The organism is Rhizobium sp. 9140 (assembly GCF_900067135.1).
Classification (GTDB): domain Bacteria; phylum Pseudomonadota; class Alphaproteobacteria; order Rhizobiales; family Rhizobiaceae; genus Ferranicluibacter.
Genome location: NZ_FJUR01000005.1, coordinates 1 through 56,970, shown reverse-complemented (window position 1 = coordinate 56,970; position 56,970 = coordinate 1). Strand labels below are relative to the sequence as shown.

54 protein-coding genes and 3 pseudogenes are annotated in these 56,970 nt (G+C 60.2%); 34 read left to right on the top strand and 23 right to left on the bottom strand.

Annotated features, from left to right (window positions below):
* The first annotated feature begins 31 nt into the window (after window positions 1–31).
* Complete coding sequence (locus tag GA0004734_RS24035; protein WP_092938517.1) at window positions 32–730, top strand: L,D-transpeptidase; 699 nt, start codon at window positions 32–34, stop codon at window positions 728–730.
* A gap of 92 nt (window positions 731–822) precedes the next feature.
* The gene (lspA, locus tag GA0004734_RS24030; protein WP_092938515.1) at window positions 823–1,311 is read left to right on the top strand and encodes a signal peptidase II; all 489 of its coding nucleotides are present in this window, start codon (window positions 823–825) and stop codon (window positions 1,309–1,311) included.
* A gap of 482 nt (window positions 1,312–1,793) precedes the next feature.
* Here lspA and GA0004734_RS24020 read toward each other — a convergent pair whose 3' ends face one another.
* The 3 genes from GA0004734_RS24020 to GA0004734_RS24010 form a co-directional block, all read right to left on the bottom strand.
* The gene (locus tag GA0004734_RS24020) at window positions 1,794–2,453 is read right to left on the bottom strand and encodes a DsbA family protein (protein WP_210173776.1); all 660 of its coding nucleotides are present in this window, start codon (window positions 2,451–2,453) and stop codon (window positions 1,794–1,796) included.
* Window positions 2,450–2,893, bottom strand: coding sequence for a disulfide bond formation protein B (locus tag GA0004734_RS24015; protein WP_092938513.1), 444 nt, complete (start codon window positions 2,891–2,893; stop codon window positions 2,450–2,452). Before GA0004734_RS24015 ends, GA0004734_RS24020 begins: the two co-directional genes overlap by 4 nt.
* Window positions 2,894–3,007: 114 nt before the next feature.
* Window positions 3,008–3,928, bottom strand: coding sequence for a cation diffusion facilitator family transporter (locus GA0004734_RS24010; protein WP_092938511.1), 921 nt, complete (start codon window positions 3,926–3,928; stop codon window positions 3,008–3,010).
* Between the two features lie 227 nt (window positions 3,929–4,155).
* Here GA0004734_RS24010 and GA0004734_RS24005 point away from each other — a divergent pair, with 227 nt between their 5' ends.
* On the top strand, window positions 4,156–4,344 hold the full coding sequence (locus tag GA0004734_RS24005) for a hypothetical protein (protein ID WP_139056337.1): 189 nt from the start codon (window positions 4,156–4,158) through the stop codon (window positions 4,342–4,344).
* 56 nt (window positions 4,345–4,400) lie between these two features.
* On the opposite strand, the gene GA0004734_RS24000 is transcribed toward GA0004734_RS24005, so the two are convergent.
* Complete coding sequence (locus GA0004734_RS24000; protein ID WP_092938507.1) at window positions 4,401–4,817, bottom strand: MerR family transcriptional regulator; 417 nt, start codon at window positions 4,815–4,817, stop codon at window positions 4,401–4,403.
* Window positions 4,818–4,974: 157 nt separating this feature from the next.
* Here GA0004734_RS24000 and istA (GA0004734_RS23995) point away from each other — a divergent pair, with 157 nt between their 5' ends.
* Window positions 4,975–6,471, top strand: a complete 1,497-nt coding sequence (gene istA / locus GA0004734_RS23995; protein ID WP_139056207.1) for an IS21 family transposase — start codon at window positions 4,975–4,977, stop codon at window positions 6,469–6,471.
* Complete coding sequence (gene istB, locus GA0004734_RS23990; protein ID WP_092930036.1) at window positions 6,468–7,226, top strand: IS21-like element helper ATPase IstB; 759 nt, start codon at window positions 6,468–6,470, stop codon at window positions 7,224–7,226. Before istA (GA0004734_RS23995) ends, istB (GA0004734_RS23990) begins: the two co-directional genes overlap by 4 nt.
* A 244-nt stretch (window positions 7,227–7,470) precedes the next feature.
* Here istB (GA0004734_RS23990) and GA0004734_RS23985 read toward each other — a convergent pair whose 3' ends face one another.
* The 6 genes from GA0004734_RS23985 to GA0004734_RS23960 form a co-directional block, all read right to left on the bottom strand.
* Complete coding sequence (locus tag GA0004734_RS23985; protein ID WP_092938505.1) at window positions 7,471–9,123, bottom strand: phosphoethanolamine transferase; 1,653 nt, start codon at window positions 9,121–9,123, stop codon at window positions 7,471–7,473.
* Between the two features lie 414 nt (window positions 9,124–9,537).
* A complete protein-coding gene (locus GA0004734_RS23980) occupies window positions 9,538–10,242 on the bottom strand; it encodes a L,D-transpeptidase (RefSeq protein WP_092938503.1) in 705 nt (234 codons plus the stop codon).
* Between the two features lie 27 nt (window positions 10,243–10,269).
* Window positions 10,270–12,924: a heavy metal translocating P-type ATPase gene (locus GA0004734_RS23975; RefSeq protein WP_092938501.1), complete on the bottom strand. Its 2,655-nt coding sequence runs from the start codon at window positions 12,922–12,924 to the stop codon at window positions 10,270–10,272.
* A 116-nt stretch (window positions 12,925–13,040) separates the two neighbouring features.
* A complete protein-coding gene (locus GA0004734_RS23970) occupies window positions 13,041–13,472 on the bottom strand; it encodes a hypothetical protein (RefSeq protein WP_245292626.1) in 432 nt (143 codons plus the stop codon).
* Between the two features lie 58 nt (window positions 13,473–13,530).
* On the bottom strand, window positions 13,531–14,448 hold the full coding sequence (locus GA0004734_RS23965) for a cation diffusion facilitator family transporter (RefSeq protein WP_092938499.1): 918 nt from the start codon (window positions 14,446–14,448) through the stop codon (window positions 13,531–13,533).
* A gap of 65 nt (window positions 14,449–14,513) precedes the next feature.
* The gene (locus GA0004734_RS23960; protein ID WP_092938497.1) at window positions 14,514–14,855 is read right to left on the bottom strand and encodes a TFIIB-type zinc ribbon-containing protein; all 342 of its coding nucleotides are present in this window, start codon (window positions 14,853–14,855) and stop codon (window positions 14,514–14,516) included.
* Between the two features lie 254 nt (window positions 14,856–15,109).
* On the opposite strand from GA0004734_RS23960, the pseudogene GA0004734_RS23955 reads away from it, so the two are divergent.
* The 5 genes and pseudogenes from GA0004734_RS23955 (at window position 15,110) to GA0004734_RS23935 (ending at window position 19,583) form a co-directional block, all read left to right on the top strand.
* Window positions 15,110–15,555 (top strand): annotated as a pseudogene (locus GA0004734_RS23955) (helix-turn-helix domain-containing protein).
* Between the two features lie 273 nt (window positions 15,556–15,828).
* A complete protein-coding gene (locus GA0004734_RS23950) occupies window positions 15,829–17,004 on the top strand; it encodes a hypothetical protein (RefSeq protein WP_092938495.1) in 1,176 nt (391 codons plus the stop codon).
* A gap of 63 nt (window positions 17,005–17,067) precedes the next feature.
* Window positions 17,068–17,727 carry a TerD family protein gene (locus GA0004734_RS23945; protein ID WP_092938493.1) on the top strand — a complete coding sequence of 220 codons (660 nt, stop codon included), beginning with the start codon at window positions 17,068–17,070 and terminating at the stop codon, window positions 17,725–17,727.
* A gap of 235 nt (window positions 17,728–17,962) precedes the next feature.
* A complete protein-coding gene (locus GA0004734_RS23940; RefSeq protein ID WP_245292625.1) occupies window positions 17,963–18,817 on the top strand; it encodes a hypothetical protein in 855 nt (284 codons plus the stop codon).
* Window positions 18,818–18,830: 13 nt separating this feature from the next.
* Entirely contained in the window at window positions 18,831–19,583 is a 753-nt protein-coding gene (locus GA0004734_RS23935) for a VWA domain-containing protein (protein ID WP_092938489.1), read from the top strand.
* A gap of 35 nt (window positions 19,584–19,618) precedes the next feature.
* Here GA0004734_RS23935 and GA0004734_RS23930 read toward each other — a convergent pair.
* The 4 genes and pseudogenes from GA0004734_RS23930 to GA0004734_RS23920 form a co-directional block, all read right to left on the bottom strand.
* Window positions 19,619–20,405 (bottom strand): annotated as a pseudogene (locus GA0004734_RS23930) (pyruvate carboxylase); the annotation flags it as partial.
* A 546-nt stretch (window positions 20,406–20,951) separates the two neighbouring features.
* Window positions 20,952–21,107 carry a hypothetical protein gene (locus tag GA0004734_RS26215; protein ID WP_175386672.1) on the bottom strand — a complete coding sequence of 52 codons (156 nt, stop codon included), beginning with the start codon at window positions 21,105–21,107 and terminating at the stop codon, window positions 20,952–20,954.
* Between the two features lie 79 nt (window positions 21,108–21,186).
* A complete protein-coding gene (locus GA0004734_RS23925; protein ID WP_092938487.1) occupies window positions 21,187–22,281 on the bottom strand; it encodes a hypothetical protein in 1,095 nt (364 codons plus the stop codon).
* Window positions 22,282–22,293: 12 nt separating this feature from the next.
* Entirely contained in the window at window positions 22,294–22,575 is a 282-nt protein-coding gene (locus GA0004734_RS23920; RefSeq protein ID WP_092938485.1) for a metal-sensing transcriptional repressor, read from the bottom strand.
* Between the two features lie 816 nt (window positions 22,576–23,391).
* Here GA0004734_RS23920 and GA0004734_RS26210 point away from each other — a divergent pair.
* Together GA0004734_RS26210 and GA0004734_RS23905 are read left to right on the top strand one after the other, a co-directional pair.
* A complete protein-coding gene (locus tag GA0004734_RS26210; RefSeq protein ID WP_175386670.1) occupies window positions 23,392–23,559 on the top strand; it encodes a hypothetical protein in 168 nt (55 codons plus the stop codon).
* Window positions 23,560–23,797: 238 nt separating this feature from the next.
* The gene (locus GA0004734_RS23905) at window positions 23,798–24,493 is read left to right on the top strand and encodes a hypothetical protein (RefSeq protein ID WP_092938481.1); all 696 of its coding nucleotides are present in this window, start codon (window positions 23,798–23,800) and stop codon (window positions 24,491–24,493) included.
* 45 nt (window positions 24,494–24,538) lie between these two features.
* On the opposite strand, the gene istB (GA0004734_RS23900) is transcribed toward GA0004734_RS23905, so the two are convergent.
* Together istB (GA0004734_RS23900) and istA (GA0004734_RS23895) are read right to left on the bottom strand one after the other, a co-directional pair.
* Entirely contained in the window at window positions 24,539–25,297 is a 759-nt protein-coding gene (istB, locus tag GA0004734_RS23900) for an IS21-like element helper ATPase IstB (RefSeq protein ID WP_092930036.1), read from the bottom strand.
* A complete protein-coding gene (gene istA / locus GA0004734_RS23895; RefSeq protein ID WP_139056207.1) occupies window positions 25,294–26,790 on the bottom strand; it encodes an IS21 family transposase in 1,497 nt (498 codons plus the stop codon). The genes istB (GA0004734_RS23900) and istA (GA0004734_RS23895) overlap by 4 nt, the downstream gene beginning before the upstream one ends.
* A 208-nt stretch (window positions 26,791–26,998) precedes the next feature.
* On the opposite strand from istA (GA0004734_RS23895), the gene GA0004734_RS23890 reads away from it, so the two are divergent.
* The 7 genes from GA0004734_RS23890 to arsH all read left to right on the top strand — a co-directional run bounded on the left by GA0004734_RS23890 (window position 26,999) and on the right by arsH (window position 30,799).
* The gene (locus GA0004734_RS23890; protein ID WP_210173775.1) at window positions 26,999–27,229 is read left to right on the top strand and encodes a hypothetical protein; all 231 of its coding nucleotides are present in this window, start codon (window positions 26,999–27,001) and stop codon (window positions 27,227–27,229) included.
* 46 nt (window positions 27,230–27,275) lie between these two features.
* The gene (locus GA0004734_RS23885) at window positions 27,276–27,629 is read left to right on the top strand and encodes an ArsR/SmtB family transcription factor (RefSeq protein ID WP_077105406.1); all 354 of its coding nucleotides are present in this window, start codon (window positions 27,276–27,278) and stop codon (window positions 27,627–27,629) included.
* Window positions 27,623–27,961, top strand: coding sequence for a GNAT family N-acetyltransferase (locus tag GA0004734_RS23880; RefSeq protein WP_245292624.1), 339 nt, complete (start codon window positions 27,623–27,625; stop codon window positions 27,959–27,961). The genes GA0004734_RS23885 and GA0004734_RS23880 overlap by 7 nt, the downstream gene beginning before the upstream one ends.
* A 121-nt stretch (window positions 27,962–28,082) precedes the next feature.
* The gene (locus GA0004734_RS23875) at window positions 28,083–28,610 is read left to right on the top strand and encodes an arsenate reductase ArsC (RefSeq protein ID WP_092938477.1); all 528 of its coding nucleotides are present in this window, start codon (window positions 28,083–28,085) and stop codon (window positions 28,608–28,610) included.
* The gene (gene arsB / locus GA0004734_RS23870; RefSeq protein WP_077105403.1) at window positions 28,610–29,668 is read left to right on the top strand and encodes an ACR3 family arsenite efflux transporter; all 1,059 of its coding nucleotides are present in this window, start codon (window positions 28,610–28,612) and stop codon (window positions 29,666–29,668) included. The genes GA0004734_RS23875 and arsB overlap by 1 nt, the downstream gene beginning before the upstream one ends.
* A 2-nt stretch (window positions 29,669–29,670) precedes the next feature.
* Window positions 29,671–30,096: an arsenate reductase (glutaredoxin) gene (arsC, locus tag GA0004734_RS23865; protein ID WP_083716461.1), complete on the top strand. Its 426-nt coding sequence runs from the start codon at window positions 29,671–29,673 to the stop codon at window positions 30,094–30,096.
* Complete coding sequence (gene arsH / locus GA0004734_RS23860) at window positions 30,071–30,799, top strand: arsenical resistance protein ArsH (RefSeq protein WP_077105471.1); 729 nt, start codon at window positions 30,071–30,073, stop codon at window positions 30,797–30,799. Before arsC ends, arsH begins: the two co-directional genes overlap by 26 nt.
* Window positions 30,800–30,804: 5 nt before the next feature.
* Here arsH and arsK read toward each other — a convergent pair whose 3' ends face one another.
* Together arsK and GA0004734_RS23850 are read right to left on the bottom strand one after the other, a co-directional pair.
* Window positions 30,805–32,016 carry an arsenite efflux MFS transporter ArsK gene (arsK, locus tag GA0004734_RS23855; RefSeq protein ID WP_077105401.1) on the bottom strand — a complete coding sequence of 404 codons (1,212 nt, stop codon included), beginning with the start codon at window positions 32,014–32,016 and terminating at the stop codon, window positions 30,805–30,807.
* Window positions 32,000–32,359: an ArsR/SmtB family transcription factor gene (locus GA0004734_RS23850; protein ID WP_052821196.1), complete on the bottom strand. Its 360-nt coding sequence runs from the start codon at window positions 32,357–32,359 to the stop codon at window positions 32,000–32,002. The genes arsK and GA0004734_RS23850 overlap by 17 nt, the downstream gene beginning before the upstream one ends.
* A gap of 42 nt (window positions 32,360–32,401) precedes the next feature.
* Between GA0004734_RS23850 and GA0004734_RS23845 the strand changes: the two genes are divergently transcribed.
* Window positions 32,402–32,917 carry a DUF6428 family protein gene (locus tag GA0004734_RS23845; protein WP_077105400.1) on the top strand — a complete coding sequence of 172 codons (516 nt, stop codon included), beginning with the start codon at window positions 32,402–32,404 and terminating at the stop codon, window positions 32,915–32,917.
* A 48-nt stretch (window positions 32,918–32,965) separates the two neighbouring features.
* Here GA0004734_RS23845 and GA0004734_RS23840 read toward each other — a convergent pair whose 3' ends face one another.
* The 3 genes from GA0004734_RS23840 to GA0004734_RS23830 form a co-directional block, all read right to left on the bottom strand.
* Window positions 32,966–34,018, bottom strand: coding sequence for a site-specific integrase (locus tag GA0004734_RS23840; RefSeq protein ID WP_245292623.1), 1,053 nt, complete (start codon window positions 34,016–34,018; stop codon window positions 32,966–32,968).
* Window positions 33,963–34,580, bottom strand: coding sequence for a tyrosine-type recombinase/integrase (locus GA0004734_RS26205; RefSeq protein ID WP_175386668.1), 618 nt, complete (start codon window positions 34,578–34,580; stop codon window positions 33,963–33,965). The genes GA0004734_RS23840 and GA0004734_RS26205 overlap by 56 nt, the downstream gene beginning before the upstream one ends.
* A 341-nt stretch (window positions 34,581–34,921) precedes the next feature.
* Window positions 34,922–36,160 carry a tyrosine-type recombinase/integrase gene (locus tag GA0004734_RS23830; protein WP_139056336.1) on the bottom strand — a complete coding sequence of 413 codons (1,239 nt, stop codon included), beginning with the start codon at window positions 36,158–36,160 and terminating at the stop codon, window positions 34,922–34,924.
* A 406-nt stretch (window positions 36,161–36,566) separates the two neighbouring features.
* On the opposite strand from GA0004734_RS23830, the gene GA0004734_RS23825 reads away from it, so the two are divergent.
* The 13 genes and pseudogenes from GA0004734_RS23825 to GA0004734_RS23770 all read left to right on the top strand — a co-directional run bounded on the left by GA0004734_RS23825 (window position 36,567) and on the right by GA0004734_RS23770 (window position 55,626).
* On the top strand, window positions 36,567–37,604 hold the full coding sequence (locus GA0004734_RS23825; RefSeq protein ID WP_139056335.1) for a DUF3991 and toprim domain-containing protein: 1,038 nt from the start codon (window positions 36,567–36,569) through the stop codon (window positions 37,602–37,604).
* A gap of 65 nt (window positions 37,605–37,669) precedes the next feature.
* The gene (locus GA0004734_RS23820) at window positions 37,670–38,275 is read left to right on the top strand and encodes a DUF1419 domain-containing protein (RefSeq protein WP_092938670.1); all 606 of its coding nucleotides are present in this window, start codon (window positions 37,670–37,672) and stop codon (window positions 38,273–38,275) included.
* A 90-nt stretch (window positions 38,276–38,365) separates the two neighbouring features.
* Complete coding sequence (locus tag GA0004734_RS23815) at window positions 38,366–43,462, top strand: helicase-related protein (RefSeq protein WP_092938469.1); 5,097 nt, start codon at window positions 38,366–38,368, stop codon at window positions 43,460–43,462.
* Window positions 43,463–43,952: 490 nt separating this feature from the next.
* Window positions 43,953–45,704 carry a ParB/RepB/Spo0J family partition protein gene (locus tag GA0004734_RS23810; protein ID WP_092938467.1) on the top strand — a complete coding sequence of 584 codons (1,752 nt, stop codon included), beginning with the start codon at window positions 43,953–43,955 and terminating at the stop codon, window positions 45,702–45,704.
* Entirely contained in the window at window positions 45,701–46,594 is an 894-nt protein-coding gene (locus GA0004734_RS23805) for a DUF7007 domain-containing protein (RefSeq protein ID WP_092938465.1), read from the top strand. The genes GA0004734_RS23810 and GA0004734_RS23805 overlap by 4 nt, the downstream gene beginning before the upstream one ends.
* Entirely contained in the window at window positions 46,591–46,902 is a 312-nt protein-coding gene (locus tag GA0004734_RS23800) for a hypothetical protein (RefSeq protein ID WP_092938463.1), read from the top strand. Before GA0004734_RS23805 ends, GA0004734_RS23800 begins: the two co-directional genes overlap by 4 nt.
* A 379-nt stretch (window positions 46,903–47,281) precedes the next feature.
* Window positions 47,282–47,869, top strand: coding sequence for a hypothetical protein (locus tag GA0004734_RS23795; RefSeq protein ID WP_092938461.1), 588 nt, complete (start codon window positions 47,282–47,284; stop codon window positions 47,867–47,869).
* A gap of 278 nt (window positions 47,870–48,147) precedes the next feature.
* A pseudogene (locus tag GA0004734_RS23790) lies at window positions 48,148–48,861 on the top strand (ArdC-like ssDNA-binding domain-containing protein); the annotation flags it as partial.
* A gap of 167 nt (window positions 48,862–49,028) precedes the next feature.
* Window positions 49,029–50,453, top strand: coding sequence for a tyrosine-type recombinase/integrase (locus tag GA0004734_RS23785; protein WP_092938348.1), 1,425 nt, complete (start codon window positions 49,029–49,031; stop codon window positions 50,451–50,453).
* On the top strand, window positions 50,450–52,237 hold the full coding sequence (locus GA0004734_RS23780; protein WP_092938350.1) for a hypothetical protein: 1,788 nt from the start codon (window positions 50,450–50,452) through the stop codon (window positions 52,235–52,237). The genes GA0004734_RS23785 and GA0004734_RS23780 overlap by 4 nt, the downstream gene beginning before the upstream one ends.
* A gap of 131 nt (window positions 52,238–52,368) precedes the next feature.
* On the top strand, window positions 52,369–53,736 hold the full coding sequence (locus GA0004734_RS26815) for a hypothetical protein (RefSeq protein ID WP_348626122.1): 1,368 nt from the start codon (window positions 52,369–52,371) through the stop codon (window positions 53,734–53,736).
* Between the two features lie 85 nt (window positions 53,737–53,821).
* Entirely contained in the window at window positions 53,822–54,061 is a 240-nt protein-coding gene (locus GA0004734_RS26810) for a hypothetical protein (RefSeq protein WP_348626121.1), read from the top strand.
* 662 nt (window positions 54,062–54,723) lie between these two features.
* Window positions 54,724–55,626: an ArdC family protein gene (locus tag GA0004734_RS23770; RefSeq protein ID WP_092938354.1), complete on the top strand. Its 903-nt coding sequence runs from the start codon at window positions 54,724–54,726 to the stop codon at window positions 55,624–55,626.
* Between the two features lie 123 nt (window positions 55,627–55,749).
* On the opposite strand, the gene GA0004734_RS23765 is transcribed toward GA0004734_RS23770, so the two are convergent.
* On the bottom strand, window positions 55,750–56,214 hold the full coding sequence (locus GA0004734_RS23765) for an Lrp/AsnC family transcriptional regulator (RefSeq protein ID WP_092938356.1): 465 nt from the start codon (window positions 56,212–56,214) through the stop codon (window positions 55,750–55,752).
* 96 nt (window positions 56,215–56,310) lie between these two features.
* Between GA0004734_RS23765 and GA0004734_RS23760 the strand changes: the two genes are divergently transcribed.
* Window positions 56,311–56,739 carry a LysE family translocator gene (locus tag GA0004734_RS23760; protein WP_245292622.1) on the top strand — a complete coding sequence of 143 codons (429 nt, stop codon included), beginning with the start codon at window positions 56,311–56,313 and terminating at the stop codon, window positions 56,737–56,739.
* A 2-nt stretch (window positions 56,740–56,741) separates the two neighbouring features.
* On the opposite strand, the gene GA0004734_RS26605 is transcribed toward GA0004734_RS23760, so the two are convergent.
* Window positions 56,742–56,970 (bottom strand): hypothetical protein (locus GA0004734_RS26605; protein WP_245292621.1); only part of this gene is annotated, 229 nt, incomplete at its 5' end.

Genomic DNA, 56,970 nt, shown 5'->3' with positions numbered 1-56,970 from the left:
GTATGAGGATGAAGTATTGACAGAACTTAATATGGGTCGACGCGCATTTGTTTTTGGCGCCGCCGGCATTGGCCTTGTCTCGGTCGCCGGTTGTACCACCTCAAACAATTCTGTAGAGATCTCGGCAGAGGCCCCGCCCTTGCCTCAGAACACCATATTTTCCGACATGTATGCGGCAAAGCCGGATGAGCAATTTCCGCTGCCTGCTATCCCATATCGCAAGATCAAGCCCCGATTTTATCGTCAGTTCGTTGACGATCCGACCGGTGAACGCCCGGGTACTTTGGTCGTCGATACGGCCAACCATTTCCTTTATCTCACCTATGAAAACGGCAAAGCGATGCGCTATGGCGTTGGTCTCGGACGTGCGGGGTTCGAATGGTCAGGCAGAGGGGTCATTCAATACAAGCGTGCATGGCCAAGGTGGACGCCACCGGATGAGATGATCGCACGACAGCCGGAACTTGAACCTTATAGCGCCTCGAATGGTGGCAAGCCACCGGGCTTGGACAATCCTCTCGGCGCGCGCGCTCTTTATATTTTCCAGGACGGGCAAGACACGCTTTATCGCATTCACGGGTCACCGGAATGGTCGAGCATTGGAAAATCCGTATCGTCAGGCTGTGTGCGAATGATCAATCAGGACGTCGTCGACCTTTTCAATCGGGTTCAAAACAAAACGCCGATTGTGGTAACCAGCCTGCCCGAACCCCTCATGCATTCTGCGTGACGGATGAGACGACGTGCCGTATTTCCAAAATATGGCACTCGGCTAAACTGCAGTTTCTCCCGATCACCACCCCAGTTAACCATAGTGGTTTTATGACAAGATTCAAACAGTTGACAGTGGCTTTTCTGGCTGGACTTTGCGTCTTGGCCACCGACCAAGTGGTAAAGCTTGTCGTCGTCGAATTCGTAATGCAGCCCCCGAGGGAGATCCCGGTCCTTCCGTTTCTCAACCTCATTTTGGCCTTCAACCGGGGTGTAAGCTTCGGAATGTTTGCAGATCAGTTGGCAGACATCCCTGGTATCCTTGGTGGCGTCAAGATTCTCATTGTGCTGGGTTTGCTTATATGGGCGTTTTTGAGCAAGACCGCCGCTGAGGCGGTCTCACTTGGATTGATTGCTGGCGGCGCGGCGGGCAACATCGTAGATCGGTTGCGCGACGGGGCGGTGACCGATTTCATAGATATGTATGCCGGAAGTTGGCACTGGCCGGCATTTAACTTTGCTGACGTTGCGATTTTCTGCGGCGCGGTCTTGCTTGTTTTGTCAACGCGGTCGTCGAAAACTGCAACGCCCTCTCGATAGAGACTTCAACGTGAAGGATGTTAAAGGCCGAGATGTTTAATACGCCTCACCAAAAGAATATTCTGGGTCCCGAGCCATTAAGTCGCTCCAGAAATCGGCAAAATCGCATCTTTTTGCTTGTGCTGTTGACGTTCGTTGTAGCTGTTTTCTCATTCAGCTTTGTCCACCTTGCGAAGGAGACAGGCCGTAGTGTACCCGTAGATGCACCTAGGCAACCAGAGCACCAAGGCAGTTAGCCTTGGACGAAGCTCTCCCATTGATTTGGATCTGTCGCTGATTGGCGCTTTGAGTAGTAAATCTCGGCCTCTACTTGGTGGTTTCCTCGGTGCCTTTAAGGCCATCGGTTGTTGCCTTTCATGACCCGGTAATCGGATGGGATTGACCGCCTTCGGCGGACGGTGCTCCTTGCTCCAGGCCAAGACTGTAAGCCGGGCATATTGGAGTGTGTTGGCTATCGTGCCGCAGCATCGACATCGAGCGGCTCAGGAGCCGGACTTCGCGGCCTGTATTTCGGTTTTGACCAAGTCGTAGAGTCCCTGCGGGCTGAACTCGGTGAGCGGCTTGCCGTTCACGAAGAAGGTCGGTGTCTGCTCGACGCGGTTGGCCTTCACGTCGGCAACGTCCTGGGCCAGCACGGCATCCACTTCGGGGGTGGTTGCGTCCTTGCGGGCGGGTTCAAGGTCCAGCCCCGCTCCGGCTGCGATCTGCCAAGCCTTTTCGATATCGGGCGCACCATGGACGGCCCATTCGGCCTGGTTGGCAAACAGGGCCTCGAGGACCGGCTGGAATTTTTGTTGCTTCCTGGCAGCTTCCAGAATCCTGACGACCTGGTCGGAGCCCTCGTGAAGGGGAGTGTAGCGCAACACGAGCCGCACGTCCTCGCCCGTTGCTTCCATGATCTGCTTCACGATCGGATAGAAAGCGCTGCACGCCTCGCATGAAGGATCGAAGAACTCGACGATCGTGACGGGTGCGGCCTCCGGCCCCATGACCGGAGAATGCGGCCTGACCAAGCTGTCGCCAGATGAGACTGCAACGGCCTGTGGTGCAGCGCCTTCCCTGCTGCTGTAGAGCATCGCAGCCCCTCCGAATACGACGATGGCAACGAATGCCGTGAGCATGACAAGGGCACGTTTGGTCAAGACTGGATTCTCCGACGGACGATGAGCAAGAGGGCGATGATGGCGGTGAAAGCCGCAAGGGAAAGAAGTGGAAGCGGAACTGTTCCAAGCAGCGTCATGGCGTCGCCCGAGCAGGACGGCCCTTGGCCGCAGGGCTTGATCGCAGTCGGCACAAGCTTGAAATAGACGAGGTTGTGGAACACCGCGATCAGCCAGCCGACGAGGGCGACAGGAATGGCATATCGCCACACGTAACCATCCGAACGGAAGCCCGCCACCGCAAGGATCACGACCAGCGGAAACATGAACGCGCGTTGGTGCCAACAGAGATCGCAAGGAAGCTGCCCCATGACTTCGCCGATGAAAAGCGCGCCGAGGGTCGCGACCAAGGCGACGATCCACGCGCCGAAAAGAGGCGCCCATGCGGTGTCCGGTGAGGGAGTTGTCAGTTTTTGCTCCATTCGGCGTCTTTCAAGCGGTGTCGAGTCACTGAGATGATGAACCCTCTACCAGATGCAAGGTCAAGAGCCTGCCTCACCATCGCAGCGCTGCGCGATCGGTGATGGTGAGGCAGCTCAAACGACATTCGTCGGCGCGAGCGAGCAATCCATCCCTCCGGACTCGACCTGCAGTGTCGCGTGGTGGATTCGGTAGCGCTCGAGCAATTCGGTGCGGGCGTCGACGAGAAACTGGTCACCAGATGTTCCATCCGGCACTACCAGGTGGGCCGTGAGCGCCGTCTCCGACGTGCTCATGGGCCAGATATGAAGGTCATGCACGTCCGAGACGCCAGGCAGGCCCGCCAGACAATCCCGAACGCCTGCGGCATCTATGCCCTCCGGAACAGCGTTCAACGACATCGCTACGCTGCCTTTCAACAGGCCCCAGGTGCTCCACAGGATCACCACGACGATGACCAGGCTCACTGCGGGATCGATCCACGCCCACCCCGTCTTGAGGATGAGAAGCCCCGCGACAACCACGCCAGCCGACACTGCGGCGTCGGCTGCCATATGCAGATATGCGCCGCGGATGTTCAGATCGCCCTTGCTGCCGGAGGAGAAGAGGTATGCCGTCATGCCGTTGATCAGGATGCCGATACCAGCCACGATCATGACGGTAAGGCCAGCGACGGGTGCGGGATCAGAGAAGCGGCCGATGGCCTCCCAGGCGATCGCTCCGACGGCCACCAGAAGCAGCATCGCGTTGGCGAGTGCGGCCAGGATGGAGGAAGCTCCCAGTCCATAGGTGTACTTTGGCGTCGGAAGGCGCTTTGCGAGCATCACCGCTATCCACGCCACTACGAGGCCAAGGACGTCGGAGAGGTTGTGGCCCGCATCCGCGAGCAGCGCCATGGAGTTCGCATACAGGCCGTACCCGGCTTCAACCACGACAAATATGGTGTTCAGAATGATGCCCACCGCGAAAGCCTTGCCGAAACTCGCCGGGGCGTGCGCGTGACCGGGGCCGCCGTTGTCATCATGCTGGTGGGTCATCGACCTCGTCCCTTTCGATCGCTCCGCATTCTGTCCAGATCAACATCCTCTTCCTACATCTCGCTCACGATACATCCTCTTGCAACTAGAGGAGCAAGTGTTGGATGGGCAGGTTCCCTGTCGCCAAACGCAGCAGCGCGCATCGACACTTCTACCATCGGGAAGAACGGGAACAAAGCAGGGGAGACCGCGTTTCTTGGTAGTCGATGAGCAGAAAGGAACACGCCATGACACAGGAAAAACCAGGACCTCATCACGATCATCCGGGGCATACTCCGGGCGATCTGGACGAGCATGGCCACCGCGACAAATCTGTCACGGAAAAGCCGGGTCCTCATCATGATCATCCTGGCCACCAGCCCGGCGATCTGGACGAGCACGGCCACCGCGACAAGAGCGCGCCGCCGAAACCGTGACCGCATCGTGGCGGGGGAACGAACGCTCCTCCGCCAAATTCTTAGGCCAATAACGATCAAGAATGGTCTGTCTCGCAGAGTTCGTGATTAGCCAGCGCCCTGATCACATAGCAATCCTTGACTTGCGTTCCGTGGCAGTGGCTCGTGATCCGCTCCAGTTCTGTTTCCAGCTTCCTCAGTTTTGCGATCTTGTCGCGCACCGCCACAAGCTGCGTCGCTGCGATCCGGTCCGCATCGGCGCACGGCCGCTCGGGATGCTGGCTGAGATCGATCAGTTCCCGGATCGCTTCGATCGTCAGCCCGAGTTCCCTGGCATGGCGGATGAAGGACAGGCGCTCCTGCTCGGGCCTGGAATATCGCCGCTGGTTTCCCTCCGAACGCTCCGAATGCGAAAGCAGCCCCATCTGCTCGTAGTAGCGAATCGTTGGTATCTTGACGCCTGTCGAGCGTGACAGATCACCAATGGTGAACATGAACGGCCTCCCAAAAAAGCTAAGGTGACTAGAGATGAGAGCGGCGGTGCAAAATTAGACCACGGTAGCGGCGGGATTGTCCCGCTTCGGGCGGCGTAAAAGTCGGCCACCTATTTCTCTTCTGCAATGAGCGCAGGAGGGCCTGGGGATCTATACCGTGGAATTATATCTGAAGGTTCGACTGGCTTGCTCGGAAGGCATGAGCCGGCGTCAGGCTGCAAAGCATTTCAACATATCGCGCGACAGCGTTTCCAAGATGCTGTCCTATTCGACGCCACCTGGCTATCAGCGACAATCACCGATCCGGCGGCCCAAGCTGGATGCGTTTGTCTCGACGATCGATCACTGGCTGGACGAAGACAGACAAGTGCCGCGCAAGCAGCGCCATACGGCCAAGCGGGTGTTTGACCGGCTTCGAGACGAATGCGGGTTCACTGGCGGCTATACGATCATCAAGGATTACATGCGCGAGCGGGATCAGCGCCGCCAGGAAGTGTTCGTGCCGCTGTCGCATCCGCCCGGCCATGCGCAGGCCGATTTCGGTGAGGCGATGGTGGTCATCGGCGGTGTCGAGCAGAAGGCGCATTTCTTCGTGCTCGACCTTCCGCACAGCGACGGCTGCTACGTGCGGGCCTATCCGGCGGCAGTGGCCGAGGCCTGGGTCGATGGCCATGTCCATGCGTTCGCTTTCTTCGGCGCCGTGCCGCAATCGATCGTCTACGACAACGACCGTTGCCTGGTGGCGAAGATTTTGCCTGACGGCACCCGCAAGCGCGCGACGTTGTTCAGCGGCTTCCTGTCCCACTACCTTATCCGGGATCGCTATGGCCGTCCCGGCAAGGGCAACGACAAGGGGAACGTCGAGGGTCTCGTCGGCTATGCCCGGCGCAACTTCATGGTACCGATCCCGCAGTTTGCGACATGGGAGGCGTTCAACACCTTTCTGGAGGAGCAGTGCCGGAAGCGCCAGCGCGACAGGCTGCGCGGCGAGAGCGAGACGATCGGCGAGCGCTTGCGGCGCGATCTGGCTGCCATGCGCGCCTTGCCAGCCTCGCCATTTGATGCCTGCGACCAGGCAAGTGCCAAGGTGACGGCGCAGTCGCTGGTGCGCTACAAGACCAACGACTATTCCGTCCCGGTCGCCTATGGCCATCAGGATGTGTGGGTGCGCGGCTATGTCAACGAAGTGGTCATTGGTGGCCGTGGCGAGATCATCGCCCGCCATCCTCGGTGCTGGGAACGGGAAGACGTCGTCTTCGATCCTGTCCATTACCTGCCGCTGATCGAGCAGAAGATCAATTCGCTGGATCAGGCAGCGCCCCTCCAGGGCTGGGACTTGCCGCAAGAGTTCGCTACGCTGCGCCGGTTGATGGAAGGCCGCATGGCCAAACACGGCCGGCGTGAGTACGTGCAGGTCCTCCGCCTGCTGGAGAGCTTCGAACTCGCCGATCTGCATGCGGCGGTGAAGCAGGCGATCCAGCTTGGCGCCATTGGCTTTGACGCCGTCAAGCATCTGATCCTGTGCCGGGTGGAACGCCGGCCGCCCAGACTGGACCTGTCCATCTACCCGTATTTGCCGAGGGCGACGGTCGAGACGACATCGGCGAAGGCGTATATGCGTCTCCTGTCGTCGGATGCGGGAGAAGTCGCATGAACACCCAAGCACCCGAGATCCTTCTCACCCATTATCTCAAAACCCTGAAGCTGCCGAGTTTCCAGCGCGAGTACCAGAAGCTGGCCCGGCTGTGCGCCACCGAAGGCGTCGATCATGTCGGATACCTCACCCGGCTTGCCGAGCGGGAGATGATCGAACGGGACCGTCGCAAGGTCGAGCGTCGCATCAAGGCGGCCAGGTTCCCGGTCGTCAAAAGCCTCGACAGTTTCGACTTCGCCGCCATCCCAAAGCTGAACAGGATGCAGGTGCTGGAACTGGCGCGCTGCGAATGGATCGAGCGCAGGGAGAACGTTATCGCTCTCGGCCCCAGCGGCACGGGCAAGACCCATGTGGCGCTCGGCCTCGGCCTGGCCGCCTGCCAGAAGGGCCTGTCCGTTGGGTTCACGACAGCGGCCGCACTGGTCAGCGAGATGATGGAGGCGCGCGACGAGCGGCGTCTCATCCGGTTCCAGAAGCAGATGGCCGCCTACCAGCTGTTGATCATCGATGAACTGGGCTTCGTGCCGCTGTCAAAGACCGGCGCGGAATTGCTGTTCGAGCTGATCTCGCAACGATACGAGCGAGGCGCGACCCTGATCACCAGCAACCTTCCTTTTGACGAATGGACGGAAACCTTGGGGTCCGAGCGCCTGACCGGCGCTTTGCTCGACCGCATCACCCATCACGTCAGCATCCTCGAGATGAACGGCGACAGCTATCGTCTCGCCCAAAGCCGCGCCCGAAAGGCCGGCTGACGCCCTTCGAAAATCGCAACGCGCGCATGAGACCCCCGCTCGGGCCTAAGCCCTCCCGGCGGTCTCATGCGCGCGCCACAAGTGGCCGACTTTTGCGCCGCCGCGTGGCAGGATTTTACTCCGCCGTTGACAATCGCGGTGCCTCAGCTATTTTAATACACGATGTTGACGACGTCATTATGCACGAGTCCTGTATCATCGCGCGCGCCCGGCAGGCGGTGGCAAGCCGGTGGATACGATGTTTCTAAGACGATTTGAGAAGCTTGCAGTCAGCAAAGACATCGAGAGACCGATCGTAGACGCTGGTATTGATGTTGAGCATGCTTAGGACGCTGTTAAAGAGATTGTCATGCGAGCGCGGTGACGTCCTATTGTTCATCAAGCACGCTTTGTCCACGCCCATCGACGCCTGAAACGGTCGATCCATCCACAAAACGAAAGGTATCTTTGTTTGGACATCTGGTGCAAGCATATATGGTGCACCATGGAGGTATAATCCTTGCTCGCCTAAAGACTCACCATGATCCGACATATATATCATGCCACCTTCGACGCGGTCTGAACTCGCTTTCAACCGTTCTATAATGCTCGAGAGAATGAAATCAGTATATAGGATCGTATTGTCGTATGTGTTTACGATTTCCTCAGGCTTGCAGTCTCCAAGCTCGGCGGTGCGGCAATCCGGAGTGAAACGCCTGAAAGCGTCGGGATAGCGCAAGAAATAGGCGGGGCCATGACTGCCCATCTGATGAAGGACCAGGACGCTGTCTTGTTTGACATCACGAAGCCAGGTTTCGAGTTTGTCCAGAAAAACGCCGTCCTGACACTCGCCCGTCTTGCAGTAGCGTGTGTCCTTGGATGCCGATAGATTGACGAAGGGTATTCTATCGGCAATTCCCTTGCTGCCCGTGCTGTTGTCCCACCATTCGACCTTAATGCCCGAATTCTCGATGACATCAACCAGTGTTTCGTTTTCGAGACCCTTTTTGTGTGTGTAGTCGACACGCTTGAACTTGGAGAACATGCAAGGTAAGGACGTCGCCGTCGCGGTGCCGCAGCTATAAGTTTCAGGGAAATAAATGATATCCTGTTTCGCCAGAAGCGGGTTCGTGTCACGTTGATAGCCACCCAGCGAGAAATTCTGGGCGCGGGCTGTTTCGCCCGCAACGATGACGGTTACGCGCGGTTTGCGGGAGCCATTAATCGGTGGAACGACCTTCGCGTCATGTCCGAGCGGTTGGGCAACTATTTTAGCTTCGGCCCGTACCTGGGTGAAAAGTTTTACCGCACTCACGAGAGGTGTCACCGGGTTCAAAGCCCTGGCGATATCTCGGTGCTCGCGGACGGCAGCAGTGTAGGTCGCGGAATAGGAGAATGCTGCGCCGGCGAAGACAAGCATGCACCCAATAACGACAGCGCAATTGCGAGCGATCTTCCCCAATATTGGCCGATGAACAACGCGAACCCAAAGAATAAGACCCGTTGGTAAAAATGCGAATAGGGCAAGATGCCCCACAAAGCCCCACGTAATGAGATGCTGTGCTTCGGCTGGTGTTGTCTGATACGCGTTGCGCATCATATCGCTATCGATAACCACACCGAACTGATCCACAAACCATGAAGCCGTAGCGGATGTCATCACGAGAAAAATGAAGAACGGCTTAATGACGTACTTGGCCGAGAAAATCGTTAACGCAGCGATGAACAAAGCGCTCATGGCTATGTAGAGCATGGCAATCGCCACAGGCTCCTGTGCCAGATACGCATTGATCTTCGACCAGAACGTCCTGTTGCTCGTGAACAGCAGAAAGAGCGCCACACATACGCTCAACATGACACTGCCCAGGTGCGGCCTGTAAAGAGGCAATTTTTTAAAGCCTGTTTTCTTAAACTTCATGTTCTAACCCATCCTGTTCCGAGTCTAACGACCGACGAGGGCTGAGGCGCTTGTTTCACATTTCACACATCCCATCTCGCAGTGTTCAGAACCGGCCACACTCTCTAGCCGCTAGAGCTGCAAATAAAAAATCTTGAGCGGTGGAGAACCGTGCAAATTGATCTGGCCACGAACAGGCCGTTTGCCTGTAGCATCGAAGCTTCTGGATAGCCGGAGTTTGCGTCCCATACGTTCATGATAAATCGACTAGGACGTTGGCGAGATTGAAAGACGGCCAGTGTGATACACCGATACAGAAATCCAGATAATCGGTGACTGCGCGTTAAAAAAGCGGTCGGCGATACTTCCCCTTCACCACGTTTTGCGCAGAAAGTTCCATCGTCAAAGGGTCGAATTGCGCTAGTCATCCGAACATTACTGCCTGACTACAATTTTCGCCTTGTATGGGACCCGGGCATAGAGATCGATAATGTCCTGGTTGATCAGGCGCACGCAGCCCGAAGACACAGCCTTGCCGATCGAGCGCCAGTCCTTGTTGCCGTGGAGTCGATAGAGCGTGTCCTGTCCGTTCTGAAAAATGTAGAGCGCACGCGCACCGAGCGGATTGTCGAGACCGCCGGCCATGCCGCCATTTTCGATGGAATATTGTTTGAGTTCGGGCTGGCGCGCGACCATCTCGTTCGGTGGTTTCCAGCGCGGCCAGGCTTGGCGCCAGTGAATGACGCCATCGCCCTGCCAGGCAAATCCGTCGCGGCCGATGCCCACGCCATAGCGCATCGCCGTGCCGCCCGGTTCAACGACATAGAGAAAACGTGAAGGCGTATCGACGATGACGGTTCCGGGCGCCTCTCCCGTCGGGTCGATGACCCGCTGGCGATAGAATGTCGGGTCGATCTGCTGATATGGCGTTGCCGGAATGAGAAACCCACCGTCCTGAAGTGGCCCGTACATAGCTTCAAGTTCAGCTGAGGTTGGCGGGCCGACGGGCCGCTTGACCACTACCGGTAAGGGGGCAATGCGGCCTTCGGGTGATGAGGTTGCGCAACCCGCCAGCGTTGCAACAGACGACGCGGCAACAATAAGAAAGCCGCGCCGTGACAGATTGGTTTCGAGCGTCATGGAGTGAGTGAATCCGCTTTGAAATGCTTAGGATTTAATGGGGCGAAGGAGACGCAGCGCGTTGATCGTCACCAGAACGGTTGCGCCGGTATCCGCCAAAATCGCCGGCCACAAGCCGGTTATGCCCATGATCGTGGTCACGAGAAACACCGCCTTCAATCCCAGCGAAAGCGTGATGTTCTGGAAGATGTTGCGCATCGTTCTTTTCGAAAGATCGATCATCTCGGCAATGTCGCCGACGCGGCCATGCAGGATAGCTGCATCGGCTGTTTCGAGCGCCACATCCGTGCCGCCCCCCATGGCAATGCCGACATCGGCGGCCGCAAGCGCCGGCGCATCGTTGATGCCGTCGCCGATCTTGCCGACCACGTAGCCTTCCTTTTGAAGTTCGCCGACGATGCGTTGCTTGTCTTCCGGCATCAGCTCGGCGCGAACTTCAATGCCAAGCTGAGCGCCGATCGCCTTCGCCGTGCGCGCGTTGTCGCCCGTCAGCATGACGGTCTTGATGCCCACATCGGCCAGTGCCTTCAACCCGGCCTTCGCATCCGCCCGTGGCTCGTCCCGCATGGCGATGGCACCGGCAAGCATATCGCCGACAATCAGCACCGACACAGTTTTGCCCTCGTCATTCAGCCTGGCGATCAGCGTCAATTGATCGTTCGACAACGGCATCCGATCGGCTGCCGACTTCGGCGATCCGAGGAAAATCTCGATACCCTCAACGGTCGCGGTCACACCTTTGCCACCGAGAGCTTTTGCATTTTCGGCCGCCGGAACCTGAACCTTTTCCTCCGCGGCCTTGCCGAGAATGGCCATGGCCAGCGGATGGCTGGACCCGGTTTCGAGCGCTGCGGCCAAGCGCAGCACATCGGCTTCATTGCGGTCGAAGGCGATCACGTCGGTGACCTTTGGCTTGCCTTCGGTCAGAGTGCCCGTCTTGTCGAGCGCAATGGCCGTCAGCTTTCCGAGGGTTTCGAGAACCGCGCCACCCTTGAGAAGAAGCCCGCGCCTCGCCCCGGCGGAAAGCGAGGCGGCAATGGCTGCTGGTGTCGATATGACCAAAGCGCAAGGGCAGCCGATCAGCAGAATGGCAAGGCCCTTGTAAACCCATTCCGACCAGACGCCGCCCATGAACAGCGGCGGAATGGTCGCGACGAGTGCGGCAACCACGACCACAGCCGGCGTATAGTAGCGGGAGAAGCTGTCGATGAACCGTTCTGTCGGCGCCTTCGATTCCTGCGCTTCCTCGACGAGCTTGACCACACGAGCAATGGTGTTGTCGGCGGCGGCGGCAGTGACGCGGACTCGAAGTGCTGCATCCCCATTGACCGTGCCTGCAAAAACCTTGTCATCCAAACCCTTGGCGACCGGTGTGCTTTCGCCCGTCACCGGCGCTTCGTCGATCGAGCTTTCGCCGGAGACGATCACGCCGTCGGCCGAGATCCGGTCACCCGGACGCACGAGAATGACCGCGCCAACGGCGAGGCTTTCCGCCGGCACTTCGCGCGTCTGCCCGTTCTCCTCCAGCAGAGCGTTCTTCGGAACCAGTTCCGTCAGGGACTGGATGCTCGCGCGTGCCTTGCTTGCGGCAACGCCCTCCAGCAGTTCGCCGACCAGGAACAGGAACACGACCGCAGCCGCCTCTTCGGTCGCATTGATAAACAGCGCGCCGACAGCCGCGATTGTCATCAGCATTTCAATGGAAAACGGCGTTCCGGCCAACGCCGCCATCACGGCGCGTCGTGCGATGGGTATAAGGCCGACGAGCATCGCAGCCGTAAAGGCAAAGAAGGCAATGGCCGGAAAAAGATGGCCTATCCCATAGGCTAAAACCAGCGCACCACCGGCAACGATCGTCAAGCGCCCCTTTTTACTTTTCCACCACGGGCCGCTCATCGGTCCATGGTCATGCCCGTGCAGGCTTTCCGGTTCGCCGCCAGCCTTGCCATGAGCATGGCCGGAATGATCACGATTGTCGCCCGCATCCACGGACGCGGCCTTCGATTTGTTTTCATCGGCAGCCAATGACACAACCGAATAGCCCAGCCCTGCGACCTTCTTGCCGATCGCGTCGAGATCGCTTGTCCCATCATGCTTCACCGTCATCGTACCGGCTGTGACCGAAACCGAGACATCCTCGACACCGGGCATCCGCCTGACGGCCGTGTCGATCTTTGTTGCGCAGGACGCGCAATCCATGCCCCCGACCCTGAATCGTATCTGCGGCGCCTCGACAAGCGGGGTAACGGGGCTCTCGTTTTTGCCTGCTTGATTGCGATCATGACCTGCGTGATCGTGGTCGTCATGACCGTGACCACCGTGATCGTGGCCATCGTGGTCGTCATGATCATGCCGGTCATGGTCATGACCCGCGTGGTCGTGCGAACCGGCGCCGTGGTCATGGCTACAGCCCGGGCCATGCACATGCGCAGCCTTTGCGACCGGGGCAGCAGTGGCTTTATCGGCGATAGGAACTACATTGTATCCGAGCCCGGAGACTTTCTTGCCGATCGCCGTCAGGTCACTGCTTTCGCCATGCGTCACCGTCATCGTGCCGGTGGTCACCGAAACCGAGACATCCTCGACGCCGGGCATTCGCCTGACGGCCGTATCGATCTTCGTCGCGCAGGATGCGCAATCCATACCACTCACTCTGAATCGTGTCTTTACTGGCTCGGTCATGGGATATCCTTGAATTCAATGCCGCCACCATAGGACCTCAAGCGACTAGAGCTACAAGTGGAAAATCTGTTCCTGCTTAACTAAATTGGCGGACAGCACGAAGACCATCCGCCGGATCAGCGGCGTAAGCCGACCAAGAACCGCCGTGCCTTCGCCAGGATCAGGGGAACAGCGACCAGCACCAATGCACCGATCGCCCAGACGACGATAATGGCGGGCTTCAGAACGATCTTTAGCAAGGCAATCGCGCTTCCTGCCAAATCGCCGAGATTGAGGCCTTCAATGACAGTGATGGCGTCCTTACCGACGCCCGCTGCCCCGGCGATGGTCTTGCCGTTTTCAACAACGGTATAGGCGTTGCCGGCGATCCAGTTCAGAATCCCTTCGGCAGAGACGTAGCCGATCCACGCCAGAAACGACCAGAGGGCGAGCCCGATAACAATGACGAACCAGACCACCGGCCCGCCGGCTTTCGTCGGGCGTCCGCCTGTCGTTGGCTGCCAGGGCGGATGGCCGTATTGTCTTGCGCTTCTGTCGCGTTCATACATGTCGACGTCCTTAGCTCGGTTGATGGAGTTGTGCGGTTGGCCGAACAGATCGGCACCGCTAGATTTTCATCTCGCCTTCCGCCTCACGCATAACCTTATCCTCCACTTGGATCGTAACGTGCGACAAGCCGAAGCTTTCTTCCATCGTGCTGCGGGCGCTGGAGAGGATCGAACGGACCTCCGCCATATCGGTAACGACGAGGTGACAGCTCATGGCATCCAGTCCAGATGTGATTGTCCATACATGCAGATCGTGGACGGCTTCGACGCCGGGAATGCCCATTAGCTTCACTTCCAGCAGAGACATGTCAATTTCCGGTGGCGTACCCTCCATGAGGATATGAACGGCTTGCTTGAGGAGAACCCATGTCCGGGGAAGGATGAACAGCCCGATGGCGGCACCAATGATTGGATCTGCAAGCGACCAACCGGTCAGCATCACCACACCGGCGGCAACGATGACGCCGAGTGATCCCAGCATATCGCCGAGCACCTCGAAATATGCTCCCTTGACATTCAGGCTTTCGGACGATCCGGCGGAAAGCAGCTTCATGCTGATCAGGTTGACTGTCAGGCCGATGACGGCGACGATCAGCATAGGACCGCCGAGAATTTGGGGTGGATCGACAAACCGCTCATACGCCTCATAGAAAATGTAAATGGTCAGCAACATGAGAATCACTGCGTTTGCCAGCGCGGAGAGAACCTCCATGCGGACATAGCCATAGGTCTTTTGCGGCGTCGCGGGTCGTTCTGAAAACCGGATCGCGATCAGCGCCAGAGCCAGCCCACCGGCATCCGTCAGCATATGGGCCGCATCCGCCAAAAGCGCCAGGCTGCCCGTCCAGAGACCGCCGACGACCTCGACCAGCATGAACGCTACCGTCAGTCCCAGGGCCGTCGCCAGCCTGCTTTTGTGCCGCCCAGCGGATGTGCCTGTGGGACGTGCCGCCGTGTGAGAATGGCCAGCGCCCATATGTTAGCTCCTTGTCTTTTTGAATAAGCGATTGAGACAAACTCTTTTGGTGAAGCCTATTCCATCTAGTCGAAGAGCCGCCCCAGGAACGATCCGTGACGGCGGTTCTGCCCGTGGGCACCATGGCCGGAACCATGGCCGCCGTCACGATGATCCTCAGCGGGATAGTGCGGCGCGAACGGCTGCGACTTTGCGATCCCCGAACGCTGAGCAACCGGGGGTTCAGCGGTAAGGCTGCGATCGATAATCTTGTCGAGTTCTCCTCTGTCCAGCCAGACGCCCCTACAGTTCGGGCAATAGTCGATTTCGATCGACTGACGCTCGCTCATGACAAGATTGACCCTGCAAGCCGGGCAAAGAAGCCCCTGTGCTTTGTCCTGCACGTCCGGGGTCGCAAGATCGTTCATCGTCGTCTCCTGATGTTTTCGGCGTTATCCGCCAAAGGGATTGGCGAGCGCAAAAGAGAGTATGGGATCTCGAGTACCTAGAGGTTCAAGGGACACGCTTCACGATTCGTTACCGATCGTCCAACAGCCGGCAGTAGAGCAGTTCCGCTTTCTGCAAGTGAAGCGCCCCTGCATGCGTTATGCACCTACATATTGACGACGCCTGCTTTCATCGCCAGATCTCTAGTCACTTCAGTTCCCATCGGAGACCATTCATGCTGACCATTGGAAATCTATCACCCTCGACTGGCGTCAAAATACCGACTATCCGCTACTATGAACAGATGGGCGTGCTGAACCCGCCGAGCGCTCAGAGGGCAATCAGCGGCGCTACAGTGGGCGTGAGCAGGAGCGTCTCTCCTTCATCCGCCATGCCAGAGAACTTGGGCTCACGATTGAAGCGATCCGGGAACTGATCGACCTTAGCCAGCATCCGGAGCGGCCGTGCGCCGATGCCGAGCGGATCGCGGCGACTCAGCTTGCGGAGGTGCGCGAGTAGATCGTCAGACTTAGAAAACTAGAGACAGAGCTGGAGCGGATCACCAGCCACTGCCACGGAACGCAAGTCGAGGATTGCTATGTGATCCGGGCGCTGGCCAATCACAAACTCTGCGAGACCGACCATTTCCGATGTCGCCCCTGTGTGCGATCAAGCTCCTGACTCTTGCTCTTCTCATCGACAGACAACACGATGGCATGGGTCGGCGGTGGCGGAGAGGCCGACCACATCACGTATGTTTGAAAAGCATCACCGACGATCTCGCTGTGCGGGCCGGCCTCACCTTGACGGCCACGGACGTAGCGCTGGCGGCGGATAAGGCAGCGCTCGCCGCTTGACCCGCAGAATCGTATCGACTTGCGATTTGGATGCTTCAGCGATAAGAGATACTCCTCTCACGTCAAGCAAGAAATGTATGTTGAGGAGGATCAAGTCATGAAACCGACAATCATCGACTCTTCCCCCAGCCTCCTTACTGGCGAGCCACCGAAAAGTACCGTTCCGGCGATACCGATGAACACGGGGGCCATTGTGCTCAGCGAGGCGCAAGTGCTGGAAGCCGAGAAGGCGCTTGCCGCTCTCGACTTTCCCGCCATGCAGTCGGGCGACGTCATCAGGATCGGTCTGGAGGCCGAGCAGGCATTGCAGCGGACGCTGGACGGCTTCTTGGCACGGCTCGACAAGAACAGCGCGGCCGCCGTCTTCGCGCTGTTCGGCCGTCTCGAACAGGGCGTCGAGGATGCCGATCTCCCGGAAATCCTCGACAAGCTCCAGAACGGCGAAAAACCGGGTTTCCTGAGTTCGTTGCTGGGAAGGTTTCGCGGCAAGCGGCCGGAGGAGGTCGCGGCGGAATTTCTGGCGGAAATCGGCGACCTTATCACCGGACGAACCAGGACGCTCGCTGACCGGATGATGAAGCTCGAAGGCGAACTTTCCGGCGAAATGCAGAAGCTGTTCGGCGAGTTGCAGGCGCTCGATGCCCTGAAGCAGAGCTATGGCGCGCATTTCAGCGATTTCACCGTGGCTGCGGCAGTCGCCCGCGCTTTCCTCGACAAGGCGCGCGCCTATGTCGCCGACGAGGAGGCGCAGCTCAATCCGGCCGATCCGGTGGCGCAGACCAGAATGATGGAGTTCAAGGACAGGCTGCGGCTGATCGAGAGCCGCGCGCTGGCGCTGGAAGGCACCTACACGCGGCTGCCGGCCGACCAGCTGGTGATTCAGCAGATCGAACAGGCCGGCATTGCGACCCTGCAGGAGACCGCCACCACGGTGGCGTCGCGGTTCGCGTCGATCAAAATGACGCTGCTGTCGATCCATGGCGCGTTCGCGGTGAAGAGCGTGCAGCAGCTGGCCGGCCGCCAGGCCAAGCTCGACAAGCAGCTGACCGAGATGCGCGGCCGCGCCCTGAAAGACATCGCGGTCACCGCCGCGCAGGCGCCGGGCGACAACCGCCTTGCGCAGGCACAGCAGATCGAGCAGATCATCGCCACCACCAGCGAGATCCACGGCCTCGTCGCGGCGGCGAAGAAGTCGACCGAGGAAAAATTCGAGCAGGCGCGGCAGAAATTCGCCGCCGCCCGTCAGGAGCTTGCCGCCCTGTCGTCGCGGTAACGCGCTCGCCGGCTTCCCCGCGCCCAAACATGGGCGCAGTCAGATCACAGGAGTTTCACAAGCATGCTGACCCTTTCCCTTGAAAAGCCCGGCACCGCGACGCCAAAGCTCAAGCTTTCCCTCAACAAGGGAGCGCAGTTCACCGTGAAGGTTGAGTGGATGTGCGATGCCGACCACGCCGATGATGTCGACGTTCACGCGCTTGAGGCGCGGAGTGACGGGAACGGCGCGAAGGTGAGGGAACTTACCAGCGTGCTGTCGACCTACAATACCACGCGGATGAACCCGAATGGCGGCACCTTGCCGTCAAACCCCGAAGGATCTTTCCAGACGCCCAGCGGTGGGCTGTTCCACAGTGGTGACAAGAGAGTGCAGAACAACACCGAGACCATAGTCATTGACGGCTCCAAGCTGCCGGCGGGGGTCAACGAGATACCGATCTTCGTCACCGTCCATGAAGCCGAACATGGGGGCAGCCACGAGACCGAGCAGGGCGCCGAACAGGAGGAGGAAGCGGCGTTCGGCGACATCGACGTCTGCACCATCACACTGTCGGACGGCAGTGGGAAGCAACTCGGCGCCTACAAGCTGTCGGACGAATTCAAAGAGTTCAATGTCGTCCAACTAGGCAGCATATTGCTCGGCCCCGAGGGCTGGGAATACGCGGCCGTCGGCCGAGGCTTCACCGGCACGTTCAACGACGTTCTCGCGCACTTTTCCTGAGAGAGCGATGCCCCAGAACAAAGCCCCTCCCTCGCGTGGTACCATGCCGGATGATCGCCAGGGCAGGCTTCGCCCCACGGTGATCGTTCCGCCGGCTGAGCGGTCACGGACGCCAAGGGCCGAGCCAGGCGAAGCGGCTGGGACTGATGCGCCCGCCAAGCCAACAATTGTGGCGCCCGCCAGTACCCGGAACGACAGTGCGACTGCGACGGCGAAAACTGGACGGTCCGCGCAGATGCCGCTGGTGGCAAAGCCGACTGCGATCCCCGGCGTGGAACGCAAGCGGATCGCAGTCGAGCTTTCCGACATTCGGAAACTGTCGCCGTTGGCGAGACCTGAGGTGCTGGAGCAGGCGCTCCGGCTGATACAGTCGTTCGTGGTCGAAAGCGCGCGGGACAGGCAGGCGGTCCTTTGGGGCCATCGCCTCCAGCAGGATTACAGCGACCTGGTGTCGCGCACGCTCGAACTCTCGCAGGCCGATGTGCTGAAGAAGGCGACGGGATATATCGGCCGAATGACCGACATCCTTGGCGCGATCGACATCAAGGCCGTCTGCGGTGCCCCTGCAGCGGCTGGAATTTTCGGCGAGTATTTCAAGAAGGCGAATAGCAGGATTGACACAGCTGGCGAGCTCCAAGCGGCGCGCATCGAGCTCGACCAACTGGTCCGGCTGATGGGCGAGGTGCTTGAGCTACTCTTGTCATTCAAGGAGACGCTGGAACAGCACGCCCGCCGGATCGAGGGCATGGGGGACGAAGCCGAGGCCTCGGCACTCGCGGCGTCCTTTCTGTCGGACCATCTGCGCGTGAGCCGGCCGCCGCTCTCGCAACGTTTCCTGGAGCGGGCCATGAGCCTGACGCAAACCGTGGCGCAGATCCGCAGCGGCGCCTCGATGCGCGACGTGCAGATCGAACAGCCGATCCGGCTCATCGGGGCGATCCAGAATGTGGCGCTCGTCATGGTTCCAGGCTTTTTGGGAAGCATCGCGTCGCTGACGACGATGCTGGAGAACAACCGCAAGCTGACCCCGACCGAAGCCGGCGAACTTTCCTATCAGCTTCGGAACATCCTTCAGCAACTCAAAGAGTGAGGACCGATCGGCCATGGCACTGCAACTCAACCTCAAGAAGTCGGCGGAAACGCTGCGTCTTTCTCTCGACAAGGCGGGTGTCGCGGCTGACATCAAGGCCGAACTGATCTTCGACATGGACGTTTCGGGCTCTTTCGAGCACGAGCATGAGGAAGGCACCACAAGCAAGCTCGTCGCACGGCTGGTGCCCTACGGCATGGTGCTCGACCCCGACGGAAAGGTGGACGTCTTCAGCTTCAGCAACGGCAAGGGCCACGTTCACCATGTCGGAACGGTCACTCCGGACGATTGCGAGAACTACATCGTCCGCAACGTGATCGACAAAGTGCCAGGCTGGAAGGGCGGGACCACCTACAGCTATGTGCTGGAGCGCAATCTGCAGCATTTCGGGTGGTTGCCACGCGAAAAGGAACGCGAAGGCTTCTTCAGCCGGTTCTTCGGCGGGAGCACCAAGGAAGCGCCGGTTTCGGCAAAGAAACGGTCGGTCGTCATTTTCGTTACCGATGGTGAGAACGATCCTTCGGATGAAGAACGGACCATGTGGGTTCTCGAGGAATCGGAGAAGCGCGGCGACCAGGTGTATTTCCTGTTCATGGGCGCCTGCGAGCATACCGTGGAATTCAAGTTCCTCGAAACGATCGCCAAGCGTTTCAAGAACACCGGCGTCGTCATCGTGCGCGACCTCGACGGCTTCGTCGAACTCTCCGACGAGCAATTGAACGCGCAGCTTCTTGGATCCGAATTGCTGCAATGGCTCCGATCCTGACATTGGACTCAAACGCGATACGGAAACGGCCGCTTGTCCGGATGGTTCTTGTAGCCGACGCCGTTTTCGCCGCGCAGCAGCATCTGCAGAAGCAGATTCTGTGCATTTTTCGCGCACCTTGGCAAGACGCTGCCACGGATCTTCCGTGAGGAAACGCATCGAGACGTCAAAGGTCGCGCCGCCCCAGCATTCGAGTGAAAACCGGTTCGGCAAGGCGCGGGCATAAGGTGCCGGCGATGTGGGCGATATCATAAGTGCGCACGCGCGTGGCGAGCAGCGACTGATGACCGTCTCGCATGGTCGTATCGGTAAGCAGCACGCGCTTTTTGGCGCGCGCCCATTCGGCGAATTTCTTCGGGCCGAGCGCATCGAGGTTCTGCTTGGTGCCGTCGACGATCTCGCCCTTGATGCGCGGGATGACCGACTTGGCAGCATCGGCGTTCCTGCTTTGGGCGACCCTTGGCTTCGGGATGTCCATTGACGGTGACATCGGCGAGATAGGTGAGCACTTGCTGGCCCGGTCCTGGCGCTTCACCTGCTGGAACAGTTCCGGCGTGGTGTCGATGAACCGGGTCGTATAGGTATTATCCTTGAACTTCGGGTGCGAAATGATCGCTTCAAGGAAGGTCAGGTTCGTGGCGACGCCGCGGATACGGAATTCGCGCAAAGCACGGTCCATGCGGGCGATGGTTTCTTCAGGGCTAGGTGACCAGACTGTGACCTTTCGAGCAATGGATCGTAGTATCGGGTAACGCCGCCGGAATAAGCGGTGCCTCCATCGCGGCGGACACCAAAGCTCGAGGCCTGTCTGTACATTGTCATCGTCCAACTGAACTCTCTCACTGAAGCGCCGGCAATCTTATTTCACCTAGGCCTGACGAATCCAGACGCGCGGCTCCTGGGAGCGGATGCAGAAAACATCATCCGTTCCATCGAATGGTTTAACTGCCTATCGAGTGCGGTTCACGCGGTCGCCGTCCGAATGATCTGGCGCGCCGACTTTTTCTTACCGGATCAATCGATGTACGAGCCCTTGGTTCATAAAGGAGAGGAGCACTTGGCTTCCGCGTTTGCGCTTATAGAATCCAAGTTGACGACCGAGATTGGGCCGTAGGAGAGTCCTATTCAATCGTTGATCCGTATTTGCTCGTCTTCTACAGGTGGGGAAATCGTATGGCCGTTGACATGCGAAATACCTATCCCGCTTGGACCTCTCATGCACGTCGGCTGGAGGAGCGGGCTGCTGTGCAACGAGCCTTAACCCAAGAGGGAATATCCCTCTGGGAGTAGTTGCCGCGTTGCCGAATCCAAAAAATTCGCAAGACCATCGATCCTACGCGGTCGTGCTTAAATGTCTGGTAGCGTTGTTTAGCGGGAAACCAACGCTACGGCCTCGGGATGGTCGGGATCAAGCGCATTGTGGACGTGTTCGATTTCATCCGGGTCATTGGCAGGCCACAGGCGCGTCGCCGCGACAGGCGCGACTGCGGCCATGATCGCGAGCGATGCGAAGGTAAACGGCAAGCCGACTTTCGCTCCGAGCCGTGATGAAACGGCATGATTTCTGGGGCCGCAGAGCAACCGGAACGAGGTTTTCGCGCGCCTAGAAACCGAAGAAGATGATGCCGATGCCCAGAAGCAAGATCATCGTTCCCAGAATGCCGCTCTCGTAACGTTCGAGAAAACCGAGCTTCAGACGCTCCGTGCCGGTCAGGGTCAGCCATGTGAAAACCACCATGCCAGCGATGGTCGCAAACGCCAGAACCGCGCTGAGGAGGATGAACCCGGCCCAACCGAAGGCAATGCCGGAGACGTAGACGGGTAGGAATCCTTCACAGGGCGAAAACGTCAACAGCGTAAAAAGTCCGAGGATAACGGTGCGATCCGATTTTGCCGGCGCCGATTTTGCAGCGCCTGGCTTGCTGACAACAGCCGCAGCGGCCTTGTGTGGGCCTTGGGCGTGCTCTTCGAAATCGATCGCGTGTTCATGCGCGTGGCTTCCGTGCGAGAGCGAGACTATTATTGCCCGGAATTCGTGCGGTTCGGGAATTTCATCGATTGATTCCAGAAAATCACCCTTGTCGAGGAATTGAAATGTCTGGTGCGTCCCATCCGGACGGACGGTTTCCACCGAAAGCGTGCCCTGTTTGGGAAGCAACATGCTTTTGCCTTCAGGCTTCACCCGGAACCGGGGCGGAACGCCTTCCTCGAAGATGTCCAGGATCAGGACGCCATGGCCCGTATCGATCCGTTTTGCTTCGTCGTGACCATGACCGGCATGACCGCCGTTTACGTGGCTGTGTCCTGTATCGTGTGAATGATCATGGCCGTGGTTATCTTCCCCTTCATGGCTGTGCCCCTTGCCGAAATGGTGATGCCCGTGTCCTTGGCCTTGCGCTTGACGAACGAGGTAATAGAGGCCGAACAGAACCAAGGCCCCACCGGCGATCCATGGAAAAATATCTCCTGTCCATTTGCTGGTCTCGATTCCCAGCCAGACAAGCAGGACCCCGAGAGCCGTCGTGAACAGCACATGGCCGAGGCCGCAAAGAGCCACGACCGCGAGTGCCTTCGATCTGGACCAGCGTTGCCCGCGGGCGGCCAGCACGAAGGGCAGCCAATGGGTCGGAATGGCTGCGTGTGCGAATGCAACGACAAAGCCGGTTGCCATGATGGAGAGCAGAAATGTCTGGTTCATGAGGTGGCCCTGTTACAAGTATTTCGTGATCGTCTTGAACTCGTCGATCGTGCGGCGCTGCTCGCTGCCGAGGCTCCCGACTGCATCCTCGAGGCAATGATCCAAGTGATCCTGTATCAATGCCTTCTTTGCCTGGCAGACGGCCTTTTCCACCGCATGAAGCTGCTGGGCGATATCGACGCAGGGACGGTGCGCCTCAATCATCGCGATCACGCTGCGCAGGTGGCCCTCAGCGCGTTTCAGCCGCTTGATGATATCCGGATGGGTTTCGTGCATGTGCGCTTGATCTGTCATGCGGCGGTGCTATCCCCCTGGAGGGGATATGGTCAAGCGCTATATTGTTTCAGCACTTTGCATTCTTCTGGAAACTGGATAATAATTATCTCGATGATGGTTCGATTGGAAAATCAGAACCGTACACTGGATGGCTATACAATTAGTTCCATAAATATGCTTATGCGATTTTCTCTAAGATATTGAAATAGAAAAGATACTACCATCTCCCTATCATTCGGATTTTGTGGCAACTTACCCCTGTCGCCACCGGTCTCGAGAGATTGATGATCCGCTTCCTCACACGATGGCTCGCACATCGCCGGGCAATACGGCGGCGATGGCAGGCTGATGCCAGGCTTCTCGCAATTTCGGATCCAGCCGGATCTCACTACGAAGCACAACGCCGTGCGTTCGATAGCCGGTCCAGTGGTGATCCCGACGAGTTCTGGCACTGGTCGAAAGTCGCCAGTGAGATAGTCCGGATAGAGCCACGCGCGGAGATGGACTTCGCTGTTCTCAAAGCCTTGTCCGATCACGCGAAAGCGGGCCGTCGCTGACTTCTGGGCTGGTCAACAGATGCTCGGCAACAAATGCTGAGCTGGCTTCCGTGATCGATCTCTGCCGGACACCTCAATTCCCGCCGAAGCAAACCAATCCCGCTCTTTATGGATGGCGTCCTGGACCAGGCCCGGATCTCCGTCGATCAACCCACTATCGGGGTCGGCTAGCAAGCTGCCGCCGCTCCGCCTTCGTCTTCGCGGTGATCGCGACCGTCCCCGGTCCTTTGAGGAGCCATCGAGCGGGATCGGCCCGCTCCGGACGGAGGTTTCTCACATGGCACAGGATCTTGCACTCGCCCAAAGCCACGCATTTTCGCTTTCCCGCATCCTCATGGTTCCCGTCACCCTGTTCAAATCCGGGGACGAATTCGGCGTCCTTCCGTCCGACGAACTCGATGACGAAGACGATCTTGAGATCGTGCATGAATATGAGCCGTGGTGACTTATGTTCACCTCAGGCTGGGGGGCCATCAGCGCGAGGAGCTTTGGCCGAGCGGCATGAACATAATCTTGGTAATGAGGAGCGCGGGGCGACGCTGGCGGCGAGATCTCGCGTGCATTGAAAGCAAATTGGATTGGCAATCGCGTTGCTCCTATTCGATGGACCAAGGTATTGTCTGGAAACAGCAATATTTGTAGATGGTGGACGACAACACCACGACATCAGGAAGGGTTTTCGCGTGCCAGAGTGGGATGACTATGAGGCAACGCTACCGCCTCCTGCGTATGGGAAGACCTGGGAGCTAAAAGAGGTCTTCACGATCATGCATGTCCGTGAAGCAGTCCGTACGATCGATGATAAGAAGATTTCCGCCCGGCTTGTATATGACGAGAGCCGACTGAATACTGCAAGGCTCCCCGTCGTGTGGTCGTCGGCCAATCATTGGCATCGCGGATCGATGTATGGGACGGTAGGCTTTCATTTCAAATGGGAAGAACTCATCGCTGGAAAGAACTTCTACTGGATCGAAGCAATCGAAGCCTACAACCCGACCGCCTTCCGTATATTGATTTGTGACCCGGCGTTGACGCCTCCGCCCGCAGCATCCACTCCTTACGATCCGCACAGGGACAAAGGCCCGCTGCGCTTTTGGAACGGTACCTGGTACTGGAATGGGACTTACACGTCGGAGTTCATGTACGCTGACGATCTTAGCCTTGAACGTCTATCGGGATTTTCTTTCTTCAAACACCACGATACTCTATGCCGATACGAAGGAAGCGCATGCGGCGAGCGCGCGCAGCATCAAAGCAAGACCGGTGCAATTATTCTCGCGCACGTACTTGCCTGTCAACGGCGGAGTAAAATCCTGCCACGCGGCGGCGCAAAAGTCGGCCACTTGTGGCGCGCGCATGAGACCGCCGGGAGGGCTTAGGCCCGAGCGGGGGTCTCATGCGCGCGTTGCGATTTTCGAAGGGCGTCAGCCGGCCTTTCGGGCGCGGCTTTGGGCGAGACGATAGCTGTCGCCGTTCATCTCGAGGATGCTGACGTGATGGGTGATGCGGTCGAGCAAAGCGCCGGTCAGGCGCTCGGACCCCAAGGTTTCCGTCCATTCGTCAAAAGGAAGGTTGCTGGTGATCAGGGTCGCGCCTCGCTCGTATCGTTGCGAGATCAGCTCGAACAGCAATTCCGCGCCGGTCTTTGACAGCGGCACGAAGCCCAGTTCATCGATGATCAACAGCTGGTAGGCGGCCATCTGCTTCTGGAACCGGATGAGACGCCGCTCGTCGCGCGCCTCCATCATCTCGCTGACCAGTGCGGCCGCTGTCGTGAACCCAACGGACAGGCCCTTCTGGCAGGCGGCCAGGCCGAGGCCGAGCGCCACATGGGTCTTGCCCGTGCCGCTGGGGCCGAGAGCGATAACGTTCTCCCTGCGCTCGATCCATTCGCAGCGCGCCAGTTCCAGCACCTGCATCCTGTTCAGCTTTGGGATGGCGGCGAAGTCGAAACTGTCGAGGCTTTTGACGACCGGGAACCTGGCCGCCTTGATGCGACGCTCGACCTTGCGACGGTCCCGTTCGATCATCTCCCGCTCGGCAAGCCGGGTGAGGTATCCGACATGATCGACGCCTTCGGTGGCGCACAGCCGGGCCAGCTTCTGGTACTCGCGCTGGAAACTCGGCAGCTTCAGGGTTTTGAGATAATGGGTGAGAAGGATCTCGGGTGCTTGGGTGTTCATGCGACTTCTCCCGCATCCGACGACAGGAGACGCATATACGCCTTCGCCGATGTCGTCTCGACCGTCGCCCTCGGCAAATACGGGTAGATGGACAGGTCCAGTCTGGGCGGCCGGCGTTCCACCCGGCACAGGATCAGATGCTTGACGGCGTCAAAGCCAATGGCGCCAAGCTGGATCGCCTGCTTCACCGCCGCATGCAGATCGGCGAGTTCGAAGCTCTCCAGCAGGCGGAGGACCTGCACGTACTCACGCCGGCCGTGTTTGGCCATGCGGCCTTCCATCAACCGGCGCAGCGTAGCGAACTCTTGCGGCAAGTCCCAGCCCTGGAGGGGCGCTGCCTGATCCAGCGAATTGATCTTCTGCTCGATCAGCGGCAGGTAATGGACAGGATCGAAGACGACGTCTTCCCGTTCCCAGCACCGAGGATGGCGGGCGATGATCTCGCCACGGCCACCAATGACCACTTCGTTGACATAGCCGCGCACCCACACATCCTGATGGCCATAGGCGACCGGGACGGAATAGTCGTTGGTCTTGTAGCGCACCAGCGACTGCGCCGTCACCTTGGCACTTGCCTGGTCGCAGGCATCAAATGGCGAGGCTGGCAAGGCGCGCATGGCAGCCAGATCGCGCCGCAAGCGCTCGCCGATCGTCTCGCTCTCGCCGCGCAGCCTGTCGCGCTGGCGCTTCCGGCACTGCTCCTCCAGAAAGGTGTTGAACGCCTCCCATGTCGCAAACTGCGGGATCGGTACCATGAAGTTGCGCCGGGCATAGCCGACGAGACCCTCGACGTTCCCCTTGTCGTTGCCCTTGCCGGGACGGCCATAGCGATCCCGGATAAGGTAGTGGGACAGGAAGCCGCTGAACAACGTCGCGCGCTTGCGGGTGCCGTCAGGCAAAATCTTCGCCACCAGGCAACGGTCGTTGTCGTAGACGATCGATTGCGGCACGGCGCCGAAGAAAGCGAACGCATGGACATGGCCATCGACCCAGGCCTCGGCCACTGCCGCCGGATAGGCCCGCACGTAGCAGCCGTCGCTGTGCGGAAGGTCGAGCACGAAGAAATGCGCCTTCTGCTCGACACCGCCGATGACCACCATCGCCTCACCGAAATCGGCCTGCGCATGGCCGGGCGGATGCGACAGCGGCACGAACACTTCCTGGCGGCGCTGATCCCGCTCGCGCATGTAATCCTTGATGATCGTATAGCCGCCAGTGAACCCGCATTCGTCTCGAAGCCGGTCAAACACCCGCTTGGCCGTATGGCGCTGCTTGCGCGGCACTTGTCTGTCTTCGTCCAGCCAGTGATCGATCGTCGAGACAAACGCATCCAGCTTGGGCCGCCGGATCGGTGATTGTCGCTGATAGCCAGGTGGCGTCGAATAGGACAGCATCTTGGAAACGCTGTCGCGCGATATGTTGAAATGCTTTGCAGCCTGACGCCGGCTCATGCCTTCCGAGCAAGCCAGTCGAACCTTCAGATATAATTCCACGGTATAGATCCCCAGGCCCTCCTGCGCTCATTGCAGAAGAGAAATAGGTGGCCGACTTTTACGCCGCCCGAAGCGGGACAATCCCGCCGCTACCGTGGTCTAATTTTGCACCGCCGCTCTCATACTTGCCAATGACCATCATGGTATCGACGGCTACCTCAAGCATTCGGAGGTACCCAACTCGGTCGGTATGTCACTTCAGTTCGCAGTGTCCGGTCTTCAGCTCATCTTTGACAAGCCTGCACGTTTTTCTCAGAACAAGGTGCCGACGACGTATGCAAATCGCATTCTGCTTGGAGCGTTCTCGCTTCTTGCTTCCGGCCAGAAAGAGGCTGCACAGCAGCTTGTTTGGCAATCCATGACGCATAAAAAGTTTGAGAAAGCTTTCTTTAGCCTGATCTTAGCACATTTCGATCTGCCTCCGGACGCATTTAAATAACCGCAAGTCCGCTTGACTTCCTAAAAATATCTATTATTCTGGATATATGGAAATCATCACTGCAATAACGGCCCTTTCGGCCTTAGCTCAGAACACGCGCCTCGAGACGTTTCGTCTACTCGTGCGGCACGAACCCGACGGTATTCCGGCAGGCGAACTCGCCCGGCTGCTCGAGGTCCCGCAGAACACCATGTCGGCGCACCTCGCTACACTTTCCCGTGCCGGTTTGGTTAAGAGCGAGCGCCAGAGCCGATCAATCATCTATCGGGCCGACCTCGACGGTCTGCGCGACCTGACACTTTTTCTGCTGAAGGACTGCTGCGGCGGATCGACAGAGCTTTGCACACCCCTCATCGCGGAGTTGACGCTCTGCTGCGCTCCGGAGGCGAAGCGATGTTAAGCGCGATCACATTACTCGAAGTGCGCGGCAGCAATGCCCGTCTCCGCGAAGCGCTGCACGCCGCAGATCTTCCGACCGATGACATCGAAGATGGAGGCCGCACCTTCTTTGAAGCCGTTTCGGGTGGCGACGAGATTGTCGGCTATGCCGGCCTCGAACAGTGCAGCGGCGATTACCTGCTGCGGTCCGTTGTAGTGCTGCCGGCGCATCGCGGTCGTGGGTTTGGCCGAGCGATCGTTGAGGCAACGTTGCGAGGTCTCGATGTAAACGGCGGCATCTATCTCGCGACGACGAGTGCCGCGCCATTTTTTTTCGACCATCGGTTTCTCTGAGGTGTCGCGGGCCATTGTACCTGCGGCTGTGCTCATGACCCGCCAACTTTCTTTCATCTGCCCATCGACTGCGACCATCATGAAGCTCAACAGGTCCCCGACCTAACAACGGAACAAGACCATGACCGACAAGATCTACAACGTGCTCTTCCTGTGCACGGGCAATTCCGCACGTTCTATTCTCGGCGAATCCATCCTGAATCATGAGGGGAAAGGTCGCTTTCGAGCCTACTCCGCGGGGAGCCATCCGAAGGGCGAGGTGAACCCCCATGCGATCAAGGAGCTGGAAGCGCTCGGCTATCCGTCTACCGGTTTCTCCTCGAAGAACTGGGATGTGTTCGCGGAGCCGGGCGCGCCGCAGATGGATTTCATCTTCACTGTCTGCGACAGCGCGGCTGGTGAAGCATGCCCTGTCTGGCTGGGGCATCCAATGACGGCGCACTGGGGTGTCGAGGATCCGGCCGCAGTCGTGGGAACGGATATCGAAGTCCAGAGAGCTTTCGCACAGGCCGCCCGTTTTCTGAAGAACCGCATCGGCGCCTTCCTAAGCCTTCCACTGTCTTCGATCGACAAGCTTGCGCTTGAGCAGAAGCTAAAGCAGATCGGCCAGATGGAAGGGTCGACCAGCAGCCAGGAAAAGAGCGCCTGATGTCCGCGTTCGAACGCTATCTCACTGTCTGGGTCTTCCTCTGCATTCTCGTCGGCATCGCGCTCGGTCATCTGATGCCGAGCGTTTTCCAAACGATCGGCGCAGCCGAGATCGCCAAGGTGAACATTCCCGTCGCCGTGCTGATCTGGCTGATGGTCATCCCGATGCTTCTCAAGATCGACTTCGGCTCACTGTCGAAGGTCGGTAGCTATTGGCGCGGCATCGGCGTGACGCTGTTCATCAACTGGGCCGTCAAGCCGTTCTCGATGGCGCTGTTGGGCTGGCTGTTCGTGGGCTGGCTGTTCCGGCCATACCTGCCTGCCGACCAGATCGACTCCTACATCGCGGGCCTGATCATCCTCGCGGCCGCGCCCTGCACGGCTATGGTGTTCGTCTGGAGCAACCTGACGAAGGGCGAACCTCATTTCACCCTGTCCCAGGTCGCACTCAACGACGCTATCATGATTGTCGCCTTCGCACCGATCGTGGGTCTGCTTCTGGGTCTGTCTGCGATCACAGTGCCGTGGGACACCCTCATGATCTCAGTGGCCCTCTACATCCTGATTCCGGTCGCGATCTCTCAGGTTCTAAGGCGTGCCCTGCTGGCCGGCGGGAGCACCGCCGGGTTGGACCGGCTGTTGTCCAAGCTTCAGCCGCTGTCGCTTGTCGCATTGCTGGCGACGCTGGTGTTGCTGTTTGGCTTCCAGGGCGAGCAGATCATTGCGCAGCCTACGATCATCGCACTTCTGGCAGTGCCGATCCTGATCCAGGTCTATTTCAACTCCGGCCTCGCTTACATCCTCAATCGGATTTCAGGCGAGCAGCATTGTGTGGCTGGCCCCTCGGCACTTATCGGGGCCTCTAACTTCTTCGAGCTCGCGGTCGCCGCCGCCATCAGCCTGTTCGGGTTTCAGTCGGGCGCGGCACTTGCCACAGTGGTCGGTGTACTGATCGAGGTGCCGGTCATGCTTTCAGTCGTCTGGATCGTGAACCGCTCAAAGGGCTGGTACGAGGCATCGCCCGCCGTTTCCCGCAACACCATCACCGAAAGGACCTGACTATGGACGCCACCATCTATCACAATCCGGCCTGCGGGACGTCTCGCAACACGTTGGCACTGATCCGCGCAGCCGGGATCGAGCCTACTGTCATCGAATACCTTCAGAACCCGCCATCGCGTGAGCAGCTCTCGAAGATGATTAGGGACGCCGGTCTGACTGTTCGTGACGCGATCCGCGAGAAGGGCACTCCTTATGCCGAACTCGGTCTCGACAATCCGGACCTGACCGAAGACCAGTTGCTGGACGCGATGCTCGCGACCCCGATCCTGATCAATCGACCATTTGTCGTCACGGCGCTCGGCACCAAGCTTGCCCGCCCGTCAGAGGTAGTACTCGACATCCTGCCGACCGATGCCTTCAAAGGTTCGTTCACCAAGGAAGACGGCGAACAGGTTCTGGATCAGGAAGGAAAGCGTATTGTCTGATACCTTCCCCGCACTGCACGACCAGCTTCTTCAGCCCATCGAGCCGGAATCGCTCCGGCCGATGTTCTCGACACATAAGCCCAGGATCTTGATTCTCTACGGTTCCCTGCGGGAGGTTTCCTATAGCCGTCTGCTTGCCTTCGAAGTTCGTCGGCTTCTCGAACGGCTGGGATGCGAGGTTCGCGTGTTCGATCCCGCCGGGTTGCCGCTTCCGGACGAATCTCCGGTGAGCCACCCCAAGGTGCAGGAGCTCCGCGAACTGACCCAGTGGTCTGAAGGCCACATCTGGATCAGCCCGGAACGCCACGGTGCCATGACCGGGATAATGAAGTCCCAAATCGACTGGATCCCGCTCTCGGTCGGTTCCGTCCGGCCGACGCAAGGCAAGACGCTGGCGGTGATGGAAGTATCCGGTGGCAGTCAGTCCTTCAACGCCGTCAATCAATTGCGCATTCTTGGCCGCTGGATGCGAATGATCACCATCCCCAACCAGTCGTCCGTCGCCAAGGCGTTTCAGGAATTCGATGCCGAAGGACGAATGAAGCCGTCGTCCTATTACGACCGCGTCGTGGACGTCTGCGAAGAGCTGGTGAAGTTCACTATCCTCACCCGCGATGTTTCGTCCTATCTCACCGATCGCTACAGCGAGCGGAAGGAAGACGCAGCCGAGCTGGAGAAGCGGGTTTCGCTGAAGTCGATCTAGTAATTCTAGACAGTTGCGGTGGCTGGTCGCCGACAGGATACTGCCACCGCAACGAATGCCGCTATGCTGACCGCGCCGAGACACGCGTTTCCAATGAGCGACAAGCTCAGGCCCAGGTTCTCCATGGCCGCCGCGAACGCGAAAGGTGCTCCGGCTCCGAGCGCCAGTCGAGCCGCCGCCATCTTGCCTGTGATCGCTCCATATCCGTCCGATCCGAATAGATAGAGCGGCAAACTCCCCTGCGCGATGCTGTTGATTCCGGAGCCAAGCCCCAGGCAGATGGCGAAGGCGACCGCACCCGGCAGCCAGTTCCCCGTCACCAGCAGGATCAGGACGCCGAAGACGATCAGCACGGCGGCAAGTACGGCAAGTCCCGGCGGCGACAGGTTCTTCCCGAAGACCATGTTGATCAGGCGGCTCAGAACCTGCGCAGGACCGAACAGTGAACCGATAACGACGGCGGCTGCCCCCAACCCGATCGAGCCGAGCATCGGCACCATATGGGCAAGGATGGCTGCGAGCGTAAAGCCGAGGAGCGCGAAGGCCAACGAGACGATGACCATGGCGCGGCGCCTTGCATGAGGTGCGATCGCGCCGATCACCGTTTCGCGTGTGCGGATGGTCGTTTCGCCAGCATTCTGTCCGAGACTCCGGATCCAGAAGTGCAGCGGCATGCAAAGGAAGAGGTTCAGCGCCGCAAAGACGAGATAGATTTCCCGCCACGAGAGATATCCCGTAAGTGCTGACGAGATCGGCCAGAAGATTGTCGAGGCAAATCCACCAATCAGCGTAAGATAGGTAATGCTGCGGGAAGCGCTGCGGGGATCGCTTTCAACCAGAGCTGCGAATGCAGCCTGATACTGCACCATTCCCGATGACACCTCGAGCAGGATGATGGCGATGGCGAAGATTGCGACTGAGGGCGACCAGGCGCAAAGGGCAAGTGTCAATGCCGCGAGCGCTGACCCTGCCGTCATGATCGTCGCGGCACCGATCCGGTCCATCTGCTTGCCGATATAGGTGGCCGACAGACCGCCGATAAACAGGGACACGGAGAACACACCGAATACCTCTGCCAGCGATAAGCCGAGATCCTCCGCCATGCCGGGGGCGAGGATGCTGAAGCTGTAGTAGAGCGTGCCGTAACCGATGATCTGCGTCAGGCCGAGAGCCGAGACAATGCCTGCAGGGATTGTGGAACTACGCAACGACGTCATCCTTGCCGGCTGGGCTACAGCAGTCGCCGCCACGCTCGACACTCTCTCTGATCACCTGATGACCAGCGCAACAGTCCTCCATCAGGAATTTGACGAGATCGGCAAGCGCGTCGTAACTCGCGTTGTAGATGATTGAGCGGGACTCCCTTCGCTGGGAGATCAATCCTGACCGCTCCAGTTCCTTCAAATGGAAGGAGACGTTCGTCGCGGAGACGCCCATGCGTTCGGCGATCACACCTGCGGCCAATCCCTCCGGGCCCGCAATGACCAGAGCACGGACGATCGCAAGGCGGGTCTCCTGGGACAGCGCCGCGAATGACGAAAGAGCTTGACGTTCATCCATATTTCAACAATCCTTGAACTATTGGATAGAGGGATAACGCACATGAACGCGATCGACAAGACAATTTCGACAGACATCAGTCTCGCCCATCTCCTCGATGTCCTCGCCGTGGCTCCAGATGCGCCGCTGGTGTTCAGCTATGACGGCAATACCGTACGTGCGGGCTACCACGTCACCGAAGTCAAGGCCGGGATTTTTTCGGCGCTCGATTGCGGCGCCAACCCGGAAGCCTGGGCAGAGATCTTCGTGCAGCTCTGGGATATCGACGAAGATGACCGGACGCATATGCCGGCCGGCAAGTTCGCGGCGATCATCCGCAAAGTCTCCGACCATGTGCAGCTTGAGCCGACTGCAAAACTCACGTTCGAGATCAGCGACGGAGAGCGGCCGATGGCCCTCTACTGCGCGTCAGCACCGCGGCTCGTCGCCGGCACCTTCGAGGTGTCTCTTGTCGCTCGACCAGCAAGCTGCAAGCCGCGGGATCGCTGGCTGGCGGAGGAGCAGGCCAAATCGTCCTGCTGCGGGCCAGCTAGCACGACGTCGAAGTGCTGCGCCTAGCCTCCCGGCTGGGGTGCGCTCCCGGGCGTCACGCCGGGAGCAACGAGCTTAAAGCGCTTGGAGGAATGCCATCAACTTGTCGGGCGGCCGGTAGCGAACACCTGTCGGGCTGACCGGCTGAAGCCGGCTGAGCGCTTCTTCCTTCATCGCAAGGTCAGCCTCCATGTAGATATGCGTCGTGCTGATGTCCTCGTGTCCGAGCCAAAGCGCGATCACGGTCAGGTCGACGCCGGACTGCAGCAGATGCATCGCCGTGGTGTGTCGGAAGGTATGCGGCGATATCGCCTTTGCCAGGATCGATGGAACACCTCCGCCGGCAGCGCCGACGGCGAGGTCGAGGCGCTGCCTCACACTGGAACGGGATAGGCGCGTCCCCGAACTGTTGGGAAAGATGTAGGCATCCGGTCCACAATCATGAAGATCCTGAATCCATCGCTTCAGCGTTCGTGCGGTCTCATTCCAGAGTGGCACGCTCCGGCGCTTGCGCCCCTTCCCATGCAGGTGCACGACCGGTGCAGTCTCCAGAATGACACTGCCAATCCGAAGGTCGATAGCCTCGGACACACGCGCGCCAGTATTATAGAGGAATGTAAACAGTGCCCGGTCGCGCCTGCCGGCCCATGTTTTGGGATCGGGCGCGTTGATGATCGCCTCGACCTCGGGGCGGGCCAGGTAGCCGAGAACTGCCTTGTCATGCCGCTTCTGCGGGACGGCGAGGCTGCGCTCGATCACCGCCAGCGCAGTCAGATCCTCATGCGCGGCATATTTGAGGAAGACCCGGATTGCGGACAGCCGTGCATTTCGGCTCCTGACGCTGTTGGCCCGATCACGCTCGAGGTGATCCAGAAAGGCCAGGATCAGATCGGCATTGAGGTCGGGCAAGGTCAAGTTCGTCGGGGATTTCCCGATCCGTTTCTCAGCGAAGGCCAGCAGGAGTTTGAACGTGTCGCGGTATGCCGCGACGGTGCATGGGCTCACCGCTCGTTGCTGGCGCAGATGATCAACGAAGAAGCGCTGCAGCAAGGTCGGAAAGGAAGGTGTGGTATCACTCATCGAAGTTGCCTCCAACGATAGCTGCACCTTCGAAACGATGGCCGGCAATTGCCATAAGCTCGGGCACGCCCTCGATATACCAGTAGGTATCGCGCAGATTGGCATGGCCGACATAGGTAGACAGCATCATCATCGCCGCATCGATCTCCGTTCCGCTTTGCTGCCAGAGGATAAGCCGGCGGCATATGAAGGTGTGCCGAAGGTCATGGATACGCACGAAGGAATGGCCACCGCGCGGCCGGATTCCCAATCTCTGGGTGATCCGGAACCAGGCGTGCCAAGCGTTCATGTAGCTCAGCTTCTTGCTGGACAGCTCGCTCATGAAGACTGGATCGGCCGGTCTCGATGGGAATAACGCGTTTCGTCGATCAAGGAAGGTCTCGAGCGCGGCAACAGCGGTTGGATGGAGGGGGACCAGTCGCTGGCGGCCATATTTCGCTTCCCGCACCAGGATCTGCGAAGCTTCGAGATCCAGATCTCGGATCTGTAGGCCGAGCGCTTCGGATATACGCAGCCCAGTCGAGGCCAGCAGGCCGATCAGGGCAGGCATCATGAGCGTCCCGGCAGCCTGAACGCGGCGAATGTGATGCGCTTCGGCGATAACGGCCACGATTTCCTCGTTCGCGAAGATATGTGGAGCAAGCCGACGCTTCGTCCGCCCAAAAGGATTGGTCGCCGGGAAGGTGGTTTCACGATCCTCTGCCGCGAGAAAGGCCGCGAATGGCCTCAACACCTCCAGTCGTTTTGCCCAGGTGAAAGGGTCGGCAATTGTCGCTCCGGTCTTCGCCCAGCGGAGCGCGATATCGGACGAGAGCGCCCCTTCGTGTCCTCTGTCGTCGGCATATCGTGCAAAGGAGGTGATCTGCCTTGCCGGAGTTTTCATCTTGAAGCCGAGGCTTCGGCGATGTGCGAGGTAGGCCTCGGCACGAGATAGCATAGTGGCTGACCCGGTCATGCGCTCGCTCCCGGCCAAGGCAGGGCTACGGCCGCCAGCCTGTTTTGATCGACGCGGGCGTAGCCCGCAGTCGTCACCACGCTCCTATGCCGCATGATGTCCGCAACCTGCTTCAGGGGCACGGCATCGTTGACCAGTCGACTGGCAATCGTATGGCGGAAGATATGGATACGGGTGCAATCCCAGCCCAATCGGTCGTAGACCGCATAGACTGCTCGCTGTACCGAGCGCGGAGTGATCGGCTCTCCAAGGGGCGCAACATGCCGGACGAAGACTTCCCTGTGTTGCGTGGCTTGCCTTTCATGCACGATATAGTCGGCGATAGCTTCGCCTGTAGCATATGGAAGCGGCATAGGATCGGACCGGCGCGACTTGGTCGAGCGCACCCGGATCATACCTTTTTCCCAATCGATATCGTCGAGTGTCAGGCTGGTTATCTCGATCGACCGCATCCCGAGGTCTGCTAGGCACCTGATAATGGCATGAACTCTCTTCCGGGTTCGGCCGATTTCTGCAGAGACTTCCAGCAATCGCTCCAGCTCCGCCGGGCTGAAGCCCGTTTGCAGTCTGGCCGGCGTTTTCACTGCGGGTGCTGGTATGGCCTTTACTAGCCGACGGACATCGTCGCCTAAGAGTGCTCGATATCGAAGATAGCACCTGATCGAGACAGAGTAGCTGCGGATGGTTGCTGGTTTCCGTCCCTGCTCGCCGAGCACGAACTGACGAATGTGCGAGTGGTTGAGGTTGGCTATATCGACACGGCCATCTTTCACACATCCGACCAGAAGCCTCGGAACAACATTGCGATGCTTACGGCGTGAACCCGCGGACAAGCCCCAAACTTCTTCGAGCATTTTATCGAACGCCAGGACTTCACGATCTATCGCCGCGAGGTTCATCGGCGGGATCTCGCGAAGTGCCCTCATTCTGACGGCGAGGTTCAAAGCTCGACGCATAGCCTCCACCTCCGTGCGCATTTTCCAAAAGCATGAGCAGGAGCAACCATTCGCGTGATCCGTCAGGAAGCTTTCAATATGTTCAGTGGTGAAGCTTTCCGTGGCGACACCACGCTCGAATAGCCAATAGCCAAAGTGAAGGACGACTGCGGTATATTGGCGCTTGCGCCTAACGTCCAAATTTCGGCGCTCGCATTGGTCATGGACCATTCGAGCGAGCGGCGAAAGAATATTGTCCGGGTCTTCGGTTCGAAGACGGAGGTGCAGTGGGGTCGGCAATCGCGTTCTCCTTTTTCGCTGAGTTGCGACTGCAGGTTGCCTTCATTCGGATGCCCGACGCTGGGGATTGAAGGCTCAAAGAGCTGATTATGTACAGTTGGAAAGCGGGGATGCCCTATAAAGCAGGGCGATCGAGCCTGAGGTGACCATAAGTCACAACGGCTCATATTCATGCTTATGCGCAGCTCCGCATAAGCATGAATATTTCCCCCGCGGGTCTCATTGAGACCCGCATGTCCCTGCCGCTGGCGACCTGTCGGCCGCAAGGGAAGCTTCGCCGCGGCCGGTGCAAATCTGCACCTTGATTGCCGCGCCCTTGCCCCCTCCATTCTTCGCGGCGGAAACGAGGATGGCCGCAGGTATGCGGATTGGAAAAGAAGGGCGATCGATAAGTGATCGGAAAACAATGAAGAGAGAAGAGTTGGAGGCGCTGCGCGCCAAGGTGAGTTGCGAAGCCGTGCTGGAACGAGCCGGTTACGAAATCGATCTGAAGGAAAGCACGCGACGCGCCGTCAAATATCGGCGTGGCGGCAACATCGTCATTGTCACGCATGACGGACGCGGCTGGTTCGATCCGCTCAGCGACGAGAAAGGCGATGTCTTCGGCCTTGCCATGTTCCTGGAAGGAATTCCATTCCCGTCCGCAACGGACGCGGTCGCGTTACTTGTCGGGTATCAGCTCTCCCGGCCGGAATGGAGGTCCTCGCGGTCTTCAGTGCCAGTAAAAGACATTTGCGACCGTTGGCGCAGCCGGCCCACGCCTTCGCCCGGATCCGGTGCCTGGCGCTATCTGTGCTGGGGGCGCTGGATTCCGGTTGCCATCGCCCGGCAGGCCATCCGGGAGGGTGTCCTGCGGGAAGGACCCTTCGGCAGTATGTGGGCGGCCCATGTCGATAGCGAGGGTCGCGTCGTCGGCTGGGAGGAGCGCGGTCCCGACTGGCGTGGCTTTGCCAGCGGGGGGTCGAAGGTTCTCTTCCGTTTTGGACCATGCGATGCTTCTCGTCTCTGCGTTACCGAGGCCGCGATCGACGCGATGAGCCTTGCAGCGCTCGAGGGCTCGCGCGAGCAAACTCTCTATCTCAGCACTGGCGGTGGGTGGTCTCCGGCGACAGATGCGGCGCTTGCCGAACTTGCGGTGCGGCCGGGACTGACACTGGTTGCGGCCACGGATGCCAATTCCCAAGGGGATGTCTATGCAGAACGATTGCGGGCGCTCGCCGAGGCGTCCGGCTGCGATTGGCAGCGGCTGCGTCCGCCGGCGGAGGATTGGAACGAGGTTCTCCAAAACAGGGAACGGGAAAAACGGGAAAGGAAGACCGAAGGGGATAACGAGGCCTGCCGCATGCGCGCCGGCCGCATCAAGGGAGGCTCCGCCCGGCATGCGCCGGCCCTTGACCCGGCCGGACACGAGGCCGGCAGCGCGGAAGGGGTCATGAAGGACTGAAGAGAATGGCGAGGTCGAAACGACTTGTGCTGCCTTCGGTCCAGACCCCCGAAAGGATCAAGCTGATGACCTCGATAGCCCTTCCCCGCAAAATCTTCCACGGCGTGGCCAGGCGCGCCGACATGTTTCGGATGTTCGACAGGCACGCGATGCGCCCAGACCGCTTTGATGGTGACCAGTCTGCCGTCTACGCCGGCGAATGGTTTGAGATCGACGAAACCTCCTACTCCTATATGCTGGACATTCTGCCGCCGCTCTGGATGCGCGGGCCGATCTTTGCGATGCGAGAGTTCATGACCGGTTCGGTGACCTCGGTGTTTTATGTGATCCGGATCGATGAAGCCGTCCGTTACTTTCACACCTACTGCGACCTCTCGGACCCGAACTCTGTGGAGGCGATGCGCTCTGCGATCCTTGATCGCGAAACCCGACCAGTCCGGGCGATGAGCCGCGAAGAACGGCTTGAGCACATCTGGAGCACAACCACCGACGACTATCGCGGTTATGCCGGCGACAACTGGCCGAAGGCGATGCAAGGCCACCGCACGGTGATGCTCTACGGTGGCAGTGAAGGCACGTTTCTGAAACTGCTCGACACCCTGTCCGACGACGAGATCGCGGCAAAGCTGCCGGTCCATTTGCGCCACCTCCCCGCATCGCTGGCCGCCTGAGCCGGATCATCATTCGCAAATTTCGCGCCGAAAGCGGCCTTCTCGGTGGCCGGGCGAAGGCGCACGCCCTCAATCCAAAGGAGCTTTTCCATGAGCAACGATCCATTTACATCAGACATGTTCGGCTCGAGCGTGCTTTCGTCCGGCTTCGGCCTCGGGCTTGGCGTGACAGCGTTCGGCGAGTTCTCGCCTGATGCCGCCAATGACGACGATCCGGATCCCCTGCCGCCAGCACCGGCGCCCGCCCTCCCCGTCGCTGGAACGCCTGCCAGGCGCGCGAGGCTTCGGGCAAACTTCTATCTCGACGGCGACCGCGGGCTGGCCGCCGCCTGGAAGGATCGCGCCCGCGCCAATGTCGCGGCGATCCTCATTGCCGACGGCATTGCCAAGCAGGAGCGGCCGGCGACGGCAAAGGAACAGGCGCAGTTGATCCGCTTCACCGGCTTCGGCGCCAGTGAACTGGCCAACGGTATGTTCCGTCGGCCAGGCGAGGTCGATTTCGGCCAGGGCTGGGACGATATTGGTTCTTCGCTCGAGAGCGCGGTTTCCAAGAGCGACTACGCGTCGCTTGCCCGCTGCACCCAATATGCGCATTTCACGCCAGAGTTCATCATCGCAGCAATCTGGGCTGGGGTCCAAAAATTGGGCTGGCGCGGCGGCCGGGTGCTGGAACCTGGCATCGGCACGGGGCTGTTCCCTGCCCTGATGCCAGAGCTATATCGCGACGCCGCCTATGTGACCGGGATCGAGCTCGATCCGGTCACCGCTCGTATCGCCCGCCTGCTTCAGCCAAAGGCGCGGATCATCAATGGCGACTTTGCCCGCACGGATTTGGCTCCGATCTACGACCTCGCCATCGGCAATCCGCCCTTCTCCGATCGCACCGTCCGCTCGGACCGCGCCTACCGATCGCTCGGCCTTCGTTTGCACGACTATTTCATCGCCCGGTCGATTGACCTGCTGAAGCCCGGCGCGCTTGCCGCCTTCGTCACATCGCATGGCACCATGGACAAGGCCGATACCACGGCACGCGAGCATATCGCGAAATCCGCCGACCTGATTGCGGCTATCCGCCTGCCCGAGGGCAGCTTCCGTCGCGAAGCCGGCACGGATGTCGTCGTCGACATCCTGTTTTTCCGCAAGCGGAAGCCGGGAGAGCCGGAGAGAAATCAGCCGTGGCTCGATGTCGATGAGATCAGGCCGGCCACCGACGACGAAGGCGCCATCAGGGTCAATCGCTGGTTTGGTCGGCATCCGGACTTAGTGCTTGGCACACACGCCCTGACCTCCGGTCCGTTCGGCGAGACCTACACCTGCCGCCCATGCGAAGGAGAGGATCTCGAAGCCGCCCTTGCCACTGCCATCGAACTTCTGCCGGCCGATCTCTATGACGGCGAGCCGACACCGATCGATATTGATCTGGAGGAGGAACTCGGCGAGATCGTCGATCTGCAGCCGAAGGGCGGGACTGTTCGCGAGGGCAGCTTCTTCCTCGACCGGTCGAAGGGCCTGATGCAGATGCTCGACGGATCGGCCGTGCCGGTCACGATCCGCAAGGGCCGCTCAGGCAATGGGGTCCCGGAAAAGCACGTCCGGATCGTCTCAAAGCTGATCCCGATCCGCGATGCAGTGCGCGAGGTCCTGAAGGCGCAGGAAACCGACCGGCCTTGGCGCGATCTCCAGGTGCGATTGCGCATCGCCTGGTCGAGTTTCGTGCGCGATTTCGGGCCGATCAACCACACAACAGTCTCGATCCAGGAAGATGCCGAGACGGGTGAGGTCAAGGAGACCCACCGCCAGCCGAACCTCGCACCGTTCCGCGACGATCCCGATTGCTGGCTGGTCGCCTCGATCGAGGACTATGATCTGGAGACCGACACGGCGAAACCGGGGCCGATTTTTTCCGAACGGGTGATTGCTCCGCCGGCCGCACCGACGATTACCTCACCTGCCGATGCGCTCGCCGTCGTGCTGAATGAACGAGGCCACGTCGATATCGACCATGTCGCCGAGCTGCTGCACAGCGATCCTGCTGATGTGGTCGATGAGCTGGGCGAGGCCATTTTCCGTGATCCGGCCGACGGATCGTGGAAGACGGCAGACGGATATCTCTCAGGGGCCGTCCGCACAAAGCTCGCCGCTACGCAGGCTGCCGCAGAGCTCGACCCATCATATGAGCGTAATGTCCGCGCGCTTCTAGATGTTCAGCCGGCCGATCTGCGTCCCTCGGATATCACAGCCCGTCTCGGCGCACCGTGGATCCCGGCCGCCGATGTCGTCGCCTTCGTCAGGGAGAAGATGATGGCAGAAATCCGCATCTACCACATGCCGGAGCTTGGGTCCTGGACGGTGGAGGCACGGCAGCTCGGTTACAGCGCCGCTGGCACATCTGAATGGGGAACGAGCCGCCGCCACGCCGGCGACCTGCTGTCTGACGCGCTGAATAGCCGGGTCCCTCAGATCTTCGACGTGTTCAAGGATGCCGACGGCGAGCGCCGGGTCCTCAATGTCGTTGACACCGAAGCCGCGCGTGACAAGCTGCAGAGGATCAAGCAGGCTTTTCAGGACTGGGTCTGGACCGATCCAGATCGCACCGACCGGCTGGCCCGTGATTACAATGATCGCTTGAACAATATCGCGCCGCGGAAATTCGACGGCTCCCACCTGAAACTTCCTGGCGCCTCTGGCGCCTTTGTTCTTTATGGGCACCAGAAACGCGGTATCTGGCGGATCATTGCCGATGGCTCGACCTATCTCGCCCATGCCGTCGGCGCCGGTAAGACGATGACAATGGCGGCGGCCATCATGGAGCAGCGCCGGCTTGGACTGATCGCCAAGGCCATGCTGGTTGTGCCCGGCCATTGCCTGGCGCAGGCCGCTCGCGAATTCCTGGCGCTATACCCGAATGCTCGCATCCTCGTCGCCGACGAAACCAATTTCACCAAGGACAAGCGGGCCCGCTTACTTTCTCGGGCGGCAACCGCGACCTGGGATGCGATCGTCATCACGCATTCGGCTTTCCGATTTATCGCGGTGCCCTCCACCTTCGAGAGCCAAATGATTCAGGACGAGCTGCAGCTCTACGAAGACCTGATGGCCAAGGTCGATAGCGAGGACCGCGTCTCGCGCAAGCGTCTCGAGCGGTTGAAGGAAGGTCTTCAGGAGCGGCTCGAAGGTCTGGCGACCCGCAAGGATGATCTTCTGACCATCTCGGAGATTGGTGTCGACCAGATCGTCGTCGACGAGGCGCAGGAATTCCGCAAACTGTCTTTCGCCACCAATATGTCGACGCTGAAAGGCATCGACCCGAACGGCTCGCAGCGGGCCTGGGATCTCTATGTGAAGTCCCGCTATATCGAGACGAAGAACCCCGGCCGGGCTCTGGTGCTGGCGTCAGGAACGCCGATCACCAATACGCTTGGCGAGATGTTCTCGATCCAGCGCCTGCTTGGTCATGCAGCCCTTGCCGAACGCGGCTTGCACGAGTTTGACGCCTGGGCATCGTGCTTCGGCGACACGACCACCGAACTCGAAATCCAGCCATCGGGCAAGTACAAGCCAGTCAGCCGCTTCGCATCCTTTGTCAACGTGCCGGAGCTGATCGCCATGTTCCGCTCGTTTGCCGATGTGGTGATGCCCGAGGATCTCCGGCAGTATGTTAAGGTGCCTAACATCTCGACCGGCCGGCGGCAGATCATGACTGCCAAGCCGACGGCAATGTTCAAGACCTATCAGCAGACCCTCGGCAGCAGGATCAAGGCGATCGAGCAGCGCGAGGGGCCCGCCAAGCCCGGTGACGACATACTGCTGTCCGTCATCACTGATGGGCGCCATGCGGCGATCGACTTGCGCTTCGTCATGCCGGCGGCCGACAACGAGGAGAACAACAAGCTCAATCTGCTCGTCCGCAATGCCCACCGGATCTGGAAGGATACCGGCGAGGCGATCTATCGACGCCCCGATGGCAAGGATTTTGAGCTACCGGGCGCTGCCCAGATGATCTTTTCCGATCTCGGCACGATCAATGTCGAAAAGAGCCGAGGCTTCTCGGCCTATCGGTTCATTCGCGACGAGCTGATCCGGCTCGGCGTGCCCGCCTCGCAAATCGCCTTCATGCAGGAATACAAGAAGACCGAAGCCAAGCAGCGACTGTTCAGCGACGTCAGGGCCGGCAAGGTTCGTTTCCTGATCGGCTCGTCGGAAACTATGGGCACGGGCGTCAACGCCCAGCTTCGGCTGAAGGCGCTCCATCACCTCGATGTGCCATGGCTGCCGTCGCAGATCGAGCAACGGGAAGGCCGGATCGTCCGCCAGGGCAACCAGCACGATGAGGTCGATATCTTCGCCTATGCAACGGAAGGCTCGTTGGATGCCAGCATGTGGCAGAACAATGAGCGTAAGGCTCGGTTCATTGCCGCGGCGCTGTCTGGCGACACCTCGATCAGGCGGCTCGAAGACGTTGGCGAGGGGGCGGCCAACCAGTTCGCCATGGCCAAGGCCATTGCCTCCGGTGACGAGCGCCTGATGCAGAAGGCTGGGCTTGAGGCCGACATTGCCCGGCTTGAGCGGCTGCGCGCTGCCCACGAGGACGATCAATACGCCGTACGCCGGCAAATGCGAGATGCAGCGCGCGAAATCGAGGTCTCGACCCGGCGGATTGACGAAATCGGCCAAGACATCGCGCAGCTACAGTCGACCACCGGCGATGCCTTCACCATCACGGTGCTCGGTAAAGAACATGCCGAGCGCAAGGAGGCCGGCCGGGCGCTGATGAAGGAAATCCTCACGCTTCTGCAGCTTCAGCATGAGGGCGAGGTGCATCTTGCCACGATCGGCGGCTTCGATCTCGTCTATAAAGGTGAGCGTTTCGGCAAGGGCGACGGCTATCGCTTCGAGACGCTGCTCCAACGCACCGGAGCCGATTACGAGATCGATCTGGCGATCACGGTGACGCCGCTCGGAGCCATCTCACGGCTGGAGCATGGACTTGAAGGCTTCGAGGAGGAGCGGCGTCAATATCGCAGGCGTCTCGAAGAGGCTGAGCGCCGGTTGAGTTCGTATCAATCGCGCATCGGCAGCGCTTTCCAGTTCGGCGACGAACTCGGCGCCAAGAGGAAGCAACTTCGCGACATCGAGGTGGAACTAGCCGCTTCCGCGGTCGCCGATGCAGACCAGATTGCTGCATGAGAAACCGAAGCCCAGGTCGGTCTCCCTGCCTCGGGCTCTATCCCACCTGGGCATTCACCAAGGGATAACTGGGTCATGTGCCCACGGCGCTCGCCGGAGCTTTCGATGTCGTCCGGGATCTGAAAAGGGCGCTCCCCTCGCGGGTTGAGCGCCCTTTTTGCGTTTTAGTTTGCTGGCAAGTTCCAGCGTGCCGTCGCGCTTGCCCGTGCGCGATCGGGTGCTCCGATAGAAGCGAGTAAAAGAAGGAGAGAGAGAACCAGTCGCCGATCGGTCCTCCCGCCGACGCGTGCGCTCAACCGCCGCCTGCGCCATCCCGGCCACTCGTTCTTCGCAGGGCTGTCAGCCCCGCTCGTCCTTCGCAGCAGGGATGCTCGGTCGCAGTTGCGTCAGTCCGGCCGTTCGGCGGTCCTGGAGGTGTCTTCGAGAAAAATGAAGACAGGAAGGGCTGGCATGGCGCCGGTCCGGAACCCTCTAGACAAGGACAAATCCCATGCAGATCATCAAGGTTGACCCGCGCGCTCTGAAAGAAAACCCCAACCGGATGCGCCAGTCTAAGTCGTCGCCGCAGGCCGATGCGCTGATGCTGGCGACGATCAAGGCCGTCGGCATCGTCCAGCCGCCGGTGGTCGCACCCGAAACCGATGGTGGAAACGGCTACATTATCGACGCCGGGCATCGTCGCGTGCGTCTCGCCATCGCGGCCGGTCTCGAAGAAATCGAAATCCTCGTCGTTGATGCAGCCAACGACAATGGCGCGATGCGTTCCATGGTTGAGAACAGCGTTCGCGAAGCGCTCAATCCGGTAGACCAATGGCGAGGTATTGAACGCCTTGTTGCACTAGGCTGGACAGAGGAAGCGATCGCCGTCGCTCTCGCTCTTCCCGTCCGCCAGATCCGCAAGCTGCGCCTGCTTGCCAATGTCCTGCCAGCTATGCTGGAGCAGATGGCGTTGGGCGACATGCCGTCCGAGCAGCAGCTACGGGTGATCGCGGCCGCCGGCCAAGTCGATCAGAAAGAAGTCTGGAAGGCGCACAAGCCAAAGAAGGGTGATACGGCGCCATGGTGGCAGATCGCCAATGCGCTGACGAAAAAGCGCATGTATGCCAGGGACGCGAGCTTCGGTGACGATCTGGCTCGGGCCTACGGCATCGAATGGGTGGAGGATCTCTTCGCACCGGCCGACGAGGACGGCCGCTACACCACCAATGTCGAAGGTTTTCTTGGCGCCCAGCACGAATGGATGACCAGCAACCTGCCGAAGCGCGGCGCGATCGTCGAGGTCAACAGCTGGGGCCAGCCGGAACTGCCGAAGAAGGGATCCCAAGTTTACGGCAAGCCGTCCAAGTCCGACCATACGGCGCTCTACCTCGATCGTGACGGCAAGGTCCAGACGGTGCATTACCGCATGCCCGAGGCGGCGAAGCCGAAGGGTGCTGTTGGCGACGGATCGGTCACTGGCGGCGATGACACCGACGCAGTCGCCACGCCGAAAGCCCGGCCCGACGTCACGCAGAAGGGCCACGACATGATCGGCGATTTCCGCACTGATGCCCTGCACGATGCGCTCGGTCGCGCGCCGATCGAGGATGATATGCTGATGGCGCTGATGGTCCTGGCGTTCGCCGGCCAGAATGTCCGCATCGACTCCGGCGCAGATGGCACCTTCTACGGCGGCAAGCGCTTCTCGCGTCATGCCGTCGGACTGTTTGACGAGCATGGCAAGCTCGCCTTCGATCAGGACACGCTTCGGGTCGCCGCCCGCTCGGTGCTGATCGACGTCCTCTCGTGCCGGCGGGGCATGTCGAACAGCGGCATGGTCGCGCGCATCGCCGGCGAGGCGATCGGCGCCGACGCGTTCCTGCCAAACATGGGCTCGGAAGATTTCCTCTTGTGCTTGTCGCGCCAGGCACTGGAAGCCTCTTGCGCTGAGGCATCGATCCAGCCGCGCCCGAAGGTCCGCGAGACGCGTACAGCGCTCGTCGAGCATTTCGCAACTAAGCACTTTGTCCATCCGTCGGGCCGCTTCGCACCGCCGGCTGACGAACTGCTCGACTGGATCCGGGCAGGCTCTGCCACAGATGTCGTCGGCGCCGGGTCGCGCGACGACGGCCGCGCTGAGGATCCCGCTGAGGACCAGGATGGGGAGATCGACAACGATATGGAACGGGAAGGCATGCAGGGGGCAGACCGCCCCGATGACGCTGAGCTTGACGAGGACTTCGATCAGAGGGCCGCAGCATGACTGCCGCCCTCAATTCCAACATGGCAGCATCCACCCCCGATCTTTCGGGGGTGGAGTTTGCCACCAGCGCGGACGGCCTGCCAATGGCCCGCATCGGTGACCTGGTCCTTGGCATGATCACATCACCCAGCGGGTTTGCGTTTGTTGCAAGCGCCGGTGCGATCCGTCGGCCACTCGCAGATCTGACGCGGGCAGATTTCATCGGGCATGACGGCCGGGTCGCCGATGAGGCCGAGTTCCGGGCTCGCGTCGCCGAGACCGCTGGTCACAAACGCGATCTGGCCAAACTGAACCGCGTGCAAACCCGCATGTCGGCCAGCACACCATGGGGCGGATCGCAGATGGCAGTTGTCTACGCAGAGGGCGTCGTCGCCCACCTGACATCAGGGCATGGCGGCTTCCATCTCTCGGCTGACCGAAATGCCTACGTCCATCCATTGCTGCGCAAGGACACGCCTTGGTATGAAGAGGACTGCGAATGGGCGATCGTCGCGATCAGTTTCCCGGACCTCTTCACCGCTTACGAGCGGTCAATGGCAGAAAAGATCTTCCGCAATACCTGGCCCGAAGCTTGGGAGAAAATCCATGGCCGCTCGCTCGCCGAGGGTGAGAGCTGGGCCAAGGATCGCCGTGTGTTCGATCAACGCTATGCGGCGGACTACATCGTTATGTCGGCAATCTTGTCCGATCAGCACCCCGGCATGACGGAGGTCGTGGCGAAGATCGGCGGAGGCCATATCCGCGGTGGTGAAGAACGCCGCTTTCTGGTGGCAAGCGACGAATATGCGGTGCGGGGGCGGTTCGGCTTCGTCATCGATCTCGCTCGTCACGCTGAATATCATGGCCCCTCCTCCCTCATTGGCTGGCGAAGCCGGGGGGATGGGTCATGATCGACATCCGCCTCTTGAGGCCGCTGGCGAAAGCAATCGGCGCCCAGTGCGAGACCCAGCGGCATCTCGATTGTCTGACTCGCCAGATTGCGGCGCGCGCCGGAAGACAGGCGACCACAGTGAAGGTCCGGAGCCGCGCGCGGCGCCGTTCCAGTCCCCGTCTCTACCATCGGGAGCTCGTTGACCGCCTTGCCTTCGAGCGCTGGGTCGAACGCGACACGATCGCCTGCAGGCTGGCGATGCAGGAGCAGGTCATCGGGGCGTTCCGGCATCGCGACCGCGAGCCTGTGCTGCATCCGGCGATATAGGAGGACCCGAGGCGAAAGGACCTGGCGATATCCTACCCGGCTTCGATGTCATCGTCAGGGGCTTGGCCATGTCTGTCGCTTGCCTTGGGATTGATATCGGAACCGTGCCGGACTGCCCTTCTTGTTCGCTGCGGTCTGAACCGGCGGCCGGTCGTTTCAAGGCCGCTGTCGCGCCGCGGGGCGGCCGATCCAGCCTCTCTGCGCGAGGGCAGGCTCGCGGTCTGCTCAGGTCAAGACCTGCTGGCCCGCAACCCTGCCCTGCTGGCTCAGCCGGATCGGACCTGTGAAGCCACCCGTCCCTTGCCGGTTCTGGTCGTCCGCATCGAAGGGCAGACCGGCACGGGCCGGAACCGCTTCGGAAGCCAAGGAAGGAACAGACATGGCCAAGCCCGCTACCCCCAATCGCTCCAACGCACGGGTCTCGCAATCTCGCCGCAGCACCACCCTCGAAATGGTCCGCCTCTCCTGCCCCGACGCCACCCAGGCGTCCAAGATCGCGACAAGCTTCGGCACGGCAGTCGTCGACAGCGATGGCATCCGCAGCCTTCACGAGCGGCTGATCGTCGAGACCGCCGAAAGCCTGTCCGAAGGCCTCGGCGAGAAGGCGATGCAGATCCACCTCCAGCGCATCGTCGGGGCCTTTGTCGGATCCGCGCATGGCGCCGGGCAATTCTACTCCCGCGCCGTCACCGAGGCGCGCGACGCAACGGCCAAGGCGTCCAACGATGCCCGCGACGAGGATCTCGATGGTCCGGTCGGCTATGACAGCGCCGCCCAGCGCAAGCGGGAGTTCGCGGCCGACATGGGTGTCCAATCGCACGCGCTGCGCATGGCAGCCGAAGGCGCGGTGGTGGCCTATGAACAGGTCGTCGGCGAGACCTGGAAGCCCTTCGACCGGCCGGTCGAAAATCCAGGCGCATCGCTCGACCGCAAAGCAGCCGAAGCTCAGTTGGCCGCTTTCGGATAACACGAACGGCGGGGTCGCACCCCGCCCCTTCCTTCTTGTTCCTTGGCTGGCGCTCGTGGGCGCCGGCCTTTTTCCATGTTGAGAAGAAAGGCTGAAGACGCGCCTATCGCGGCCCGTCCCGCTCGGCGGTCCTGCAGGAGCCGGGCACCCAAGCAACGGCTTTGCCGTCCTCCACGCTGTTGCGGCCGTTCCGGTGCATGGCCGCACCATCGGCTCCTGACTTCGGACCTCCGTGACGGACCACGATAGGCGCGGTCCTGAGAAAAGGAAAAGAAGTCATGACGAAGAAAGCGGGATCTGAGCGTATCGACATCTACACGCGGATCACAGATCGGATCGTCGAGGAACTGGAATCAGGCGTGCGTCCCTGGATGAAACCATGGAGCGCCGCCAACACGCATAGTCGCATTACACGGCCGGTGCGCCACAATGGCCTCCCCTATTCCGGCATGAACGTGCTGCTCCTGTGGTCGGAGCAGGTATCGCGCGGCTTCTCCTCCTCGATGTGGATGACCTTCAAACAGGCCCTCGAGCTGGGCGGGGCCGTGCGAAAGGGCGAAACCGGCTCGACAGTCGTCTTCGCCAGCCGGTTCACAAAGTCGGTGGCCGACGGAAACGGCAATGATGTCGATCGAGAGATACCGTTCCTCAAGGCATATTCTGTGTTCAATATAGAGCAGATCGAGGGTTTGCCCGACACCTATCATGCTCCGCCGGCCAAGGTGCGGGATCCTGTCGAGCGAATAGAGCGCGCCGATCTCTTCTTCCGCAACACCGGCGCCGCGATCCGGCACGGAGGCAACCAGGCCTATTATTCGCCGATCATGGATTACATCCAGATGCCGCCGTTTGAGACGTTTTGCGATGCAGCCGGATATGCGGCTGTCCTTAGTCATGAGGTGACCCACTGGACGGCGGCGGAACATCGCGTCGGACGAGATCTTTCGCGCTATGCGAAGTACCGGACGGATCGCGCCCGAGAAGAACTCATTGCCTTATCTTGACAGTCTGCACCGACTGGCGGCTTCTTACCGAGGTTGATGCACACGCTGACGGAGGCGCTTTCCAGGCCGGACGCAGCGCTCCCAAATAGCTGGCGGAGGCCGGCCTGGAGAGTGCCGGGCAAGTTGAACTCCTTCGTTGATGCTGGGCTCCCCGGATGGGGGTCTGGGGGAAGGTTGAACGACTTGTGGACAGTGTAATCACAGCTTCAAGCATTACTATTCTGGAGCTCAGATCAGCGGAGGGTCTGGACGCGCATGTCCCGATGATCCTCCGCGACGGGGCACTATACGATCCTGATCTGGATCGCTTTTTGCGCGACCTCCCTCTCAACGGCGTTCGCTCCCGCCATTCTCTCCGTGCCTATGGCTATGACGTTCTCGTCTGGGCTCGCTTTCTATCGGAAGCCTGCGCCAAGACGATATGGCAGGCTGACCGGTATGATGTCCTTGCCTATCATCGCGTCCGACGCCGCGCCGACGCGGGTCAACGCATTTCCGCTGCGTCCTGGAATCGCGCCGTTGCCTGTCTCGATCGGCTATATCGCTGGGGGGTGCAGGAAGGACTGATTGCGGACGTACCCTTCACGCATCGCTCGGTCTGGAGGCAGGGGTACGGTGGGCGCCGGTCGCAGGTGGTAGCGCGGAACGATGCCTATGAACCTGCCGCGCGTCGAGCGGACGTCAGTTTCGTCACGCTCGATGACTACCGACGGTTTCGGGATGTTGGCCTAAAAACGCTTTTGCCTGACGGCCACGCACGCCCTGGCGCCCGAGATCGCAACGGTATCCGCAATGCGCTGTTCTCGGATCTCCTGGTGACTGCAGGGCTTCGCCTTGAAGAAGCGTCGTCTCTCTTCACCTCCGATCTCGTCTTCGCCGATCACCGTGCCGGCCGTCAGGTCTGGCTGGATTTGCCAGATGCCCAAACCAAGGGTGATCGCGGCCGCCAGATTCTTGTTCCCGCTCGACTGCTCGAGCAGGTGCGCGCCTATGTCGATGTCGAACGTGCTCGTGCCGTTACGAAGTTCCAGCAACGCTCTGCATGGCGGTCGGTCGACCGACCGATCTTCGTTCATCGGGATCGGGATGCTGCCCGGCTGCGGTTGCTTGATGGCGGCGATATCGTACTCGACCTGCTCAACCCGGAGGAACGCGGTCGGATCATTATTTGCGACAGCGAGGGCACACCGAGCGAACCGGCGATATTATGGCTTTCGGAGATCGGCTTGCCGGTGCAGCCGAACTCATGGGAAGTCGCTTTCGCGCGTGCCTCCAGCCGGTGCAGATCCTTCGGTTTCGATATCAGCATCAGCCCGCACCAGCTCCGTCACACCTTCGCCGTTCACATGCTGGCGATGCTCATTCAGCACCGCCTCCGCGATGCTGCCTTGCCTGCCGGGGCGATGGAGGGATATCGGCAAGTTCTTGGCGATCCTCTCCAGCAGGTGCAACGGCTTCTGGGCCATGCCAGCCTGACGACAACATATATTTACTTGGACCACATCGCGACGCGCGCCGATACCGTCGATGCGGCTGTTGAAGAACTCCTGGGACTGCTCCCCTCGGAGGCCATGCTATGAGGGGGCGCCCACGCAAGGGAACTGCGGTTCGCTTTGAGCCAGCCGATGGCGTTGTTCCTCCACACGCCAGCAATCCGGTGCTGGGTCTGCGCTTCAACATCGAGGCGCGCTATGGCGGGACCGTCGAAGTTGATCTTGTCGGCGAGCATCCGAGACCCATCGCCCTCGCGTTTGCAGGAGCTCTACGCCGGCAGTCCGAGCTCGGCGGTCCGCTCGGCGCGCGCAGCACGATTAAGCAGCATCTCTCGGCGTACCTTCGGTTTTTCGAATACCTGCGCGAGCACTCCACGGCAACCACGCCAGCCGGTCTGCGTATTCATGATATTAATGGGTATGAAGATTTCCTCGAGGCTGGCGGGATGTCTCCGATCCACCGACATGTTGTTCTTGCCAAAGCTATACTTGCCTTGCGCTCGATCGACGCCGACCAGCCAGGTCTTCTGGATGAAGGTGTTCGTCGTCGGCTGAGCTACACCAGCGCACACTCGGCCGGACGATCCAGACCACGTGATGCCTATAGCCCACTCGTTGCACGGCAGCTTCGCGATGCTGCCCGTGGCGACATCGCCAAGATATTCCGGCGGATCGGCAACCTGCTTGATGAAGACGACAACTATCCCAAGCTTCGCAGACTGACCGACGAGGCCAATGCCCGGATCGTCGCGTCCGGCAGGCTCAGCAGCGCAGACCCCTCCTTCAAAAAGCTCTATTTCATGAGGCTGCGTCGTAGTCTTCCGGTATCGGCACTTTCCGAGGATCTGCACGCCCGTTTCCATCTGCGCGCAATGGATATTCCGCCTCTACTGACCTTCCTGTCATTGGAGACTGGCCTCGAGATCGAGTGCTGCAAGGCATTGACGGTCGATTGCCTCCAGAACCCTGGACCTGGCACCGTCGAGATTGCCTATGTCAAGCGCCGGGCCCGCGGCGCCGAGCACAAACACATTCGCGTCCGCGATGGAGGGGCTGGAACACCGGGCGGTTTGATCCGCAAGTTGATCGAGGCCACGGCCTTCACCAGGCAGTTTGTCCCGAGCAATTGCCTTTGGCTTTACTACTATACCGGGCCAACGCAGCTCCGGGCGGGTATCGAGCATCCACAGGAGCTCGTCGACCGATGGTCCGCAGGCCATGGGATCGTCGATGACAAAGGTGAACCTCTTCGTCTCCTTCTTTCCAGGTTGCGCAAGACCCACAAGGCGCTCTGGTATCTGAAGACTGAGGGTCATATGACCCGCTTCGCCATCGGCCACACGCCGGAGATCGCCGCTCGCCACTACGCGGATATCCCCTCGCTGCGACAGCTACACGAAGCCACCATTACCGAGGCATTCTCAGAGGTCGCGGCCGCTTCAGGTCCGGTCGTTCTGGCGCCTACGGAGGAAGCTTCCTGGCGGCAATCCGATGCGAGGCCCGAAGCGAGCGAGAACATAGACGGCATCCTCAGTGGCGAGCAGGACGTTTGGCTGGCGGCATGCTCCAGGTTTGACCGCAGCCCGTTCGGAACCCCAGGCGAGCCTTGCCCACAACCGTTCTGGGGCTGTCTCGAATGCCGTAACGCTGTCATCACCGCGCGCAAGCTGCCGGCGATCATTGCGTTCCTACGGTTTATCGAGGAGCAGCGGGCGGGTCTCTCCGCGGCGGACTGGGCCATGAAGTTTGGACGTGCCCATGCTCGCATTGCCGGGCAGGTTCTGCCAGGATTCCCTGATAGTGTGGTTGCCGCAGCCCGTCGCGAGGCGGAAGTGTATCCCCTCTATCTCCCGCCAGAGGCCCGCCAATGACGGGACTATCGCCAGCCGCTTCCTCCCGGCATTACGAGCGCCCGGTTCTCGCGACCGCTCCGCTGAAGCCTGGTTTTGATCGAGACGCTCTGTCGCGCTACTGTGATCCGAGCTGGGATCTCGGCCCGGCCGTGTTTCGCGAGAGCGCCCGTCGCTGTCACGTCACCGTGCATTTCGGTTCGGTTGAGGATACGGGCGTCCGCGAGGCGTTGCGCGAACTCCTCTATGCCCGGCTGAACGTCGATCTGCCTGGCCATCGCAGGATCCTTCCTCCCGGCAGTGTCCGGCAGGCGTTCAACCGAGCGCGGCGCTTCTTCGATTTCGTGCGTGATGAACTCGGTGTTGTCGATCTTCACCGGGTCGATCAGCCACTTCTGGACCGCTATGCCCGCCATCTCAGTGCCGATCGTGCCCGCCGGCCCGTCATTGTCGCGCAATTATTGGAAGTACCTGCCGATCTCTTCTTCTATCGCGACCATCTGCCCTCCGGAGGACTGAGGTTTCAACCTTGGACCGGAAGATCACCAGCGCGTGTCGCGGGCTATCGTCAAGTCCGGGAGAACCGGACGCCGCGCATTCCCGAGACAATCATCTCACCGTTGCTCGCCTGGTCGATCCGGTATGTCACCAAGTTCGCCGCCGATATCTTCGCAGCCCGCGAGGAGTTGGACAACCTCGAAGCCCACTGCGCCTCACTCATCGAGCAGGACAGCGTTCTCGAACGTAAAGACCGGCGGCGCAGCAGCGTAAGCGGCTTGAGGACTACTTCGGTCGGTTGCGCAGTGAAGGTCGCGGAGTGCCGGTCTGGGGCACTGCCCATAACGGTATATTTCTCCGGCATCCCGAGACAGGAGAGCTGTCGCCACCCGTCAACGCCACCTGCTTCACCTGCACATCGGTATCGACACGCTGGCCGAGCCGAAGATGCACATTCAACTCACGAACGGCGCTCCACGCCAGATCAGAGCTGCGGTGCTCGAGCTCGTGTCGAGACTGGCGGCATGAATACGCCCGTCTCCATTCTTCCAGAGACCGGCAAGCCCTGGCGGTCTCGTTTCGACGCCAGGACCTTGGCGACGGAAGAGCGCATGCTGCAATCAGCAGCGTATATCCTTTGTGCCTATCTGACCGGCATGCGAGATTGCGAAGTCCAGGCGATGCGGCGCGGCTGTCTTTCCGTGGCGCGAAGCAAAGATGGCATGATCATGCGCCACTGCGTTCGATCCGTCGCCTATAAGGGCAAGTCTGCCCGGGGCGAGCCTGCCGAGTGGGTTACCATCGAACCTGTCGCCAGAGCTGTCGAGGTTCTTGAACGCCTGTCTTTTCCGGCCGCCTCCGCCCGCGGCCTCACGACGCTCTGGCCCGTTCTGATCGCAAGGCCTGTTTGCAAGGACCACCTGTCCGCCGAGATCGTCCGCCAACTCAACCGCTTCCGCGACCACCTCAAACGATCTTTTCGCCACCCCGGACACGCCGGCGGTCCCGAATGGGCCTGGTGATCAGCCTTGGCGGATCACGACGCGCCAGTTTAGGCGCACGATCGCATGGCACATCGCCAATCGTCCTTTCGGCACCATTGCCGGTATGATCCAGTACAAGCATGCTTCCGTCGCGGCGTTCGAAGGTTATGCCGGCTCGAGCCGATCCGGCTTTCGGGCCGAAGTCGAGAACCAGCGTAGCCTTGGCCAGCTCGATGACCTGTTGATCTATTTCGACGAGCGGCAGGCCGGAGCAAGGCTGTCGGGGCCTGCGGCGGCACGGATCGCAAAGACGCTCGACAGCGTTTCGGATGATCTCGGGCCGCTTCCGGCCATGATCGCTTGATCGCGCCCGACTGCGCACCATGTTCGCGAGCCTCCGCGCGGACCCTTCATGTCGGCGTGCTGGCGGATTGCTTCTTCGATCCCGGCACGGCCGTCTGTCTGAAGCAGGCCACCGGTTTCAAAGGGCCGCTGACCGCACTCTGCCAGCCAACCCACTGTCCAAATGCCTGTATTACCTCAAGGCACCGGCCAGCATGGGTCCGGTCCGCACAGGAAGCCGCAGACCTGCTGAAGGAGAAGCGGCTGTCCACGCTTCAGCGAAGCATCCTTCAGCAGGATCTTGAGCGGGCGAACGCGGTCCTGGCCGGCATAGACGAAGCCCGATCCGCACCTGGCTCCTGAACGGAGCCGGGTGGGCTCCTGCGCCGGGGGCCCGCCCGGCGAGCTCGGAGCGCGCGATGCCCGACGCATCCGCGCAACGGCTGACGCCGTCCTCCGCTTGCGCTTCGGCTCTGCGAGTGCACGGCCGCGCCTGAGACATCGCAATCCGCTGCTCCGACGCCGGGACAGGCCCCGGGCGGAGAAGGAGCAACAATCATGACAAGACAAAACATGAAGAACAGCCGCCCGAACGGGCGGCAGGAGAGGAAGAGGAAGGCCGGAGTCGGGCGGTCGGTTGAGGGGGCGAGAGAGGCTCGCGCCGCCGGCCGCGGAGATTCCCCAATGCCCAGCACATCAGCATCCGTCCAGCGCGCTGACGTCTATTCTCGCGTCACGGCCGAGATCATCGCCGCGATCGAGCAAGGTGCCGGCGAATGGCGTGCGCCCTGGTTCCACAACGGCACCAGCATCGCGCGTCCGACCAACATCTCATCCGGCAAGCGCTATCGCGGCATAAACACGCTGGCGCTCTGGGCCGCAGGTTTCGCCGCCGGATATGGCGATGGTCTCTGGGGCACCTACAAGCAATGGCAGGATGCTAGCGCGCAGGTGCGTGAAGGCGAACGCTCCACCACGGTCGTCCTGTGGAGCGAGATCCGGTCTTCCAGGCAGGCCGAGAACCAAGACGATGATGACGGGCATCGGAGGATGTTCGCCCGTGCGTTCTCCGTCTTCAACGTCGCTCAGGTCGACGGCTACGAGCGCCCAGCGACTCCTGTACTGCCCGAGGCCGAACGCCTCGCCCACGCTGAAGCATTCATCGCAAACTTGGGCGTTGAGACCGAATTCGGCGGGTCGGAAGCCTATTACCGGCCCTCGGCCGACACGGTGTTCATGCCGCCCTTCACCTCGTTTCGCGATGCCGCGTCATTCTACGGCGTCTGGCTGCATGAGACCGGCCATGCCAGTGGTGCAAAACACAGACTCGACCGTGATCTTTCCGGGCGCTTCGGTTCGGCCGCCTACGCCGCCGAAGAATGCTGCGTGGAAATTCTCAGCGGGCTTGTCCTGGCTGACTTGGGGATCGCCCATCATCCGCGCCCCGACCACGCCGCCTATGTTGCCACATGGCTCAAGGTCCTGAAGGACGATCCCAAGGCCATCTTCACCGCTGCGAGCAAGGCGCAGCAGGCTGCCGATTGGATGCACGCTCAGCAGCCCCAAGTAGAGACAATGGCGGCGTGATCAACATCGCTTCGCCTCGTCGGGTTTGACCTTGATAGGGCCGAGTGACCTCACTTCGGCCCGTTCGTGCGAGCACGGTTTTGGCAGGAGTGCGCCAACACCGGACATGGGCTTGCTCCGCGTTCAAACCGGAAGTGCAAAAGTCTGCTTGATGACCTCGCTCGGCACGTCTGTCTTCACCGACTGAATACCGTTCTTGCGCGTCAGGTGCGTGGACTGAAAGCGCCGGTAGTCATCGAGATCGGCGACGACAACGCGCAGCAGCGCGTCACTCTCCCCCAGCATGATGTAGCATTCAACCACCTCCGGTAGGCGTCGCATCGCAGCGATGAAGAGGTCAATCGTCTCGGCATCCTGCGCCGTCAGCCAGACCCGCGAGAACATCGACAGGGGAAGGCCGACCTTTGCCTGGTCGACAACCGCGACGTATCGCTTGATGACCCCCGCCTCCTCCAAGACCTTCACCCGCCGAAGGCAAGGGGAAGGCGACAAGCCGACCTCCTTAGCCAGATCGATGTTTTGCATCCTGCCGTCACGTTGAAGAGCCTTCAGGATGCGCCTGTCGATCTCATCGAGCTTTTGAAACATACAAATTTGTCTTCCGTTGGCAGCAAATGCCAATATATTCACTCTGCAAGCAACATTAGCAACCCGATTGCGCTCGCATCCAGATACAACATCGATATGAACGCACATCTGCTCCTACTCTTTTCCGCCACGGTTCTGCCACTGATCTGCACGCCTGGCCCCGACATGCTCTTCATCGCGTCCCAGGCTGTGTCCGGGGGATCGCGAGCAGGGCTTCGCTCAACGCTCGGCGTGGTGCTGGGCTATGGCGTTCATTCCCTTTTGGTCGCCCTTGGACTTGCCGCCGTCGTCGCGGCCTCTCCCGTCCTGTTCGAGGCGATCAGATGGATCGGTATCGCCTATCTGCTCTTCCTCGCCTACAAGCTCATCAGATCAGCCATGCAGTCTCAGGACATCGCCGTATCCGGGCGGAAGGTCGAGAACCAGCTTTCCAAGGGCTTCCTGACGGCGCTCCTGAACCCAAAGGGTATGATGATCTACGTCGCCATCCTCCCCAGTTCATGGACCATCAGGCGGGCAACGTGACCTTACAAGCCATAAGCCTGTCTCTCGCGTTCATGTTCTGGTGTGCGGTCGTTTACTCGATCCTGAGCCTTACCTTGTCCCGTCTCGGCGGTGGCCACCTCAATGACAAGAAGCGCAGGTTGATTGACGGAACGGCGGGCGGAATGATCCTGCTGGCCGCTGGGTTCATGGCATCTGCACAGCGCTAGCTGATGACCGGTTTGGGTCGACAGCGGCTTTGCTGCTTGACTG

Coding starts and splice junctions, on each gene's coding strand:
- GA0004734_RS24035 (WP_092938517.1), top strand. CDS start 32: ATGGGTCGACGCGCATTTGTTTTTGGCGCCGCCGGCATTGGCCTTGTC.
- lspA (WP_092938515.1), top strand. CDS start 823: ATGACAAGATTCAAACAGTTGACAGTGGCTTTTCTGGCTGGACTTTGC.
- GA0004734_RS24015 (WP_092938513.1), bottom strand. CDS start 2,893: ATGGAGCAAAAACTGACAACTCCCTCACCGGACACCGCATGGGCGCCT.
- GA0004734_RS24010 (WP_092938511.1), bottom strand. CDS start 3,928: ATGACCCACCAGCATGATGACAACGGCGGCCCCGGTCACGCGCACGCC.
- GA0004734_RS24005 (WP_139056337.1), top strand. CDS start 4,156: ATGACACAGGAAAAACCAGGACCTCATCACGATCATCCGGGGCATACT.
- GA0004734_RS24000 (WP_092938507.1), bottom strand. CDS start 4,817: ATGTTCACCATTGGTGATCTGTCACGCTCGACAGGCGTCAAGATACCA.
- istB (WP_092930036.1), top strand. CDS start 6,468: ATGAACACCCAAGCACCCGAGATCCTTCTCACCCATTATCTCAAAACC.
- GA0004734_RS23985 (WP_092938505.1), bottom strand. CDS start 9,123: ATGAAGTTTAAGAAAACAGGCTTTAAAAAATTGCCTCTTTACAGGCCG.
- GA0004734_RS23980 (WP_092938503.1), bottom strand. CDS start 10,242: ATGACGCTCGAAACCAATCTGTCACGGCGCGGCTTTCTTATTGTTGCC.
- GA0004734_RS23975 (WP_092938501.1), bottom strand. CDS start 12,924: ATGACCGAGCCAGTAAAGACACGATTCAGAGTGAGTGGTATGGATTGC.
- GA0004734_RS23970 (WP_245292626.1), bottom strand. CDS start 13,472: ATGTATGAACGCGACAGAAGCGCAAGACAATACGGCCATCCGCCCTGG.
- GA0004734_RS23965 (WP_092938499.1), bottom strand. CDS start 14,448: ATGGGCGCTGGCCATTCTCACACGGCGGCACGTCCCACAGGCACATCC.
- GA0004734_RS23960 (WP_092938497.1), bottom strand. CDS start 14,855: ATGAACGATCTTGCGACCCCGGACGTGCAGGACAAAGCACAGGGGCTT.
- GA0004734_RS23950 (WP_092938495.1), top strand. CDS start 15,829: ATGAAACCGACAATCATCGACTCTTCCCCCAGCCTCCTTACTGGCGAG.
- GA0004734_RS23945 (WP_092938493.1), top strand. CDS start 17,068: ATGCTGACCCTTTCCCTTGAAAAGCCCGGCACCGCGACGCCAAAGCTC.
- GA0004734_RS23940 (WP_245292625.1), top strand. CDS start 17,963: ATGCCGCTGGTGGCAAAGCCGACTGCGATCCCCGGCGTGGAACGCAAG.
- GA0004734_RS23935 (WP_092938489.1), top strand. CDS start 18,831: ATGGCACTGCAACTCAACCTCAAGAAGTCGGCGGAAACGCTGCGTCTT.
- GA0004734_RS23925 (WP_092938487.1), bottom strand. CDS start 22,281: ATGAACCAGACATTTCTGCTCTCCATCATGGCAACCGGCTTTGTCGTT.
- GA0004734_RS23920 (WP_092938485.1), bottom strand. CDS start 22,575: ATGACAGATCAAGCGCACATGCACGAAACCCATCCGGATATCATCAAG.
- GA0004734_RS26210 (WP_175386670.1), top strand. CDS start 23,392: ATGGCACAGGATCTTGCACTCGCCCAAAGCCACGCATTTTCGCTTTCC.
- istB (WP_092930036.1), bottom strand. CDS start 25,297: ATGAACACCCAAGCACCCGAGATCCTTCTCACCCATTATCTCAAAACC.
- GA0004734_RS23885 (WP_077105406.1), top strand. CDS start 27,276: ATGGAAATCATCACTGCAATAACGGCCCTTTCGGCCTTAGCTCAGAAC.
- GA0004734_RS23880 (WP_245292624.1), top strand. CDS start 27,623: ATGTTAAGCGCGATCACATTACTCGAAGTGCGCGGCAGCAATGCCCGT.
- GA0004734_RS23875 (WP_092938477.1), top strand. CDS start 28,083: ATGACCGACAAGATCTACAACGTGCTCTTCCTGTGCACGGGCAATTCC.
- arsB (WP_077105403.1), top strand. CDS start 28,610: ATGTCCGCGTTCGAACGCTATCTCACTGTCTGGGTCTTCCTCTGCATT.
- arsC (WP_083716461.1), top strand. CDS start 29,671: ATGGACGCCACCATCTATCACAATCCGGCCTGCGGGACGTCTCGCAAC.
- arsK (WP_077105401.1), bottom strand. CDS start 32,016: ATGACGTCGTTGCGTAGTTCCACAATCCCTGCAGGCATTGTCTCGGCT.
- GA0004734_RS23850 (WP_052821196.1), bottom strand. CDS start 32,359: ATGGATGAACGTCAAGCTCTTTCGTCATTCGCGGCGCTGTCCCAGGAG.
- GA0004734_RS23845 (WP_077105400.1), top strand. CDS start 32,402: ATGAACGCGATCGACAAGACAATTTCGACAGACATCAGTCTCGCCCAT.
- GA0004734_RS23825 (WP_139056335.1), top strand. CDS start 36,567: ATGAAGAGAGAAGAGTTGGAGGCGCTGCGCGCCAAGGTGAGTTGCGAA.
- GA0004734_RS23820 (WP_092938670.1), top strand. CDS start 37,670: ATGACCTCGATAGCCCTTCCCCGCAAAATCTTCCACGGCGTGGCCAGG.
- GA0004734_RS23815 (WP_092938469.1), top strand. CDS start 38,366: ATGAGCAACGATCCATTTACATCAGACATGTTCGGCTCGAGCGTGCTT.
- GA0004734_RS23810 (WP_092938467.1), top strand. CDS start 43,953: ATGCAGATCATCAAGGTTGACCCGCGCGCTCTGAAAGAAAACCCCAAC.
- GA0004734_RS23805 (WP_092938465.1), top strand. CDS start 45,701: ATGACTGCCGCCCTCAATTCCAACATGGCAGCATCCACCCCCGATCTT.
- GA0004734_RS23800 (WP_092938463.1), top strand. CDS start 46,591: ATGATCGACATCCGCCTCTTGAGGCCGCTGGCGAAAGCAATCGGCGCC.
- GA0004734_RS23795 (WP_092938461.1), top strand. CDS start 47,282: ATGGCCAAGCCCGCTACCCCCAATCGCTCCAACGCACGGGTCTCGCAA.
- GA0004734_RS23785 (WP_092938348.1), top strand. CDS start 49,029: ATGGGGGTCTGGGGGAAGGTTGAACGACTTGTGGACAGTGTAATCACA.
- GA0004734_RS23780 (WP_092938350.1), top strand. CDS start 50,450: ATGAGGGGGCGCCCACGCAAGGGAACTGCGGTTCGCTTTGAGCCAGCC.
- GA0004734_RS26810 (WP_348626121.1), top strand. CDS start 53,822: ATGATCCAGTACAAGCATGCTTCCGTCGCGGCGTTCGAAGGTTATGCC.
- GA0004734_RS23770 (WP_092938354.1), top strand. CDS start 54,724: ATGCCCAGCACATCAGCATCCGTCCAGCGCGCTGACGTCTATTCTCGC.
- GA0004734_RS23765 (WP_092938356.1), bottom strand. CDS start 56,214: ATGTTTCAAAAGCTCGATGAGATCGACAGGCGCATCCTGAAGGCTCTT.
- GA0004734_RS23760 (WP_245292622.1), top strand. CDS start 56,311: ATGAACGCACATCTGCTCCTACTCTTTTCCGCCACGGTTCTGCCACTG.